This window comes from Candidatus Pantoea formicae (assembly GCF_011752625.1).
Taxonomy (GTDB): Bacteria; Pseudomonadota; Gammaproteobacteria; order Enterobacterales; family Enterobacteriaceae; genus Pantoea; species Pantoea formicae.
Map to the genome: position 1 here is coordinate 113648 of NZ_VWXD01000008.1, position 57671 is coordinate 171318.

Consider the following 57671-nt stretch of genomic DNA (forward strand, 5'->3'; position numbering starts at 1 on the left):
ATCACTGCAAGCGTATGGTCAAAACCGGTTACCACCCAGTGGGGACTTGTCGCATGGGACACGATGAAGATCCCCTGGCGGTTCTCACCAGCGATCTACGCGTGCGCGGGGTACAACAATTACGTGTGGTTGATGCCTCCATGATGCCTAACATCATCAGCGGAAATACCAACGCCATCGTTATGGCCGTGGCGCACAGAGCAACGGAGCTAATTTTGAATAGTTTGGTCGCGGTGAAGAAGGATGCGGTTTATGAGTAAGAAACTCCAACGGCTGCAAAGCGCCCTGCTGGATTGGCAGTTGGATGGCCTGTTGCTGACCCGCCGCGACAACATTGCGTGGCTGACTGAGGGGGCAAGCTATTACGTGGTGGACCGTGCCGAGGTTGGTGTTGCCAGCTTATTCGTCACGGCAGATAACGTGCAGCTGCTGGCTCCGGATAATGAACTACCGCGTATTCTTGCCGAAGAGCCGATGCCATTTGAGTGCGGGCACAAAAGCTATTCCTGGCATCAGTCAATGGATAGCGTATTGCCACAGGGACGCTTCGGCAGTGATCAGAGATTGGTGGGCTATCAAGATATCCAGCCAGCAATGGTAGCGTTGCGCCAGGGACTGAATACCAATGAGCAACACCGTTTTCGAGCGTTAGGACGGGAAGCCGCAAAGATTGTTGAAGGCGTGGCGCGTCAATTACGTCCCGGTGTTAGCGAATACCAGATTGAAGCACAGATTGCAGCGGCCTGCCTCTCTGTGGGTATCCGCCCAGTGTGCACGCTGGTGGCGGCAGATGAACGTATAACCGCTTTCAAACACCCTGTGCCGACCCGAAAAGCGCTAGAACGCATGGTGCTGATCACTCTCGGCGCTGAGCGTGAAGGCTTGCACGTGAGCCTGTCACGTTTGGTGCATTTTGGTGAACTGGAGATCGCACTTCGTCAGCGTATCCTCTTAGCAGCCAATATTCACGCCGACATTCTCAGCGCCACTCAGTCTGGTCGAACTTGGTCGGCGGTGTTTGCCGATATCACCCAGTCATATCAGCAGTGGGGTTTTGACGGCATGTGGAGATGCCATCATCAAGGCGGCCCTGCGGGTTACGGCTGCCGTGACTTTATTGTTACATCAGTCACTAAAGGTAATGTTGAGGTCGACACAGCAATAGCCTGGAATCCCACATTAAATGGCGTTAAGTGCGAGGACACCTTTATGCTGACTCAAAATGGCCTGGAAAACCTGACTCGCAGCGATGATGACTGGCCGAAGATCACTCTGCAACGCGGTGCTCTTACCTTCAGCTGACTGATTGGTTGGTGTTACCACTAGCGAACCAGGAGACCCGATATGAGTGATCGCTTGCACAACAAAACCGCTGTGATTACCGGCGCTGGAAGCGGCATTGGTAGAGCTGTAGCCCAGCTATTCGCACAACAAGGTGCCAGCCTGGCGCTACTAGATATAAAGATCGATAACATTGAAGTCCTTGCCGCACACCTCGAACGCCAGTTTGGTCATCGTTGCATTGCAGCGGTTGCCGACGTCACTCAGCAGGAACAAGTTGAACACGCCGTCGCCCAAGTAACGGCAGCACTCGGGAAAATAGATATATTGATTAATTGCGCTGGCGTGAACGTGTTTCACGACCCTTTGACTCTGAAGCAGAATGAGTGGCAGCGCTGCATGGACGTTAATCTTCACGGCCCTTACAACCTGATACGCAGTGTGTTGCCCGGCATGCTGACGCGGCAATACGGCAACGTTGTGAATATCGCTTCCGTACACGGTCACAAAATAATACCCGGCACTTTCCCCTACCCTGTCGCCAAACATGGACTTATTGGTATGACGCGCTCATTGGGGATTGAATATGCGAGCCAGGGTATCCTGGTTAACAGCATCTCTCCAGGCCTGATCATGACCCCTGCCGCAGAAAAGTGGTTAGCAAGCTGTCCCGATCCTGATGCCGAACGCGCACGTCAGGCTGCATTGCTACCCTGTAACCGAATTGGTAATCCAGATGAAGTGGCATACACCGCCCTCTTCCTGGCTTCTGACGAAGCCAGGTTTATTAATGCGACCGACATTGTTATTGACGGTGGTCGCAGCCAGGTTTACCACAACTAAAATGCTGACGAGCTGAATAGGACCTTAATTCACAGCACCGGAAACCCTCCGGCTGCTGTGAGTCCGGCTCAACGCACATCTTCGAACCCCCTCCCCTCTTCATCGTTCGCAATTCATATTCAGTAGAAGCCTTCGGAAAATGTCATGAAAATGCACCTAATTAAAATCATCACAACACCATGACCTGCTTACGTTTTTTTATAATTTTCAGGCTGAAAATCACCATGATAATAGGGGGTAAATGGCAAAGACTTGTCTTTATCTACGTCTGTCCGACCTAGTGGGCTGGGAATTGCAGAATTCTGGCACGCTGAACTTTATTATTTTTGCTGGTGGCGTTTGCTGGTTGTCCCGGCGTAACAAGATCGCCACAGACCCACACTTGATTTGGGCACAGGGAATTAACGGCGCGACTTTCCATTCTGATTCCAAATAGTGATGCCTTTTTCCTGATTACCTGACATTTAACATCTGCAAAGTGCACCGTTCCGATATTCTGATTGCTTTCATGTTCTCTGGAGGTTGGAACACTACTCTTGCCTGAAAACCCACAACTGCACCCATAGAAAAAACAACTTAATCCATTGATAAATATAGATAAACTTTGGATTTTCAGGCTGAAAATATCCATGAGTTTATCCATTTTCAGTATTCCGAGGTAGATCATTCACTGTTTGCACATTTAAGGGGAGTTTTTGGCTGCCTAAAAGCAATGCTCCAAAGCCTACGGTAAATTATTGTCACTCTCAGAGTTTCTTTCAGAGATGATTCTTAGTTAGTAAGAAAATGTATTCGATTTTGATAGCGCTAGATGATTTAAAAAATGCTCAATGCACATTTCAATAGTTCATGTCGAATTGATGTAGTTATGCAGTTATGCAGTTATGCAGTTATGCAGTTATGCAGTTTCATTTTTAAAAACTATCACATTGTTAATGGCGTTAAGGTGCATCTAAAATGTTGGAGTGTTGGAGTGTTGGAGTGTTGGAGTGTTGGAGTGTTGAAGTGTTGAAGTGTTGAAGTGTTGAAGTGTTGAAGTGTCAAAGTGTCGAAACAGAGCAATAGAGCGACAGAGCAATCGAGCAATCGAGCAATCGAGCAATCGAGCAATCGAGCAATCGAGCAATCGAGCAATGACTTTAAGTCAAAATAATTTTGGAATATCTAAGTAATATGAATTCCAAAAACGAACATCATTCAATCATCATAAAATGATGAGGTTAATCGTAAGTTGTTAGTGCATGGAAATCAGTTCAATTTTTCGTTTGGATCGGTATCTCTCAATATCCTTAAATTCATTACTGAACATTGGTAATGGTCCGCGCTAAAAGAATGCTTAATCAGTGATGAACTGGATATCGCCATCGTGAAATTAAGTTGTAAAAAATCAGATTGCAATTCCTGCATTCAGCCTCAAATTCTATATTCGATAAAACATAACCTTTATCTGAAATACCATCAAATTAACCAAGTACACACAACTGCTTGGCCCGGTAACTTTAGGACGATCCTTCAACCTGGGTGTTGGATGATATCCGGAAAAAAATGTTCTAAAACCTCTCCAAAGATTTATCCTCCTAACTTTATGATTTAATGACAATTAATCCTTTTTTTCAGGATGAAAACGACCATTCAATCATAAAGGTATAATTTCCACATTTGCAATAGAAGGAATAATTGGTAGGGTAGGGGGGTGCTGATAATTCAACCATTTCAATAAAATGCACACCTTAAATCATATACCATTGATTATATTAGTTTTTTTGAAAATTCAACATATCGACTCGTCCATATTTTATGAAAATATTCCAGTTTTATGTCTTTTTACCAAAAAACTGGCTTGTGGAGATATTTTTAGTAAAATAACGAAAATTATTACTATTGAGGTGCTTATGAAGCGAGATTACGGTGACGTGTTTGACATCGCCAACCGCGCGAATGGAATGTTGCACGGGCTGAGCAGTCACATCGAGCAACAACGGCAGGAATTCAATCAGCAAGGCTACTACCACACTTTCACACGCAACGCGGTGGCCAACCTGCCTTTACTCAGTAAGCACGCAGTAGCGGCTGCCATCAGTGAGATGGAGGAGGGTGGCTATGAATTTGGTCGCCGCCAAACCGGCAGCACGTCGCAATACGCCATGAGCATCCAGAACGTCGTTGATATCTATAAGCACCGTAAAGTGCCAAAGTATCGCGACAAGCATAAAGACCCCTTCGTTATCTTCGTTGTCAATCTGAAGGGTGGGGTATCTAAAACGGTTACCACCGTGACGCTGGCCCATGGCTTACGTGCTCACCCAGGCTTACTGCATAATGATCTGCGCATTCTGGTTATCGACTTAGATCCTCAGGCTTCGAGCACCATGTTCCTCAGTCACACCAACAGTGTGGGTTCAGTGCTGGAAACCGCCGCTCAGGCAATGCTGAATGACGTCAGCACTGAGCAACTGCGCGAGCAATTCGTTAAACCCACCGTTATGCCTGGTGTAGATGTGATGCCTGCATCCATCGATGATGGTTTTGTTGCCAGCGATTGGGATGCCTTAGTGGCGGAGAATTTGCCCGGTGTCGCGCCCTCTGAAGTGCTGCGTCGCAACGTTATCGATCGTCTGGCCGATGATTATGATTTCATCTTCATCGACACAGGACCTCATCTGGATGCGTTTATGCTGAACGCTATCGCCGCTAGCGATTTGCTGCTTACGCCAACACCACCCGCGCAAGTCGATTTTCACTCCACGATGAAATACCTGACGCGCCTGCCTGAAATGCTGGAGCGTATTGAGAATGAAGGTATTGAGCCGCGACTGAAAGCGAACATCGGTTTTATGTCGAAGATGACGACCAAGCATGACCACGTCACTTCGCACAGCTTCGCGCGTGAGGTTTTCACCAAGTCGATGCTGGATGCCGTCCTGCCTCGTTTAGATGGATTTGAGCGCTGTGGTGAGTCGTTTGATACCGTCATTAGCGCAAACCCCAGCTCATACCCCGGCAGCGCGGATGCGCTCCGAAAGGCAAAACAGGAAGCAGAGAACTTCTCGCGCGCTGTTTTCGACCGAATTGAATATATCAGGAGTACAAAGTGACCGATCAAAAATCACTCAAACGCATTGGCCGCACCATGGGGCAATCCCAGATGTCGAGCTTCATTAACAGTGGCAATCAGTCACGCGTTTTCACTCTGAAATCCGGCAGTACTGCCACGTTCGTGCGGCAGCTGATCCCTAGTGGGGAAGTGGACGCCAAAACTTTTGTTGATGCAAAAGTGAATGGTCGCGATCAATCTGCACTGACCGAAGAATCGGTCAAAGACATTACACGCACCATCGAACTTCAACAGTTCTTTCCAGCGATAGGCCGTATGGTCGATGGCCGTATTGAGATTATGGATGGTTCTCGCCGCCGAGCCGCATGTCTTTTTGCAGGCACTGGCCTAGAAGTTTTGGTGACCGAAGATGAAATTGATATCAGTGATGCGCGTCAGCTCGCTGCTGATATTCAAACGGCAAAAGAGCACAACCTGCGTGAATTGGGCCAACGCTTCCTGATGATGGAAGCACAGGGCATGAATAAAACAGAGATTGCCAAAGCAGAAGGGATCTCTAATGCCAAAGTGACACGTGCTTTCCAGGCTGCGTGGGTTCCAGCCGAATTCATTGAGCTCATCCCTGTGGTGTCAGACCTTAGTATCCCAGATTACAAGCTGCTGCTGGATGTTGCAGAAGAAGCGAAAGCTGAGGGAGTCGCGGTTAAAGATGTGGTCCATCAGGTCAAAGAGCGGATAAGCGAAGACCAAGCTTTGAATAAACTCGCCTCGGACGATCAGAAAACAAGGATCTTGTCGTTTTTCACCACTGCCAAAAAGCTGCTGGTGAAGCCGGTAAAAAACAAAAGTGTCACAACAGAAAAATTCGGCAGTTTTACCGATCGCGCTGCCTATGCTAAGCGTAAAACCAACGCTGAGAAGCGTCATGTGCAGTATGAGTTCCATCGCTTGCCAGCAGGCACGCTTGAAGAGATCGATCTTGCGATCAAAGCTATCCTCAACAAATCCTGAGTCTGACCCTCTTTAAATTCTGCAGATGAAAAGGGCGTGAAAATCACGCCTTTTTTTACAACATTCTCATTTATCAATTATCAGCATTGTCTTGGGTGTCTCATGTACGCTCAAAACGCACCAGAAGCGCTTTAAGCGATTTTAATCTCATACCTTCCCCAGACACGGTTAAATCAAAACTATCGCTTCAGAGCTCTTACAGGACATGATTTCAGCAATCGATACGACCACTCATTGTGCAAACAGAGAAGGGAATTAAGATCCGCTTGGACTTATACATCGCGATCCTCTTAAAGGATCGGTAAGTGAAAGCAGCAGGATCGAGGGTTTCTGGCCCTAACGATGAGATATAGCCAGTGATTATGGCTTGCCTGTTGATTTTTATCCCCTTTATCCACAGGGTCGATCCAATTATTCGATCATAATGAGATCCAATTGAGATCATAGAAGATCCCGGATCGCTGTAAGCCTTGATAATACTGGGCTGAAAGGCCCTAAGTAACCGCTATAAAGAGTAAACTAACCGCTATGGAGAGAGAAATAACCGATGAAATGAGTAAAACAACCGATGAAGAGAGTGCTCGATAACCGCTGTAGAGAGTGGAAGGTGATGCTGCCTGTGTGTAAGTGTTTCGCCTGTGCATAACATTTATGCAGAGGTTAAAAGTAGCTTTGAAAGTTCGATGACGTTTTCATCAAATCTTATCCCCATGATTCACAGGCCAGATCAATAAACAGATCATTATGAGATCAAATAAGTTCCTATTAGATCCCGGCAGCTTGTGAAGCCTTGTGTGACAAGCCTTGAGAGGGGATTGATAACCGCTATGGAGAGTAAACTAACCGCTATAGAGAGTAAATTAACCTTTATGGAGAGTAGTCTAACCGATGAAGTGAGTGCTAGTATCCGCTATAGAGAGTAAACGCGATACATCATTGTGTATAACCCGGATCCTCGAAAATGTCGGAAAATGAGCTAAAAAACAACAAGGTAGTTGAAGCCTTTTCAGAAACAGATAAGCGAACTGGCGAACTGGTTGTACTTACCCCCAACAGAGATAACACTGTTCAGCCTGTCGCTTTAATGCGATTAGGCCTGTTTGTGCCTACGTTGAAATCAACCAATAATCGCAAGAATGAGACCACGGCGGTGACGGATGTCACTAACGAGCTCAAGCTGCTGTCTCTCGTGAAATCTGAAGGTTATGAGAAGATCAGGATCATTGGTCAGCGGCTGGATATGGATAATGATTTCAAGACATGGGTTGGGATCATTCACGCGTTTGCTAAGTACAACGTCACCAACGATAAAGTCGTTCTACCTTTTGTTGAGTTCGTTAAGCTATGCGGCATCCCTTCATCACGATCCTCAGCTAAGTTGAGAGAACGGCTTGAAGCGTCACTGATCCGCATCGCATCCAATACCATACAATTTGGGACAGCGGATAAAGACGAGCTCTATGTTACGCACTTGGTGCAATCGGCTAAGTACAGCGTCAAAAAGGACACCGTTGAGCTTCAGGCCGATCCAAAACTTTTCGAGCTCTATCAATTTGACCGCAAGGTCCTGCTGCAGCTGCGAGCCATTAACGCTCTGGCGCGTAAAGAGTCTGCTCAGGCGCTCTATACCTTCATCGAGAGCTTGCCTCCAAACCCGGCTCCTATCTCAATGGCGCGACTCAGGCAGCGTTTGAATCTGACATCTCGTCCTATCACGCAAAATGCGACAGTTCGTCGTGCCATGGAGCAGTTAAAGGCTATTGGCTACCTGGATTACACCGAACTGAAGCGGGGCAACTCAGTGGTCTTCCATATCCACTATCGCCGTCCAAAGCTTAAACCTGCCGAGTTGCCGCTCAAGCTGCCCGATATCCTTGAGGATGATCTGGAGCTTGATGACACCATCGAGACCAATGAGGTTGCAGCTGTCAGCGAACCCCAGGGTGAGATGGTGATGCTGTCAAAAGCAGAACTGAAAATCCTCGAAGAAATCCGCAAAGGCAAAGTTAAGTAGCGCTTCGTGACCTAATCTGGCGTCCAATTCGATAACCACTATAGAGAGTAGTGCTCTCTATAGTGGTTGTTTGTTTCTGCGATCCTCTAGCGTTAACACCTGCCATCCTCGCACCTGACCCCATTTGTGACCCAGTAACCACTATAGAGAGTAACTATCTACTCTCTATAGTGGTTACCTGCAAATAGCCTTTCGGTTTGATCTCGTTAATGCTTCAGGCGGACACATTGCGCTGTGCGGCGCCTGAGAGAGCGGAGGATAGAGAATGCGAACCCAAGGATCTGATCTTTTACTGCAAACTTCAGGTAATAACCACTATAGAGAGTAAGCATCTACTCTCTATAGTGGTTATTTGTAGGAAGTGACGTTATCACTTCTATCTGATTGAGTTCTATGAGGAAAAACTGTGAGGGTGTTGTTCAAATTAACACCATCCGCAAGGGGTGAAATGTACAAAATTGCGTGTCGTAAGATTTAATACATATATAAATCATATGTTTATTTGAATTTCTTTTGTGGTGAGTTTTAGTTTGCTTCAGATATCCACTATAACGAGTAACCACTCACTACAGTGGATAGCGAAATTGAGAGTATTCGAGGGTTGAATGGCCATCACTGGAGCCAGCCTGCTTGCTAAGTGGGTGAAAAGGCAAGAATCACATAACCGCTATAGTGAGGAAGATCACTCTCTATAGCGGTTATCTTGTTTGTGTGATTGTCTTTTAATTTATTGATATTTAAGTATTATAATCCTATTTCAGCAATCAATAATAACCGCTATAGAGAGTAAGTCATTTCTAGCGTCTCCAAGGGCAGGTCGCCCATAGGATCCGATTAAGATCCTTTGATCATGGATCCCAAAGGTTTTGGATCAAACATCCACTGTAATGAGTACAAACAACCACTATAGAGAGTAAACGCTCTCTATAGTGGTTGTTATTAATAGACCGCCCTAGTGCTTACTAACCTACCAAGCCTTACCAGCATTGATGTTAGTGCTTACTAACATCAATGATATGTCCTTCCAACCGTTATCAGCAGATGCGAGGAATAAAGCCTGTGTCGGGACATGTCGCGGTTGTTTACTCTCTATAGTGGTTGTTTGTCGATGACGCTATGATCATCGATCCGTTAGAGATCGATGATCCACTGACTGTACTAAGGTGACAGTTCAAGGTTCTGAGCTCAAAGAGTTGAGCTGGTGAGGCGGCGGAAAAAGTAGGGCAGCCGCATAGTTAGTTACGATGACCTTTTGATCGCGCCGCGTAGTGTAAAACCCGCTAAACGGGTCAAGCCTTTCAAGATAGAAGACTTTTCAGTCGCCATGTCCAGTTCGCGCGCCGGCTCTAAATCCGTGTGCTTTAGCCCACCACGAAATAGTAAAAGCGATTGCTAACAGCAGGATGAGTACCGGCGGAAAAGCATGGGCTCCCCAGTGATCCAGCAGGATACCGCCTGTGATACCTCCGGCTGCAATCGCGCCATTCCACGCAACCACATTCAGTGAAAGAGCGATATCTGCTCCTTCGCCTGCGGTATCGGCAAGGGCTGTCTGCAGCAACGTTGCCGCTCCACCAAACGTCAGCCCCCAGACAGCGACACCGACATAAACCACGGCAGCAATCTGTGAAAACCACATAAAGGTGAGAACGACGAGAGCGAAAATAGCTAGGCTTATCAATACGCAGAGTCGCAAATGGCGATCGATTATCTTTCCGGTAATGGCAATCGCAACAAGAGCAGCGAGTCCGAATACCAGTAACAGGATATCTACCTGTGAACCTAACCCAGCTAAAGTGAGGAAGGGAGAAATGTAGGTGTAGAGAATGTTATGCGCCAGCATCCAGGCAATGACGACGCTCAGCACTGGCCGCACGCCTGGTGTGGCGAGGACATCTGAAATTGGCATACTTTCATGGCGGGAGTGGCCCGGATAATCTGGCACTTTAGCGAGTACCCATACGATTAATATCACCGTCAGCGCAGAGATGGCCATAAAAGCGCTGCGCCAGCCAATAATTCCGCCGAGCCACGTGCCAAGCGGCAGGCCGAGGGAAAGTGCTATTGGCGTGCCCACCATAGCAATTGCCATGGCTTTACCTTGCTGGTGAACAGTAACCATTCGGCGAGCATAGCCAGCAAGCAAACTCCAAGACAGCCCAGCCGCCACGCCAGCGAAGAAACGTGCTGCAAGAGTTAGCCAGTAGTGTGAGGACCATGCGGTAACTGAGTTAAAAACAAGGAAGCCGACTATTGCGAGTAACAATACAGTTCTACGACGCCAACTCCGGGTTGCCACCGTTAAAGGTATCGCAGCCAGCAACGACCCCAGTGCATATGCTGTGACGGTTTGTCCAGCAAGCGAGTTGGAAATACTAAGACCCTTTGCCATTTGCGGTAACAACCCTGCAGGCAGCGTTTCTGTAATGATGCAGATGAAACCCGTCATTGCCAGCGCGAGTAGCGCTGGAATAGGCAGCCTGTCATCGGCTTCGGCAGAACGCCGACCAACAGCATCATTTTTCGTATCGAGCGCGATGTCTTTCTCCATAAATCCTTCTGTACTTATATATCGAATGGTATGTATTTAGATGTAAGGTCGCATTGGGTCATCACTTAGCACTTCAAAATAAAAGAGATTAACCTGCTCGCTCTAATATTGTATCGATCAGTACATTATTGGGGGGAGTTTCCTTTGTCAACCTAATATGTATCGTTTAGTATATTACTGCTGCACAGGTGAACCGCGGAGAACACGAATGGCTAGCATGGGACGACCAAGAACCTTTGACCGGGATAAAGCAATTGAAGATGCCATGTATCTTTTCTGGCAGCATGGCTATGAATCTACGTCCCTGACCCAACTGAAGGCGGGGATAGGGAATGGCATCTCTGCGCCGAGTTTTTACGCTGCTTTTGGTTCCAAAGAAGATTTGTATCGTGAATGCATACAATGTTATCTGGCTTCGTATGGCCAGGTGACCAGACGACTTTGGGATAGCACTGTTTCGCCGCGTGAAGCCATGGAAACGACTCTGCAAGACTCAGCCCGAATGCAATGCGAGGTGGGTCACCCTTCAGGCTGTATGGTAGCGCTGGGCGCATTATGTGCGACTTCAGTGGAAAATACAGCCATTACTGAGCCGCTCACGCGATCTCGCGATAGAACCCGAGCGGGTATATTAACCACCATTAAGCGCGGGATTGAGGCTGGCGAGCTCAAAAAGGATGTTGACGTGAAGGCGCTGGCGGCATCTTTCAGTACATTTCTCTTTGGTCTCTCTATTCAGGCGCGTGACGGAGCGAGTATTGAAGAGCTGCTTAGTGCCATCACTCAAATCATGCAGCTGTGGGATTGTTGTAGACAGGATTAATCAGCTGGCTGTGACATGCACCCCAATGGTCCCTTCGGGTACAGGGCGGGCCCCCAGCCCGACTGTGTTGTGATTGATTAATCTGCAATTTTCGTCGCAACATCATTTAATGCGTCAATCACCGCTTTTACTGAAGGTTTTGCCGATGTCCCCTTTGGTAATGCGATTGACACCTTTCTGGTGAGGTCTGGGCTGATGTTTACGGTTGTCAGGCCATTCAGCACGCCGTCCATCTGCAGCATCAACGTGGGGAGGAGCGTGACAAGGTCGGTTTGTTTCACCAGATGCAATGAGGCTGCCGAATTCTTGTAATTCGCTATCACTTTTGGCACAACACCTGCGGCATGAAAGGCCCGAATTAAAAAAGAGTGATAATGCATAGCGGACAGGTTTAACGCCCACTTCTCGTTGGGCATTTCTTTTAAACGGATGACTTTACGCCCTGCCAGCCTGTGCGTCGCTGCCATCACCGCTACAAACTTATCGGTGCACAGTGGGAAGAAGTCGAGCTTCTCGGTGAAGGGGCCGGTATCCACCATATCGTCAATGATGGCGATATCGACCTGATTTGCCGCCGCCGCTTTAATCGCCTCTGCCGGTTCAAGCTCGACCACTGACAACGTCAGCTGTGGATAGCTGTCCGAAAGCTGCTGGAACACGCCAGGCAATATACCGACGCCCGCCGAGCCAAAGGTTGCCAGGCGGATTTCGCCCACCACTTCCGCTTTACCCTTTGCGAGCTCTGACTCCATGTCATTCACCATGCGGAACAGCTCATGGGATTGCTCTACCAGACGCTTACCCGCGGGCGTTAACTCAATTCGTTTGCCCACACGTTCAAACAATGCGGTTTCCGCTTCTTGTTCTAACTGTGCCAGCTGCTGAGAAACGGCGGGGCGGGTCAGGTGAACAGCTTCTGCGACGGCGGTAATAGTGCCCAGAACAGAGAGTTCGGAGAGCAGATGGAGGCGACCCAGATTCAGCATGACAATTCCTGTGTTTTCCTCGAGGTCGCCTCTGCCTGCGTTAAAATCAGCTCAGCAGGGTGCGGACCACGGTATTGATGAGTTGCGTCATCGCCAGATGAGATTCAAAGGGGATGCCGTCAACGTTAGCATCGGTGATACCTTCAACCGAGTTGATAAGTCCAACGTTGACGCCCCGGCGCAGCAGGCGACCTTCCATATCCGGAGTATGCAACAGACGGGCATTTTTCTCACGCGCCGCCATCGCCGCCACAATGGCGTAGCAGCCCCAGTTAGAACAGGCCGCCGCCACCAAAACGTCAGCTGGCGTGACGGCACCAATGCCACCTCCGCATTCACACGAACCTTCATTCCCAAACTTCACCGCCTGCTGCACGGCGTCATTGACCAGGCCCATGCCAATCTCGTTCCCGCCGTCCCCGACGGCAACGGTGGGAATATCCCTGCGCAGCGCTTCATCAAACACGAAGTCGATGCGGGCGCGCTCCATGCCGTAGTTGATACCCCGCATGCTGTAGTAGATACCGTTTTTGTTGCGCCCAACGCGCTCGGTCGAGAACAGCAGTGAAGGTTGACGTGAGTCCAGCAGCTCATTTGCGGCCTTAGGGGCTTCTTCATCCGTTACCGGGAAGGATTCCACGCAGACGGTGGCCAAGCTTTTGTCTTTGTTTGCCTGCACAACCTGCCAGTAAGGTAATACGGTCAGGCCCGCTTCAGTCAGGATGGCTTCCATCGGACCGCGCAGCGTTTCTTCAATTAGCACGGTACAGGTTGCGTTTCTGGCCAGCACCAGCGCGCGCACGATCGCAGCCAGACCGGCAGGGCCGTCATTCTCTCCAATGGTGGGAGAGAGCCAGGCACGTGATACTGAGCCCGTAGTCACAATCACGTTATCGCCGGGTTTTACCGCCAGTAACGCATCAGCTGCGGCGCCCACCAGCGGTTTGCCAATTTGCTCGCGCGCGCTGGCAAACAGCTGTTCAACACCGCGCCCGCCGAGATCCAGTGAAATGAGCTGGTCAAGGTGGTTATCAAATGCAGTCATGGAATTCATACGGGTTCTCCTAGAATTAATTCAGCCATGGCGTGTTTATCGCTGATAAGCAGAGCAACCTTATCCAGCGATGCATTGACGGCTTTCATGATGGCGTTTATTCCGCCCACACGGTCAATGGCGTTCGATGCCGGTTTGAGCCGTAATGAGACGCGGGCTCCGGGCTGACCATGGGTGTTAACGGTTAAAATGCCGAAGTCGCGCAGTAGCACCATACCCAGAGCTGCCGTGGCCTCGCACGGAACAATGTGGTTATCGGTGTGGGCAATGCAGGCGCGCTTGAGGATGATTTCGAGGACCTGATCTTCATGAACCATCGGCCCCAGGTCGCTGGTTTTGACGCAGTCCCCCAACAATGCACTCAGGCCAGACGCCAGTTCCTGGCCCGCTTCGGCTTCCTGGCGCAAATGATCAGGGTTGTAATGTTCCAGTGAGCGCACGACACCTGCAGTGATCGGCGCGCGTGCCTCCATACCGTATTCCGCGCCTTTTGCCGCGGCTGCCGCGATGTATTGCTTTTTACCCGCCAGAATACCGGCACGTGGGCCCGGCAGGCCTGCCTTGTCACAGTTGGTGACGGTGAGATCTGCGCCAAAGGCAAGGCTCTTGATCCCGCCATGCAGCACGGTACGCAGACGCGCGCCGTAGGCTTCATCCAGAAACACAATGATGTCGTTCCTGCGGCAGTGGGTCACAATAGCCTGGGTTATCTCATCATCCATGCGTTCAAGGCTGCTGGTAACCGTGGTGATAACCACCAGGGCAGGGCGATTAAGTTCGATGGCCGCACGCCACTGCGCGTCGCCCTGGATTTCGATGGCTTTCACCCCGGCGAGCTTTGCGCCACGGTTCACCGAAGCATGTGAACGACCTCCAGGCGGAACGACCGAGACCACTGGTTTGTCAGCAGCCAATGCGGCAATAACGGAAACAATGGCCGCGCTGGTGCGGTTAAATGTGGCAACACTGTCGCCATCACCGCCACCCAGATGATCCAGCGCCAGCTCGCTAAGGCGTTCGGCGACCAGCCCAGGGCCCACCCACTCTTCACATGCCGTGTTCAGATCTTCGGGCTTAACCAGAAAGTCACGCTGATTACCGGTGAAGATCCCAATCGAATCCGCTCCCAACTCTCTCACGCGCTTGGCCGCAACGGCCTGGCCATGGCGAAGCCGGCGACCCTCATCGGTGCTGCTGCGAATGATGCTGCCACGCGCAAAGCTGACCACTGGGTCGATTTCAAAGCCAAAGCTGTCTCTGAGAACCACGCGGTTCCCCTCTTTTTCGGTGAGTTTCATGACTATTTTCCTGCTTAATAGTGATTACAGTGAAATGCTGATAATGCTGCCGAGCATACGCGTGAAGGCCATGTGGGTTTCCAGATCGATGCCATCTACGGCTTCTTCCTGAAGTGAGGTTGCGCCATCTCTGGCACCCGCAGCCACACAAGCTGCAATAAGCGCCTTTTCGCACTCGGGTATATGTGTAAGATCCAGGCGTTTAAGTAACCATGCCAGTGCTGCTGTCACCGCGTATGCCCCCCAGTTTGAAACGGAAGCCGCCACCACTACGTCAGTTGAGGTCACGGTAATCACCCCCGACGGGAACTCACCATGAGACTTCGCGCCATAGGGATGCGCTAACGCGACCTGCTCCCTGACGGCGCCAAAACCGACTTCGTTCCCGCCATCGCCGATACCAATCGTCAGTACCTGTTTCTGGTGGGCCATATCGGCCAGCAGATACAGGTGTCCGACCTGATCCGGGGTGCGAAAATCGCCTCTGACACCATGAAAGATCCCCTCAGCGTTGGGGCCATCCCGTTCAACAAAAATGATGGACACGGGATTAAGGTCAGAAAAAATGCTTTCACACATTTTCATCCCTTCCGCTTTGCCTTTGGCGAAGGAAACACCGCTGATCGAACCCCTGCCGGTGAGCTGGCTCTGGATGACGTTGCGACAGGCTTCAACCGGCGGCAGATGGTCGTGTTCTGTGGCAATCAATACATGGCAGTCAAATCCTTCAGCAAGGGCTCTGGCGAGCGCCAGTGCGCCCGGCGGTCCATCGGTCTCACCATACGGCAGGTTGGGGGCAATCCCTGCACCGGTGGCAATGACCACCACTTTGCCCGGAGACAACACGCCGGCTAATTTCTTCGCTGCCAGCATCGCCAGCGGCTCACCGTGATGCTCACGGCATATCCGGTAAAGCTGACTGACATAGCCGGAGGGTAAGCCTTTTCCCCTGAGGGGACGCATCTCCAGCGACATCAGCTGATCGATGCGCTCTCCCACGAGCAGTTCGTGATTGGTTGGCGTCATCATTTGTTGATATCGATCTTGTAAGTTTCTTTGGTCAGGAAGATGCAGACTAGGGTGATCGCGGCGGCGGCGATAACGAACCATGACACGGCTGAGGAACTCCCAGTCGAGGTAATCAGCCAGGCCGCGATAATGGGTGTTGGTGCACTGGAAACGATGCCTGATAACTGATAGGCCGTTGACGCGCCGCTAAACCGGTACTTGGTGGGGTACTGTTCTGCGTATATCACACCGTGCAGGGAACCGGTGGATGCATGGCCTAGTCCCAGCCCCAGACTCAGTGCAATCGTGATATAGACCGGGTCGGCCGTGTTCAGCAGCTCAAAGAAAGGGAAGGCGTAAACGGCGAAGAACAATGCGCCGAAGCCATACACCACCTTGCGGCCCACTTTATCAGACAGCCAGCCAAAGACGGGCTGCATAAAGAGATCGACCGCTGCTGCAATCAGCAGGGCATTAGAGGCAACGCTGCGTGGGATATGCAGATGTTCCGTGATGTAGCTAAGGGAATAGACGGTGATCAGGAAATAGCCCACGTTTGCCACGGTCTGGAAGAAAGCCATAACGATGGTTTTCTTCTTCTCGTATTTCACGACGTTCATCAATGGCGCTTTTTCAACTTCGCCTTTGCGCGCGATCGCTTCAAACGCTTCCGGTTCACTGACCTGCAGGCGGATATACAAACCCACGGCCAGCAGGGCGAGGCTAAAGATAAACGGAATACGCCAAGCCCAGCCATAGAACTGCTCATCCGGTAGAGAAGAGACCAGCGCAAATGCACCCGCGGAAACCAGCAGACCGGCGGGTACGCCCATCTGCATGGTGCTGCCCCAAAGCCCACGGCGGCCTTTCGGCGCATGCTCAACGGACATCAGCGCTGCGCCACCCCATTCGCCGCCCAGTGCGAAGCCCTGAATGATGCGTAAGACAATAAGTAGAATCGGCCCGAGATATCCGCCTTGATCGTATGACGGCAAAAAGCCAATCGCGGCGGTACACAGGCCCATCACCATCAGGGTAAAGACCAGTAATTTCTTACGACCCATACGATCGCCAAAATGACCGATGACCATCCCGCCAATCGGGCGTACGACGAACGCGACCGAGAAGGAGATCATCGACATCAGCGTCGCCATCGCAGGTGACAGATTGGTAAAGAATACGTGCGGAAAGACCAGCGCGGCTGCCGTGCCATAGATGAAGTAGTCGTACCATTCAATGGTCGTCCCGATGAAGGATCCCCAGGCTGCTTTTACTGAAGTCCGGGAAATGGCGTCGGAACCTGTGTTGGTGTGCAATGCGTCGGCTTGAATATTCTGGCTCATGTCTTACCCCCGATGGGACGGGCACATGCAGGATGTGCCCTTTATTAGTTTTAGTTAGACGTTAATGGTTACGCTCTTCCGTGCGGTGTAACTTTCCAGGGCGCTCTCAATGGAGTACTCCGCGCCAATGCCGCTGCGTTTTGCGCCGCCGTAGGACATGCCTGGGATCTGGCCGCCTGCACGGTTAACCTGCAGCCAGCCCGCGTCGATCTGTTCTGTGACGCGGAACGCTGCGGTGACGTCTTGGGTGAACACGTAGGCGGCCAGACCGTAGACGGTGTCGTTCGCCATGCGAATCACTTCTTCTTCGGTTTCAAAAGGAATGGCCACCAGCACCGGGCCAAAGATTTCCTCTTTGCAGACGCGCCAGCTGTTATCAATGCCGGCCAGCACAACCGGAGACGGCATAAAACCTGCGGCCTGTTCCACCGGCGGCGGAACTTCACCCAGTAACACTTCCGCACCCTGATCAAACGCTTCTTTAATAAACGCGCGCACCTCGTTGTAACGCTCCGCATTGATGATGGCGCCAATGTCGGTCTGCTCATCCAGCGCATCGCCGATTTTCATTTCGCGCAGTTTTGCGACCACGCGTGGCATCACCTCATTCCAGACGCTTTTGTGCACGTACAAGCGTGAACCGGCGGTGCAGGACTGGCCCTGGCGGGCAAAGCGCATCGCTGCAATCACGCCGTTCACCGTGTTATCAAGGTGCGCCGGTGCTGCCGCGTCAGCGAAGACGATGCAAGGACTCTTGCCACCCAGTTCCAGCGTAGCCCGGCCAATGCGGTCTGCTACTGCATGTGCAACAAGCTGGCCAACTTCTAACGAACCGGTGAAAGAAACTTTTGCCACGTCATCGTGTGTGGACAGCGGTGCACCTGCATCCAGTCCGGTGCCGGTAACAATGTTAAATACGCCAGCCGGGAATATATCTGCTGCGAGTTCTGCGACTTTCAGCACCGCCAGCGGGGCATCCTCTGCGGGTTTGAGCACCAGCGTGTTGCCCGTACCCAGTGCCATACCGATTTTGACCGCAGCAAGCACCAGCGGTGAGTTCCACGGAATGATGGCACCGACCACGCCCAGCGGTTCGCGGGTGGTGTAACTGAACAGACCCGGTCCCAGCGGCAGGGTTTCCCCTTTCTGCTCGGCAATTACACCACCGTAGTAGCGCAGCACTTCCGCCGCGCTCTGCGTTTCCGGACGGCTCTGCGTACGCAATGCGTTGCCGGTTTCTGCTGCCAGCACCCGGGCGATCTCTTCACAGTTCGCCGTAATGCGGTTGCCCAGTTCGATTAGCATGGCACCACGTGCACGCGCTGCCAGACGACGCCAGGAAGGGAAGGCGGCTTTTGCGGAAGTGATTGCGCGGTCAACGTCTACGGACTGACTGGCACCGATCTTGACGATCTCGCTGCGGAAGCACGGGTTGATGACAGAAAGTGTCTGGCCTTCAACCGGTGTCTGCCATTTACCGTCAAAGAACAGGCCGGTCTGGCCGGCTGCTGGAAGGTTAAGTTTATGGTTTACGTTGCTCATTTTCTTCCCCTCAGTTTTGTGCCAGGCGCAGGTTGACCAGTTCTTCGTACAACTCATTAACGCTGGTGGAGTCCTTGCCACCCAGACCTTTCTGGCGTGCGGCGTTATAGGTCTGCATGACCAGCTGGCCCAGCGGCATGGAGTAATTTGAGAACTCTTTCAGGCACAGGGAGATGTCTTTGTGCATCAGGTCGATGGCGAAGTTGGCTGGGCGTTCTGCGGTGAACAGTGTTTTTGGCAGATAATCGAGCATCTTGCTGCCCGCCAGACCAGCGGAGAAGACTTCGCACAGCACGTTCAGATCCGCACCCGCTTTTACGCTGACGGACAACACTTCGCCCAGCGCCACGGTGTTGATAGCCGTTAACAGGTTGTGGCTCAGCTTGGTCAGCTGGCCCGCACCGGTGTCACCGCAGTGAACAATGCGTGAGGACAGCACGGACAGAACCGGACGAGCGCGCTCAATCACCTCTTCGCTGCCCCCTATCATCAGCACCAGGTTACCCGATGCGGCACCTGCCACTCCGCCGCTGACCGGCGAGTCGAGGAAGTAGACGTTTTTACGGGCGCACTGCGCGGCGATATCTTTGGTGGTCGCCGGGTCGACGGTACTGAAATCAATCACGATGGCGCCCGGAGAGACTTTGGTCAGCACACCGGTTTCGCCAACCACGGCGTCGGTGAAGGTTGCAGGTGACGGTAGACTCAGCATGATAATTTCTGCGCCTTCAGCTGCCTCAGCTGGGCTACCGGCAGCGGCCGCACCCTGCTGCTTCAGTCCATCCATCGCTGGGGCATAAGGGTCATAGACATTCAGTTCATGGCCCGCTTCCAGCAGGCGGGACGCCATGCGGGAACCCATACGACCTACACCAATAAATGCAATTTTCATCGTTACCTCACGGAGTACAGATTGCGGTGCTTTTATTCCAAAGTGCCGCGTTTTAACCAGTCAAAACTGGGGATGTTTTGACTATTGCGTGGGGTAACTGGAAAAAAAAGTGGTATATTTTTACCACTAACGAAAGAAAAACTTACTGTTCAGTGGTGGACATGAGGTTGCATTGATTTAGTGCGCTTGTAATCACGGTGTAACGGGAAGGAAACAAGTTGCGTTGCTTTTCTGCACCATTTTAGTGCGAATAGACGGTGTTTCAATTTTTTGATCGTCAGCTCATTCGGACCCCGGCTGATTCGAAGTCCAGCATAATTTATTGGCCTGCAAGTCACCTTGCACGGATCAGTTGTCGGATAAGGGGCAGGGAAGACTTTTGGTCTCATGTATAGCGAACATGGAGTTCGCGATAATTGCAGTGAAGGCAATGTGGAGTTCAGCTGATTTATGATTTGGCAACGAAGGATATTCAATTCGAGAATTGCACATCCTGCAGTTGAAGGGGGCTGATATCCGTCACTTTCGACTCGATGAATTGGGCCTTATTATCTCCTCTTTAAACCCGCAAGGGTTACATGATAGTTAACCGCTTGCGGATCCAAATCCCTTAGACGCTTATGCGCCAAATCCGCCATCAATCGTATGCATCGCGCCAGTGACAAAAGAAGCTTCCGGCCCCGCGAGCCATGTAACCATTCCGGCCACCTCTTCGGGTCTTCCGTGTCGTTTAATAGCCATAAAGCTATGCATGAGCTCTTTCATGGGGCCTTCCGCCGGATTCATATCGGTATCTACGGGGCCAGGTTGGACGATATTCACCGTGATCCCTTGCGGTCCGAAGTCTCGGGCAAGACCACGGGCTAATCCCTGCAGGGCTGATTTGCTGACGGCATAAGCGGCACCCCCAGCCATCGGCATTCGGTCACCGTTGACGGAGCCAATGACTATGATGCGGCCCCCCTCCGGCATCAGGCGGGCTGCCTCAACGGCGGCATGATAGGGTGCGTTGATATTGATGCTGAACAAACGATCGATATCATCGCTCTCCAGCTCACGCGCATCACCGAATAATGCGACGCCTGCATTGACTACCAGCACATCCAGTGGGCCGGCATTACGCACCAAATCAATCACGGCTTCGCGATCGGCGCTGTCGGCCATAACTGACTTGGTGCCAGTTTCATTCGCCAACTGCTCGGCAGACTCACGCGAACCTGCATAACTGAAAACGACTGAGGCGTCCTCGGCGGCAAAACGCCTCACTATTGCTGCCCCGATACCCCGACTACCGCCCAAAACCAGAACCGATTTGTTTGAAAATACCGCCATCAGGAAGTCCTCAATTGTATTGTAGTGACTATTACAATATTATCAGGCCAGAGATGTTGTCAAAGGATAGTGTAGTAATGACTACAAAAATAAGTCGTACTCCGGGGCGGCCACGTCAGTTTGACCCCGACAAGGCGGTTGAGATCGCGCAGGATTTGTTTCACTCAAAAGGTTTCGATGCGGTGAGCGTTGGAGATCTGACAAAGGCATTCGGTATTAATCCGCCCAGCTTTTATGCAGCCTTTGGCAGTAAGTTTGGGTTGTATAAGCTTGTACTGGAACGTTATGCATCTAATGGTGCCATTGCGGTTCAGGCATTGTTGCATAATGATCGCCCAGTCGATGAATGTCTTTCCAACGTTCTTGCAGAGGTTGCCAGACGCTATGCTGCCGACCCTGATGCGACCGGTTGTCTGGTGCTGGAAGGTGTCCATTGTGATGATGATAATGCGCGCGCGTTAGCCTGTAGTCTCCACGCTGTGGCTGAAAAGATGATCCATTCCTACATTGCTGAGCACTATCCGGAGGAAGCGGATCGGCTGACCGACTTTATGGGAACCATGATGTCTGGTCTTTCGGCCCGTTCACGACAGGGAGTCACCCCGGAGCGGCTGCAGGAATCGGCGCGCTTGGCTGGTCAGTTGTTGGCACAGCAAATCGACGCAGTGGACATAACTTAAAGGATCAACGTGGAACAAGCCACGACGCTAAAGCCCGACCTGATTGTTTTTGATATCAGAAGTCTGGGGAAGCTGGAAAGTGAGGGCACACTGGCGCTGCTGGAATAAGGGGCATTCCGGTGGTATTTATCGATTTTCGCCAGCAGCCGTTAGTTCATACCCCCGTCAGCGTGGAGGCACTTCGCAGGCTGTGCCGCTAGGGTATGAAGCGACCCGGGCCAGTACTCTACCGAAACTACAAAACTCATGCAGTGTGAAAGTGTGAGTGTGCTGCCTGTGGCGAAATCCGACCGGGTCATGGCGATTTATCATCAGTTTTACGACAGTCCTTTCAACGTGGTGGCGCTGGAAGCGATGGCCAAACTTTTTCATCCTGAGGCGTTCAGTGATGTCGATCCCCAGGCGGATTTAGCGTCGCTTTACCGAGATTTTGCGGATGTGCCCTACCGTGGGCTCTTTTACGTAACAATGCCCGTTCAAGCTGAACGGGCTTTAATTACTCATCAGAACTTCAGACTGACTCCAGCGGTGACGGAACGTCCCGGTGCCGGCTGGCGTCCCCATGGGCTGGTATCGACACCGCGGAACCAGTAATCCCGGTTAAAGATGTTGTTCATCCCCACATAGCCGTTCAGCACGGTGCGGCCTAATTTATACAAATCGCGGCTCACCTGCGCATTCCATACCCAGTACGATGGCATCTGGCCCACAGAGCCGGTGCTGTTCTCCTGAACGGTATTGGCGGCATCCGCATAGGATTTACTGAAGTAGTAGCTCGACAGTGAGAAGGTGGTATCGCGCCACTCGTAGCTGCCATCCAGCGTCAACTGCGTGCGTGATGCATACGGAACATCTTTACCGCGGTTTACACCATTACGCTGCTCCGCCTGCAGGTAAGCATAGCCAGCATGCAGTTTGAGACCTTCCACCGCCTCCGGGCTCCAGAAACCTTCCAGTTCAACGCCCTGATGGCGGGTGCGACCAATATTCAGGTAGCTATCTGACACGCTGTCATAGGAAATCTGGTCCTTGTAGTCGATACGATACAGGCCGGCATGCAGGCTGACGTTGTCCGTTGGTGTATAACGCACGCCGCTCTCATAGTTCCAGGCTAACTCTGAACTGACGTCGCCGCCTTTAACGATCTGCGTCACCTGCGCCGGACGCAGGCTTTTCTGCATATCCGCATACAGGAACCACTGTGATGTCAGCTGATAGCCCACCGTCAGGCCTGGCAGCCATTGCGTGTCGGGTGCAGAGGTGCGCTGTCCGGTGGTTTTGTCAGTATATTTTTCACTGACGTTCTCATAACGCATGCCGGGCGTAATGGTCAGGGTGTCATTGAAGAGTTTAACGGCGTTGCTGATATACCCGGCCCAGGCTTTATCGTCAAAGTCCCAGTCGCGCGTGACCGCGGTTGCGCCTGTTGCCAGGGTACGCTGGCGTACCTGGTAATCAACTTTCTCGCTGACGAAGCGACCCCCGACAATCCACTGCTGATTGACATTGTCGCCGTTGATATCCAGGCTGATGCGCGGTTCAGTCCCCCAGACTTTAAAGCTGCGAGGAGAATTCTGCACGATATCGGCGGGTAACGCTGGGTTGAAGTTCTGGCCGGGCACTTTGCTCATGCCGACGTGGAAATCACGATCCGATTCGTGGCCGAAGAACATCCAGTTAAATTCGGCGTTATCAATAAAGCCCAGCGAGCCTAACTGCTGGTTATAAACCGCACTGTAGCGTTTGGTGTGACCGTCGTAGTCATCCCATGGACGGGTGCTCTGATGGCGATCACGGTTGTAATCGGCGGTTGAGAGGGCGCCCGCGAGATCTGCGTGCGCATCATAGTACTGGTAGGAGAGGTTTAAGGTAGTGTCGTCATTGATGTTCCAGAGGCCACGCACGCGGAAGTTCTGGACTTTGCTGTCGCTGTGCTCGCGGAATGAGCTGCCTTTTACCTGGTTTGCTTCGACCTGCAAGCCAAAATCATCATTTAACATTCCACCGGTACGCATGTAGGTATCCCACAGATTGCGTCCTTTGCCGTAAAACGTGGCGCGCTCGGCAATTTCATTCTCCCATTTCAATGGGATAGGTTTGCTGATGAGATTGATGACGCCGCCCACGTTGTTGGGGCCGTATTGCACTGCTGCACCGCCGCGAACCACGTCAATGCGATCGATGGTTGAGAAGGTCACCGGGAACAGTGACATGCCTTCCTGTCCGTAAGGGGCTAACACCAGAGGAATGCCGTCCTCAAGGATCTGTGCGCGACCGCTTCGGCTGTTATACAAACCACGCACTGCAATCTGTGGCAAAACACCGGTACCGGTTTCATCCTGAATTTTGACACCCGGTACGCGCTGTAACGCATCATCCAGGGTTCGGTTAGCGCCTTTTTCTAATTGATCGTTACTGATTACCGTACGGCTGCCTGCCCAGGTTTTGACCTCTTCAGCGCGTGAATCGCCCAGAATATTTCCTGAAACTGTCATCGTCTGTTCTGCTGCATAACTGAAATTACCGGCCAGAACCATGGCCATTGCTGCGGCTATCTTTGTGCGTCTCATCTTCTGCCTTGAATATGCGTGTAAGAATTTCGTAATGATTCTGATAAACATTATCATTATCAAATAAAGCTTAACATTCCCTTGTTGAACGTAAATCTTTGTCAAGACAATAAATTTGTCGCTTCTATTCGGCTAATGGTACTTTGCGCAGTCTCATTGATATTGTTGAAAGCCAGGAATAATGCGGGATGCAGGGGAGGAGAGAACGGATGCTTTCGCTAAAACCGTAACTGTTCAAAATATATGAATATGATATTTGATTTTTTTGAAGTTGAGAGTTGCCACGGATTTTTTAGAAAATTTTGATGCCAATGAATGACCGCTGAACTTGAGGAGCTAAGGGATTAGTCGCCTCATTATATGCAGCTAGACTGAATGGCCAACAGACTGCACGCATCAAGGTTTCATCATCTCTGTATCTGAGATTAAAAAGCGTTTTTTACTATCGTAAGCGAGTTATTAATATAGTGTGTGAATGGTCATTTTCGTTTTTCTAAGTCGTTCAATGCATATCTTCCGCGCTCTGCCACTGATGGTGACAGATCAGAAGCCAATATATTTGCCAGTTCAGATGCTTCATCACCAATGTTATCCAATTCTTTGATGAGCATTTCGCCAGCTATACGGCGAACCATTGGCGAGCGATCGGTTGTTGCCATCCACAAAATATCAATAAAGGGGCGAGTTGTAGATATTATTCTTTCTTTTAACACAGGGACGTGCCGCTTTATGCCGTATACTTTATCAACCCATTGCCATGTTAGCCCCTCAGCCCAAACAAATTTACTTTCAAACTGACAGCGATAGGCTTTTGCTCGCAAAGAGGGTTGAACTGATTTTTCTGAAATCTCAGTTAAAAAATTATCCAAGGCAGTTGTGCGTCCTGCCTGCGAAAATACAGCAGAGACAGGCCCTGAAGAGGATGTTAATAACCGTTGTTTTAAAGCATCAGCTACTTTCTCCATTAGGACAATTTTCATGAGCACTTCTTTCTCGATATCTTCCATTCTTCCCCATGAATCCCAGTAAGGAAGAGTTATAAATAAGACATCAACAATAATTTCTGGGTCAGATGCTTCAGCAATTCGTGGCAAAACATCACGCGCTGCCGCTCTTACCTGCGGAACCCAGTCATTTAGCCTTCTAACGACTAAAGCTAAAAGAAAACTATTTGGTGCACCGCCTGACAGGGTTTTTAGTGCTCTTTCACGTTTGAAACCATCAGCATTACAAATGTCCATCCACCTGAGTGACCCGACTTGGTGGCCCCCAAGGTTTTCTTGTTTCGAACTATCATTACGAAGAGACAAGAAAATCTCTCCCCGAATTAAACGTTCCCAGTCATCGAGTCGTTTTAAGGAAAGTTTTCCGGTGACAGCAGTAAACTTGGATATATCAGGTCTTATTCTTTGGTAAAGTACATCAAAGGTTAGTGATTTCTTTATGGATTCAATAAGTTCTTGTTGAGTACCATCCAGTGGTAACATGGGCCACTTCCTGTGTCTAAATTTATAAGCTTTTCATCATCTATAAAGCGACAGAGGGACAAAGTCAACAGGCCATTGTATGCTGAATTTCTTTGTATGGGAGTTTCCTGCTAAAAGGGGCTTGATACCAACGGATGATAGACACGTAAGCAGAGTCAGTCAGGAATTTGCAATTCATACTATTAATCCGCTTCAGATACACAGCTGCCTTGAGCACAGCATAAAAGGCAGCTACTTAACGTAGTTGAAAATCACAACTTATTAAAGTTAGGCGTTTTCCGGCCGATATACCTTAGATATTCATTCATGGAGGAAGACTCATGAGAATTTTGATTTTATCAGCATTACTTTTATCAACTATAATTACATTTTCGTATGGCCAAGGAAATCTTCAACATGAAAGAGGGACAATTTTTCCTTACATTATTTTTAATCATTGACATGTTGCCTCCAGACTCATAAATATAAGCATAGGATCAGGTATGAGTGTATCAATATATTATTCGGCCATGAGATCTTTCCCTATTAGTGCTGTTGAGAAATTAAATTTGCTTTCAATTGTAGATAATTTTAATGAGGGTTTTCCATACGAAAATGAAGGTGAAACACTATCATTTTACAGCGATCCATCCGACGAATACCTTTTAGAAGGGTCAGTAAAACTCCCTTATCGTGACGAAAATATTATTGTAGATTCTGTGATTTATTGGCTGAATGCTCTCACTCACTTAACATCTGCGGTACCTGAAGCAGAATGGGATGTTCGCATAGATGATTGCCCTGCCTCGTGGGTGGATGATCATTGGGAAATGTAAGCGTTGTAATTGTTTTATAATGAACTGCATTTAATCATTTAGATTAAATGTGAATATTTTCTTTGCGTTAATTTATTTTTCTAGAGCATTAATTTCCCGTTGGTATAACATTGGTCTTTTCGCAAGGGTGCGAATATAACTCATTTATTTTGAAGCTGATGGGAAGGAGAATGAAATAAACAGGACTAATGAGCAAGTTTGAATGTTATCGCCCAATAAGAAACTGGATTACAGCTGGGTAATTGCGCAATTTTGGCTAAAATTAGTTTATGTTCAAAGTCCTTTCAATAATGAAAGCGTTTCATATATGGAAAACCTTTTCGATCGACTGCATTAAGCCAACATCGGAAATCAGAGCATAAAAGCTCATCGCCTCTTAAAGAATGCTCCGCTTTAAGGGTGATCAGCAGCAAAAGGCATGTCGGGTGCTCAGAGAAGATAAGGTATTAACAGCATACATAATCCGGGATCAGGGCAGGAGCATACACACTGCATTATCCACCACACCCAGACGCTGAAGTAGAAAATCACGTTAAGTGGGCCAATTTCTCAACCAGGAAGTCGATAAATACTCGCACCCTCTGCGGCATATAGCGCTGATTGCGAAAGATGGCATGAATGTCTTCTATGTCGCCCGGATTAAATTCTTCTAGTAACTCGACAAGGCTGCCTTCAGCCAGGTCTTTGCCGACGTGAAACAATGCCAGCCGGCTGATGCCTAGCCCTTGCAGCGTCAACAGACGCATGGTTTCGCCGTTGTTAAGCAGCATGCCGCCTCCGACTTGGCGATAAACGGTCTGCCCATCCAGTCGGAACGGCCACTCGTCACGCATGCGGCGAAAATTGAAGTTAAAGCAGCGGTGCCCGGCCAGTGCGTCGGGATGATGCGGTGTACCAAAGGCCTTTAGATACGCCGGTGAGGCGACCACTGCCAACCGGCTCTTGCCGAGAGGCCGGGCTTGAAAGCTCGCGTCCGCCAGCGTTCCCATGCGGATGGCGACATCGACACGCTCGCGTTGCAGGTCCACCAGCGCATCGTTCAGCGAAAGATCCAGCAGGATCTCCGGATATCGCCCGCAGAACTCAGAAATGATAGGCAGTATCTGGTGCGTGCCGAAGGGCAACGAGACATTCACTCGCAGCGTACCATGCGCCGCCGCCTTGCCGGTGGAGATGTCTTGTTCGGCTTCCTCAATATCGTCCAGGATGCGTACGCAGCTATCGTAGAACTGCCTGCCCTCTGTGGTCAGTACCAACTGCCGCGTCGAGCGCTGCAACAGCAGTGTACCCAGACGTCCCTCGATTCTGCTCACCAGCTTGCTGACCGCCGATGGCGTCAGTTCCAGCAGCTTGGCCGCCGCTGAAAAGCTTCCGGTCTCCACCACCTTGGCGAATACCTGCATTTCACCGCTCCGATTATCCATGTGCGTCCATATGTGAATTCAATTCTCCAATGTTATTCCATTGCATTAGATTATCAAAATAATCCATGACCGCCATACTGCGCCCACACCCACTCATTAAGGAACGACATGAACATGAATCTGCAAGGTAAAACCGCACTGGTCAGTGCATCCACCGCCGGCATCGGCCACGCTATCGCGGTCCAGTTGTTGGAAGAGGGGGCTAACGTCATCATTAACGGTCGAAGTGAAAGCGGTGTGGCGCAGGCGGTGGCCACACTTCAGGAGCGTTTCGGCGCCGGTCGCGTCTTCCCGCTGGTGGCGGACATGAGCGTTGCTGGCAGCGAAGCTATCGCTGCCGCGCAGTATCCTGCGGTCGATATCCTCGTCAACAACATGGGCACATATGCACTGAGCGATTTCTTCGTCACCTCGGACGAGGAGTGGCAGCGCATGTTTGAGGTCAACGTGTGGAGCGGCGTGCGCCTGGCGCGCACTTATATGAAGGGCATGCTTGAGCGCGGCCACGGCCGAGTGATCTTCATTTCCAGCGAAGTCGCGCTGACACCGATGGCTGCCATGGCGCATTACAGTGCCAGTAAGGCGACGCAGTTGTCGATTTCGCGCAGTCTGGCGGAACTCACGAAGGGGAGCCGCGTTACCGTTAACTCAGTACTTCCAGGGCCGACCGAAACTGAAAGCCTGAAAGGCTTTATCTCGTCGGTGAATCCAGACCTGTCATATGCCGAGGCTGAAAAGAAATTCATGGCTGAGAATCGTCCGTCGTCGCTGATCTACCGCTTAGCCAAACCTCAAGAGGTGGCGAATGTCGTGACCTTCCTGGCCAGCGAGCTTGCGGCGGTCATCAATGGAGCGGCGATACGCGCTGAGGGTGGGACCGTGCCGACCATCGCATAACAATCAAAGCCTCATCTCTTGGATCTAAATGAATCGCGCTCCTGACAAAAACTGTCAGCGCGGCGTGACACACTGATTTTACTTATTAACAAAAGAAGGAATCTTTTAAGAAAAATCAGTGTGTTGAATTGGCGATTTATACAACGGACAGCCCGGAAAGTGCGCAAAATCATCGTGACAAAGCGATTGGTGAGATATCAGGCTACCCGGGCTTCTGCGGATGGCTTCCGCTGCAGGACCAGAAGAATTCCCATACTTTGGCTGATATTGTTTTATGGGACTGCGTCCAGTCGGCCGAATCCGCTGGAAAGGCAGTGGGGAATTCTGATGCATTTTCGGGGTTCAGTCAGGCAGTTAAAGAGGTGACAGGGGCCGGGTATTTCAACGGCCCTGTCGGTGGGATAGCATTGATGCTACCGGGCAACGGCGTCGAGATAGGGCGGTTCCATCTTCGTGAAGGGGTCTCAGAAGAAGCTTTATTTAGCGCTTGGACCCGTATGACTTCGGAGTATCTTTCCGGAGAGCAAGGTTGGCGTGGTCAGAGACTGCTGAAACTACAGGATGGATCATTTATCGACCTTGCTTTCGCGGTGAATCCAGCTTATTCGCAGAGCCTGTGTGACAGTTGGGCAGGCAACCCCGCATGCGCTGCTTTTCTGGATTTAATCGAACCGGTAAGTATTGAGTTCGGCACGATTTTCTGACGCCAGTTCAGGGGCGGATATTCAGATCCGCCATCTTAGAGTTCATTGCGACGTGGCATTGACTCATTGGGTGATCCTGCCTATTTTTGAAGGCGCGCAAAAGCCGATAAACCGTTAGAATCATGGGTGTTGCAGATGGACTGCATGTGCGTAGCGGACTTTTAAAATCAAAGAAGGGATCTCGTTGTTTTGAAAAAGCTGGTTACCGGTCAGTTGAGCCTGGCGATGACGTTCTGGGGATGGGGTTTCTGCGGAGGACTTTTACTCGGCATCCTTAACAAGGTGGGGATATATACTGGGCATGCTGCACTCGTCCCTCTGTCTTTCATATTAAAAATTATCCTCTTCAGCGCCGTGTTATCCGGACTGACGTTCATACTACGAAGGAAAATCACCGTCCTGAGTTCAATAGCTTTTCTTGTTGCGCTGGTGGAGGTGATTTTGTGCGGTGTTATGGCTTATGGGTTGTTCCCTATGTTTTACCATTGAGGAAAAAACGGGATCTCTTTGGCAATGTGAGCAGATCAGGACTTGCTCATTTCTGAGCAGTGGCATCATTTTCAGCCAGGTGTTCCAGCCCGTTTTTGGTGATTTTTACGCTGTAGTAACGGTTTGGGTTGAGGGGCTCAGATTCGAACTCAATCAACCCCGCGCGCTCTAATGGGATTAAGCTCAGGGCGGTTCTGTCTTCTCTTTGTTTCGTTGCAGGGTTATATCTGATCTGGCAACCATGGCTTCTGTCACCCCTTAACAGAAATTTCCTTCCATCGTTCATAGCACGAAGTATTGCCTGAGATGTGGCTGAGTAAGGCATCAGTAACCCTCTGTAGCTGAAGAGATTTAATTATAGATCTTATTCAGCTTCACGAATCCCTACTTCTACTTTACTTCCAGCAGGGGCCAGCAAACATTCAAGAAACTGGTACCTAAGCATTAGCGCTACGTCGCGTTAAATGCCAGCCTGGAGTGAACGCCGGGACAATTTGGTCTCATCAAACACCCTCCATTGGGATGACCTATCAGCGTGATAGTTCGCACGATCACAATACCAGCATTTATTGTTAATCAACTAATAGTAACTATGGTTATTATTAATCCATCGAAAGCAAACACGCTTTCAACTACATAAATCAAGTATTAAGACCATGAAAACTATCAAAGCTATGTCAATCGCCGCTGTTGCAGCTCTTTCACTGATGTCAGCTGCAAGCTTTGCGCAGACTGTAACAGCCTCCTCTCTGACACTGGACGGCGCTGAAGCAAAAATCGCTGCTCAGGCTCAGCAACAGGGCGAACAGTATAAAATCATCGAAGCCAGTAATGGAAACGTAGTGCACATGACCGCAGAACTGTATAAATAATGGATGGTCGCAAAAGGAAGTGCCGGAAAAAGTCGCCTACGGGCGGCTTTTTTCGCATCTGAGCCCGCGGAAATGAGGGGGACAGTGCGGATATTGAGGCGGGCCAGCAGATGGCCCAGTGTCTATATTCTGTTATGCATAACGTCAGAATGGAATGAAGAAGTCAGTTACTTTTGCGTTTCGCGGATCAATTGAAATCATACACATGGCAAAGTTGTTGCTTAAACGATCCTTACAAATAAGAATTATGCTAATTGCGCTGAGTGTTTGTTAAGACCAAAAAATTAATTAAATTCTGTTGCGTGATTCTCTTAATTCAATTTTACCCGGTTGTACAGTTAAAGGGTTTTAGGTGCAATTGATCTGGGAGTTTGGATATTTAACTCTATTCTCTCTGGTCCTGCCAGGGCATGCAGCGGACCTGATTTTTCCCCTAAGGTTAATTGATAGCCTGAAAAGGTTGATGCCTAGATAAGGGGGGTCTTAAATTGGCTATCTGTCAGCCATCACCAGAGACTTTATCTTTTTGGCCTTCTCGAAGTGATCGAGTTTCATATCCATTATCCACCAGTGCGCGACTTCCAGAAGTAATTCCGGATCGTTATTCTTATTGGCAAAGAAAGCATAAAAAGAAAGTCCCACGTTTTCTCCTTTAGAGGCGATTTTTAAATCACACACAGTAATTATTTTGTCCCTCATCGACTGCCGCATGGCTACCTCTCCCATATGAACGATGACTGCCAGCAGCTATCATGCAATATCTAAAATAATGCAGTAAACCCTGATTTCACTCTATCAGCCGATTGATTCAGCGGTTCAATACCTAGAGGATTTCCATATCACCGATATAAATTTAATCATCACAATTTAAATGTTTTAGCTGGCTCATCTTCAGCTTGTTACTACGACACTATGGGTGTGCCAAGGCAGCAGGGTTTTCTTAATATCAGCACTCATTGCTGAAATTCATCAAGACATGGTGTACGCTCTTGCACTCATGTACTAGCTTGTGGGTTCAGTGTTATGCATTTCTCCAGCATTGAAGATGTCAGGAGCCGTATCGATCAGATTGATAGCGAGTTGGTCAAAATCATTGCTCAACGTGCCGAGTGTGTTAAAGCCGCTGCTGCGTTTAAAACCAGTCACGCAGCCGTTCGTGCTCCGGATCGTGTTCAACAAGTCGTAAACAAGGCGCGTGCCAGGGCTGCAGATTTAGGGCTTCCTGAAGAGGTTATTGAGACAGTTTACAGGGCAATGATTGATGCATTTATCGATTATGAGCTTAAACAACATGACCAGCTACGACAGGGAAAAACTGACTAAATGCGGCAGCATACCGTGAAATATTTCTCGATTGCCTTGGCGGGTATCGAAGCCGTCAGCGCCGACAGTGATATTGCTTTTGGGCGCCATACTCATGATCAGTTCGGCATCGGTTATATGGATACAGGCGGACAAAAGTCATTAAGTGGACGCGGGATTGTTGAGTCGTTTCCTGGAGATATCATCACTGTCAATCCGGGCGAGGTCCATGACGGCAGACCGCTTGACGGCCCACGTTCATGGCGAATGCTGTATTTTGATACTGAGCTTATCAGCCGCTGTTTCGCGGACATCAGTGAAGGGAAGTTTTGTTGTGGGGAATTTAGCTTTCCAGTATTAACAGACGACAGGTTAGCTGCACATTTTAACCGATTCTATTCTTCCGTTATTAGAGGTGACAGGGGCGGAGCTGGTCTTGCCGCCGATGAGTCGATGCTGACTATGATCTCTGCCCTCGCCCAAATTCCAGCGCTTCCGGTGAAGGCACCTTTAGCTGGCATACTGTCAGCCAGGGAGAGAATTGACGATGAACCGGCGGGTTCAGTCACACTCTCTGAGCTGGCGACAATCGCCGGGATTAGCCAGTACCAGTTCCTGCGGGCTTTTGCGCAACACAGTGGCATGACACCTCATGCGTACCTTCTGCAACGGAGGCTATCGCTGGTTCGTCAGCTTATTGCGGGTGGAATGGCGTTGGCTGACGCAGCCCTCAATGCCGGATTTGCGGATCAAAGTCACATGACTCGCCTGTTTGTCCGCAGCTATGGCTATACACCGGGCCACTATGCACGCCAGGTTTCCAAAACATTCACCTGAATACGCTGCAATTTTATTCAAGACAGTTAAAAGCCCTGCAAAAGATACTGGAACGGCAATTTCCAGTTTCTGATGAGGGTAACATTTTGATTCCTGACAGTGATTTTCTGGTCACATCTTTACTGATTATTATATCGCCCGGCGCAGGGACGATAATTACACTTTCCGCCGGCCTAAGACAGGGCGCCCGTAGCGCGATAGTGAGCGCCGCAGGTTGTACGATTGGAATATTGCCGCATATGCTGGCTGCCATAACGGGCCTTGCCACATTACTGCACACCTATCCCTTAATCTTCTCTCTGATTAAATATTTGGGTGTGGCATATCTGCTGTATATGGCGTGGCGAACCATACATGATAAAGAACTTCTGTTGGCCTGCAGCCACGGTTCCACAATGTCTAATAGCGGTCTGGTTAGGCAGGCAGTGGTGGCAAATCTACTTAATCCGAAGCTTTCACTGTTTTTTCTTGCCTTCCTTCCACAATTTGTTTCGACACAGGATGCGCATGCGACCCGAATTATGTTGATGCTTTCTGCAGCATTTGCCGCCATGACATTTTTTGTCTTTTCGTTGTATGGCATGTTTGCATCAAGCGTCAGCAAGAAGTTGCTGGGAAGTCGAAGGGTAATGACGGGGGTTCGCTGGGCAATGGCTCTGGCTTTTATTGCCGTAGGGGTAAAACTCGCGATTGCTGTCCAATAAAAATGTTTACTTGCCTGAATATGCAAAACCGGAAAGGGGTTTACAGGCGCTATCTATGCTGCATCGGTATCCAGTGATTAACCCTGAATCAGAAAGAGGCTGATACTTTCAGCCTCCTTAACGTTCATATAGTGCAGGCGCTTATTATCAGGCTGCGCTGTTTAATTCAGTCGTCGGCAGTAGGGTTTTACTCCCTTTCAGGGTAAATAGGGAAACGATAGTAAAACTCAGCGTAATACTTCCCAGAATGAGATAGGCTTGGTGGAAGCCAACAGTGTCATACATTCGGCCGACCCATGCAGATAGCACCACACCGGAAAGCTGTTTTGATAAGTTAAACCCAATCAGGAAAAGCGTTGCCGAGAGTTTAGGGTTAAAGGCTGATGAAATATATTTGAAGGTACCCACCAGCAAGAACGGGAGCTCAAACATATGCAGCATTTTCAAGATAACCACTTCGAACGATGTAGAGGCAAATGAAGAACCCAGAATACGCACTGACATAATAATACCGGCAGTTAACAGGGCGTTTTTCGCGCCAATGCGGTTAACGATGGCGGGGGCAAAGAACATAATCAGCGCGTTGAGTAATTCCCCACCAGTGGTGACAAAGCCAAACACCTCGGTTCCGCGCTGCGGACTGGAGAAAAAGCCTTTAAAGAAGTTGGCAAACTGCTGATCGAACACGTCATATACGCTGGCCACACCCACCACGTAAACAATAAATCCCCAGAAACGTGGCATTCGTAATAGTTCTGCAGCGGTGCGCATTGAGAAAGCCTGACGGTTTGCTCCCAGTGCATCGATGACCAGCTCGCTGTTACTCCCTTCCGGGCGTGACATCAAAAGCAACACTCCCAGCACCAGTGCAAACCCTGAGGCGATCCAGAAGGTAATATTAGGGTCTATGCCAAACAATATACCGGTGATGGATGCGCACAACGCCCAGCCAATACAGCCGGAAACGCGTACTTTTCCGTATTCAAAACGATTCGCGCGGCTAACGCGTTCAATATAGGCTTCTACCGCTCCGGAACCGCTCGAGAAGACGACGCCAAGATAAATACCGCCCGCCAGCGCACCGGCTAAGATGTTCAACTGCAATAACGGTGACAGCACAAAAATAAAGAAGGGCGCAAACAAGATCAGCAACACCGTGATGGTCCACAGCAGGTGCTTGCGTAACCCAAGTTTGTCTGAAATCAGTCCAAACACCGGCTGAAATATAATCGCGAACAGCGAGATGGAAGAGAAGACGATTCCCGTTTCTGTTTTGGTCAAATGGTTAACTTCTGCCAACCAGACAGGGAAAAAGGGAAAGTAGGCCGACATAATGAAGTAGTAGAAGAAAAAGAACAGCATAAAGTAAATGAAGTTATGCCGTTCTCTTGGTTCGAGTTCAGAGAGTTTCATTTTATATATTCCATCCTGTGACACGCATCATCACCAAAGGCACGTTGCTGATGGCTCCGCTCTTTCAACCCAGCTACAGAATAATCTCTGTTCCCGGGTTATCCATTCGCCTGCCATCCTGATGCGACTCGAATGATATTGTGCATCGGTTTTATTTTTTGGGGACTTATCGTCCCCGATTATTATTGGAAGTGGAGCGTTAACTGATATTGCCATTGTGTTTCAAGCAGGAGCCATTGTGGAAGTACGCTGGGTGTCCAGGAGTCATCACCACCGACGCCCATATGCAGGCTATCAAGAGTTATCCAGACACCCTTCTCCGGCTGCATACAGTGCCAGTGGTCGGTCTCCATTAATTGTTGGGTGCTGTAAGGCTGGACGGAGAAGTGGAAATCACCTGCCACATGCCAGCGCCCCCAGTCCAGCGCTTGGCTGTCACAACGCAGGCCGTTCTCCGTGGGGAAAATGTACGGCGTTGTCATATCTTCCAAGGGCAGTTCCCACCGGGAGAAACAGGCGCTGGTGCGACGATCCGGGTAGTTTTCATGCGGACCGAATCCCAGCCATGAAACCGGTGTGTTCTGATCACAAACCTGGAAGTTCAACCCGACGCGCGGCAGCGGCGGTAGCGTTCCTGCACGTTCACCGTCTACTGCCAGATGCAGTTTGCCTTCAGCATCAAAAGTCATCCGCCAGTGGCTGACGATCACCACTTCATCGTTGCTCAGGTAGTGCCAGCGACTGTCAATCACCACCTCATGAGCCAAGCGCTGTGCGTTACACTGCACGCAGCTGGCGGTGAGGGAGTAGAGCCCTGCGCTCTTCCAGCGTTCAACCCAGGCGTTAGGGTCAATACGCTCCACCTCACTGACGCCAATGTCGTTGTCCAGCGGCGCACGCACGAACTGGTCGCGTAGCGGGGTCAACAGTTGTTCAGTTCCCTCAACCTTCCAGTGCGACAACAGGCCACTCTGGCGGTCGATAACCCACTGCTGAGCGCCGTGGCGTATTGTCCAGGCGCTGTCACTCTGCTCAAGTTCAGGCGCAACGCCTGCGGGTAAAGGAGTGCGAAGAAGGAGCGGGGCGGCGAGGGCAAATTGTTGCCAGGCAACGCGATGGCTGGCATCTGACCAAGCGGTGGGTTGCGGCTGGCTAATCTCCAGCTGCAGCCAGACATTTTCTGCTCCGGTAGGCAGTTTCAGCGCTTCGCTCAGCGTCAACTCGCACTGACCTTCAGGAGCGATATTCAGCATCACACTGCCACGAACAACGGTCTCCCCTGCCGACTGCACCTGCCAGTGCAGTTCCTCGTTATCAGTTGTGCGGAACAAATATTCGCTTGTGATGCTAACGCGTAATGGGTTTTGCGACAGCAGGGCAAACTGGAAGAATTGTTGCGCGTGTTTGGCCTCAATTAAGGACGGGTGTGGGCGGCGATCAGGAAACACCAGGCCGTTCATACAAAACTGGCGATCGTTGGGTTTATCACCAAAATCACCGCCGTAGGCCCAACCCGTGCTGCCATCGTCGAAGGTTTTCGTAATAGCCTGATCGGCCCAGTCCCAGATAAATCCGCCCTGAAGGCGGGGATAATCACGGAATGCCTGCCAGTAATCAGCAAAATTACCCAGACTGTTGCCCATGGCGTGGGCGTATTCGCAGAGGATTAATGGGCGCTGCTCGCCGGGCATGCTAATCCACTTTTTGATACCCCATTTCGGTACAGCCGGAATGGGCAGATCGCTGTCAACGCGGGCGTACATTGGGCAGAGAATATCGGTGGTTGTGCTGTTCGCGCCGCCACCTTCATATTGCACCGGGCGAGACGGATCGTTACGTTTAAGCCAGTGATACATGGCCTCGTGGTTACCGCCACCGCCGGATTCATTACCCAATGACCAAATGATAATCGAGGGGTGATTACGGTTGTTTTGCACCATGCGTGTGACGCGCGCGCTCCAGGCCGGTAACCAGGACGGATCGTCCGAGAGGCGGTTCATCGGCACCATGCCATGGGTCTCGATGTTAGCTTCATCGATCACGTACAGGCCATAGCGGTTACAGAGCTCATACCATCGTGGTGCATTAGGGTAATGAGAGCAGCGAACGGCATTAAAGTTATTCTGCTTCATCAGCAGAATGTCCTGCACCATGTCCTCTTCGGTAACAACCTGGCCGTGCTGGTGGTGATGCTCGTGACGGTTCACGCCACGGATAAGCAGTGGCTTGCCATTGAGCTTTAACAGTCCGTTGTCGATTTCAACCCGGCGAAAGCCAATATCCCAGGCTTCAGCTTCCAGCAACTCATCGCCGCGCCAGAGTGAGACGACCGCCCGATAGCAACTCGGTGTTTCCGCACTCCACAAGGCCGGACGTTCAACCGGCAAACGCATCACAGTGCGTTCAGCATAGCTGCCACGTTCATCAATTACTGACGATCCGGGCTGTTGTTGATGGCTGGCAACCTGTTGGGCGCCAGACCATAGTTCAACGCTGACCTTCAGCTTTTCAAGCAGCAGTGGCGGGGCTGAAACAGTGACGCTGACCTCCAGCGTGGCGTCGCGGTATAGCGCATCCAGCTGCGGAGTGAGCTGAACATCGCTCAGGTGCAGCACCGGTTTATTCAGCAACCAGACGGAACGGAAGATCCCACTCATCCGCCACATGTCTTGATCTTCCAGCCAGGTACCTGCACTCCAGCGCATCACCATCACACAGAGGCGGTTATCGCCCGGACGTAAAAATGGGCTGAGATCGAAGGCTGCCGGTAGGCGGCTGTCCTGTGAGTACCCCACCCATTCGCCGTTGCACCACAGATGAAACGCTGAGTTCACCCCATCAAAGATAATCTGCGTCTGGCCGCTGTCCAGCCAGTTTTCATCCACGCTGAATGTCAGCGAGTAGCAGCCGGTAGGGTTATCTTCGGGTACGCGCGGCGGTGTGGTTTCTATAGGGTAACGCACGTTGGTATAGATGGGCGCATCATACCCTTCCATTTGCCAGTTCGAAGGGACGGGGGTGCTTCGGCTGTCCGCCAAGTCGCTTTCCAGCCAGCCGGCATCCACCTCAAATGGGCTGCGGGCATATGAAAACTGCCACTGACCGTCAAGCTGACGGCGCTGAGAAGAGGGCTGATTTTCTTTTGCCGCGTCAAGATCACGCCAGCTGGCAAATGTTGGGTGAGCCGTTAAACGGTTAAGGTGCGTAATGCTCTGGTTTTGCCAGTCCTCTCGTGCAAGCACATCATGAAACAAGAGGCCCCGGGAGGTGTGGGAATCGCGACAATGCATAGATATACCCGTTGAATGAATGAAATGTCGTTCGCTAGCCATCGATGGGTGATTTATCAGATATTTTCCTTAGGGCGGCAATGTTGGCGAAACTGAAACTCATTAGCGATCACGAAACACCACGAAAACGATGAGATTTTGTCGTTTTTTAAACATAAAATGTTAGCGAATGACATCGTGTTTTGAGTCCCGAGGAGACGTTAATGCAGAGCCGAATGGCAACGTTAGAAGATGTGGCACGCGAGGCCGGAGTGTCACAGCAGACGGTTTCGCGTGTATTGAATAAACCCGATGTGGTATCTGAGCGCACCCGCGATAAAGTTATTCTCGCGATGCAGGCTTTGCACTATGTTCCTAACCGTTCGGCACAGTTGCTGGCAGGTAAGTCTGCGCCATTGATTGGCTTGATTACCGCGTCGTTGACCTTGCATGCACCCTCGCAAATCGCCGCGGCGATAAAAAATCACGCGGGGGCACACCAACTCGAGGTCGCGATTGCGATGCCAGAGGTTGCTGATTACGTTTCACTTCAGGCGCGATTAAATGAGTTTCGAGCACAGAATATTCGTGGTGCAATTATCAATCTTCCTCTGGAAGCCAATATTGCGGAAAAGCTGGCGAGTGAGAATACGGATATTTGCTGTTTGTTTTTAGATATTTCACCGGAGACGGATGTCAGCTGTGTGCGCTTTGATCATCTTGATGGTTGTGGTGCCTGTATTCGTCATCTCTGGGAAATGGGGCACCGGGAGTTCGGTTTGCTGGCCGGGCCTGAGAGTTCTGTTTCAGCACGCATGCGCCTGAACAGCTGGCGCGAGACCTTACACAGACATGGTGTGAGTAACGCGGTGACGGTTTTTGGTGACTGGAGTGCGGCCAGCGGCTGGCACAATGCCTTTAAGCTGTTGCATCAGTATCCGAAGATCAGTGCAATCGTTGTGGCGAACGACCAGATGGCGCTCGGAGTGTTAAGCGCGCTGGCGCAGCTTAATCGCAGCGGGAGTAGGGCGGTCTCTGTCACCGGTTATGATGACACGGCAGACAGTCTCTATTTTCAGCCGCCACTTACGACCGTGGCGCAGGACTTTAACAAACTCGGTAAACGGGCTGTAGAGTTGCTTATGAAACAGATGACGGATCCACAAATAAGAATCCGTGAGCTGCTGCCGACACGATTGGTTATCCGCCAGTCGACCTGGCCCATAACCGGTCAAACCGGGAATGAGCAGGCGCAGTTAATCACCGAATTAAAAACTCTGGTGGAAAAGCTGTAGGAGCTGTACTCTGCATCATAAATCCTTATTAATTAACAATAATGTTCCTATGAGCACTTTTCTTGTGACTGCATGAAAGCAATATCAAAAATATCCTTTCGGCTTGAGTTGCTCCCCGTTGCACCACACAGACTGTGTTAGCGACTTTCGCGGCTGTCTCTATTTTAAGCCGTCTGACTCAATTAGGGAGAATTGATGATTAACAATAATATCCGAGCGATGATCGGAGGGGCTCTTTTGATGTTGTCAGCCTTGGCAACGGCGTTCGCAGCCCAGCCTGAGTCCATGCCTGTGGAACATCCAAACTTGAAGCGCATCTCTGTTCAGACAGAAGGCTCGGGAACGGATGTCATATTGATCCCGGGGCTGGCATCGTCTCGCGAAGTCTGGTCTGAACTCGCATCACGTTTACAGTCGAGCCATCACGTTCATCTTATAGAGCTTGCGGGCTTTGCGAGCACACCGGCTATTTCCAATCCAGACGGCAAAATCATCGCACCGACAGCTGACGCCATCGCTGAATACATCCACACCCAGCACATGAAAACTCCGGTGATCATTGGTCATTCTCTTGGTGGTGAGGTGGCATTGATGCTGGGGGCCCGACATCCTGACGAGGTTGGGCGCTTGATGATTGTCGATGCTTTGCCATTCTATACTTTGATGATTGACCCTGCTGCCACCAGCAAAACGGCTTCCCAGCAGGCCGGTGCTTCACGGGACTGGATACTGGCGCAGTCGCCGGAGCAATTTGCAGCGTTCCAGAAAACCTCCATCACCCGTTTAGCAAAAACCGAGGCTGTCAGGCCAGCCCTGGTGGCTGCGGGGATCAGTTCTGACCGCAAAACCATTGCGGATGCAGTATATGAACTGATGATTACCGACCTGCGACCCGAACTTGGCCTAATTAAAGCGCCGATTGAAGTCGTGTACGCATATGACACTTTATTTGGGGTGCCTGCATCCGGGGTAGAGGCCATGTACCGTCAAGCCTATGCCTTGGCGCGAGATATCCATTTCACTCGTATTGATGACAGTTTTCACTTTGTCATGCTGGATCAGCCAGAACGGTTTAACAGCGCGGTTGAGTCATTCTTAAATGACTGAAGTCTGTTAATGACGCATATCAAACCGTGGCAGACTTCCGAAGGATTAGAGCCAATTAAAGCGCGAAAAACTATCAGGTCTTATTTAACTGAATTCCCTCTGAAGTCTGAGCCTGTATAGACTGAGAGTGCTATTTATCCGGTGCTTTGAGAAACTCGATTAATCCTGCCATGGCCGGGCTCAGTGATTCCATGGACTTATAGCAGATGCAGATGCTCCGGCGGGCCCATTTGTCGTGTAGCGGCAATATCAGGTAGGGCATTTTTTTACTGAAGCGCTCAGCTACAGATACCGGAATAATACCCAATCCAATGCCGCTACTGACCATTTCGCAAATTCCTTCAAAACTGCTCATTCTTATCCGATAAGTCAGTGGATGGCCGAGATCTCTGGCATGTCCACTGATGTGATCTTGCAGTGCATTGCCGGGATAAAGACCAATAAAAGGTTCATTGACGGCATCCGACAGAAAAACTTTTTCCCTGTGCCCAAGCGGATGAGTGCGGGGAACAATAAGGGCAAGCCTGTCATCTGCTATAGGCTCAGTCGTCAGTTCGCCGGGGTCAACCGCATCTGATACGAGCCCAGCTTCAGTGATATCATTTCTTATGCTGTAAATGATATCCGCACTGGTTCGCTCTTCCAGCTCAATGACTACATTCGGGTGTTCGGTTAGCCACTTTGCAAGCCTGCCGGGAAGAAACTCCGCCATCGCCGAGGTATTGGCGTATAGCCGGATTTTTCCTCTCACACCTTTGACGTAAGCGCCGAGCTCAGCTTCCAGTCCCTCCTGCCTGGCAAGTATTTCCCGGGCGTGTCGCACGAGGATTTCTCCCGCTTCAGTAAGGCTGACACCCCTCGGATGACGAAAGAACAACTTTACCCCGGTATCTTCCTCCATTCTTTTCAGCCTCTCACTGGCAGAGCCGACAGCCAGGTTCGCGTGCCGGGCACCATGGGTAATGCTTCCAGCATCAGCAATGCAGACGACAAGCTTAAAATCAGAAAGGTCCAGCCTCATAAAGATATTTCTCTTAGCCTTCGGATTATCCGAAGCATGACGCGCACAAACCAGATTGTCCATGCACCTCTGAGATGTTTGAATCGCTGAAAATCCTTTGTCAGGACAAATTTGTGAGCGATCAACTGTATCTCTACCTTTTACTTATATTTATCCTTGCCGGCTTTGTGAAGGGTGTCACCGGAATGGGGCTTCCAACAGTGTCAATGGGGCTACTTGGCATGTTTATGCCTCTTCCATTCGCAGCGGCTCTGCTGGTGGTTCCCTCCTTCGTGACGAACATATGGCAGCTTTTTACCGGTCCTTCTGTGAAGCTGATCATCAGCCGCCTCTGGCTGATGATGCTGCTAATTGTTGCTGGTACGTTGGCCGCTTCTTCACTTCTCATCAGTATAAATCCAGCCTGGTCAGCGTTCGGCTTGGGTGTGGCTTTAATCGTTTATGCTGCTTTTGCGTTGGCTTCGCCATCGCCATCGCTTGTGGTATCCCAGGACAGAGAAAAATGGCTGTCACCCGTTATTGGCGGCATTACCGGCGTAATAACCGGTGCGACAGGCGTATTTGTTATGCCAGCAGTTCCCTTTCTTCAGTCGCTTCGCTTCACTAAGGATGAGCTTGTCCAGGCCCTTGGGCTGTCATTCACCGTTTCTACCGTTGCTCTCGCCGCAGGGCTTTATCTTCATGGCGCACTGCGGATAGAGCAGTTTTCACTTTCCGTTATGTCGATTTTGCCTGCTCTCGCCGGGATGTGGCTGGGGCAAAAGGTGCGCGCGCGCATCAGTGCCAGACGCTTCAGGCAGTGTTTTCTCCTTTTCCTTATTGTGCTGGGAATAGAACTGATTTCCCGGCCTTTTATATTCGCTTAAGCAGCGCATGCGGTTCCCGTGCTTATTAAGGCTGCAATAAGTCAATGGCAGTGGCAGTTTAGGATTGATGCTAAAGCTGCGTTCAAAATCTAAACGTTATAGTTTTAAGTGAAGTTGAGGCAGGTGGGTGACTGGCGTATTCTTATCGTCGAAAATTTTTATGCTCAAAAATCACACAGGAGGTGGAATGTACCGGATAGAAGAAATAGTATCCACGATGAGTCGCTTGGAGGATTCATCGATAAAAGTAGAAAGGAAAGGTGAGGCCTTAGAAAAGAAAATACATCACTGGTTCCTCATTCTGGCCGTAGTTCCTTTTCTGATCAGTTTGGTTCTGGTTGTGGTGCATCACTTCAATCCGTTGTCATCAATATTCAAGTCGATTGGATTATATATGGCACTGGTGTCTCAATTTTTTGGGGTTCTGATCCTTTTTTCTGAATCCATCATTGGCATCATATCTATAATTCGGTGGAAGACGTATTTGAGCAAATACTTCACGCTCGAAATTGAGCGGGATGAGGAATATGCTAAGTCACTTTTTAAGTATGAAAAGCATGAGTTGCTCTATGCTAAATACTGGATAGAGACGAAAGTTTCCAGAAATGAGTCCAGACTGAAACTATTTTTTGGTGATAAAACAGCAGCCATAGCATTGTTAGGTTTATCCTAGCCAGTTATCAAGGCGTTTGGCGGTCTGGAGTGGCTCTCGAAATCAATAAGCCACTTTATGATGCCGGGAAATCTACCTGACACTTTATTGTTATTTTTTTTAGCTTTGTTGTTAGGTATGTCTTTAGGCGGCTTGGTAATCAAAAATATAAATGAACGATATAAATATCAAATATCCTTGATTGAACTTACCGTTAAGTTAAAGGAATTGGCTAAGAAATAAAATTTAATTACCCGATTAAGCATATCGTTCTCTGCAATAACTGACCGGAACGATCGGCGCGAAAAGCCCCCGCTAAGACAACTTTCGTGGGCTTCATGCGGAAAAACATACTGACTTAAAGTCCCAGGTCTGACAGGCTCGGATGGTCGTCAGGACGACGGCCAAGCGGCCAGAAATATTTGCGCTCGCTTTCTTTAATTGGCATGTCGTTAATACAGGCAAAACGGCGCTCCATTAGGCCATCAGCCCCAAATTCCCAGTTTTCGTTTCCGTAAGAGCGGAACCAGTTGCCGGAGTCATCGTGCCATTCGTATGCGTAGCGGACGGCAATGCGGTTACCGCCAAATGCCCACAGTTCTTTAATCAGGCGGTACTCATGCTCTTTTTTCCACTTGCGGTCCAGAAAGGCTTGCGCTTCTTCGCGGTTGTTAGCGAACTCGGCACGGTTACGCCATTTGGTATCCAGCGAGTAAGCCAACGCAACTTTCGCAGCATCGCGAGTGTTCCAGCCGTCTTCCGCCAGTCGGACTTTCTCAATCGCCGTTTCCAGAGTGAATGGAGGATCCGGTAAGCGTACTTGTGAATTCGTCATGGTAAAACTCCTGTAAATTTTGGTTTGGTTTAAAAAAGGTTCTCGTTGAACAAGACTCAGTGAAAGACCTGTCCCAGTAAAACCTTCGCAATTTCTCTCGCCACTTTTGAGCCCTGACCCTTAGGCCACTATCGGTGGCATGAATGCCGTTCTAATGAGTCAGGCGTTGAGCAGATTCCATAATTCTTTCTCGGCATCACTCGGATCCTTGTCTGTGGTTTAAAGGTAGAATGATCGTTCTACCTCGTCAACGATTTTTTTCTAAAATGAATTCTGCGAGCAGGAAGTGCCCAAGCTGTAATTTTGTTAACTTATTGTTTGTAAAGAATTTTCGTTAATCTTTTTCTGGCATGAAGAGGTGAGCGCGAGGGCACAGAATGTAGGGTGTGAATAAGGGTAAGTTGAACAAACTTGGGTAGGGGCGCAGTGTAACGTGCCCCCTTGAGCACCCTGCACACTGATCTCAGGGAAACCAACAAGGGGGCTGATTCAACGTGCAACCTTCAGGTAAAACTCATGAAGTTCCTGCCAGTCAGGATCTGCTTGCGATGCTCACTTCCCTGGTGAGACCTGCTCCAGCATCAGCCTGGCGATTTCACGTGCGTTGCCGGCGGCCTTGAGATCGCCCATCACGTATGACATTGTGATAGCGCCTTCCAAAAGGATCAGCAGCTGTTTGGCCAGCGCCTCCGGATTTTCCACATTCAGCTGTCCGGCAAGCTCAAGGACGTAATCCAGTAACTTTTGCTTGTGCATCTTTGCTATCTGACGCACAGGATCCTCTGGGTCGCCAACTTCCCCGGCAGTATTGATAAACGCGCAGCCCCGGAAGCCGTCGGACTCGAACCAGCTCGTGAGAGCGGTGAACATGTTCAGAATCCGCTCCTGAGGCGTCTCGCCTTTGTCAGACTCCGATCTGAACCATTGCATCCATCGCTCATCGCGCTCGGTCAACGCGGCAGACGCAACGTCCTCTTTGTTCGCGAAATGGCGATAAATACTCTTCCTTGCGACACCAGAGGTCTTCACCAGAACATCCATCCCCATGGCATGTATCCCGTTCTGGTAAATGAGCTGTTCGGCGGTTTTCAGGATTTTATCCCGTGTATCAGTTGTTTTTATGTTCATACATTAAAGGTAGAATTATCGTTCTACTCAGTCAACGAAATTTTAAATGGACGTTCAGAATACCCCTGATCATGTGCAACCTGAAATTCTAGAAGAGAAGAAGTGAAAAATTGCCGCGCTTGAAAGTCTCTCACCGACCGCCTGAGAAACAGAGTTAGAAAGGGGGGCACGCCATCGGCGCTCCTTATCTGTATTGCTTATGGATTCCATTCCGCTGGTGAACTTTTCCGTCCGACAAGATGCGCCGAGCCGTTCGCCATGACTGAGAAGCCCGTCCGGAGTTCTTCCGGTCGGGCTAACTGCTTTCAGGTCAAAACTTTGGGCAGCAATTATTCACGAATAAAGGCAAGCAGGTCGGCATTGATCACATCCGCATGGGTAGTATGCATGCCGTGCGGATAGCCTGGATAAATAATCAGTTTGCTGTCAGCCAGCAATTCATCCTGCAGCACGGCAGCCGCTTTGTATGGCACGACCTGATCGTCATCGCCCTGCATCACCAGAGTCGGAACAGTAATCGCTTTTAAATCTTCGGTCTGATCGGTTTCGGAGAAAGCTTTAATTCCTTCATAGTGCGCCTGCGCGCTGCCGGTCATACCCTGACGCCACCAGTTCTGAATGGTGCCTTGAGAAACCTGCGCACCTTCACGGTTAAAGCCGTAAAACGGACCCGATGCCACGTCAAGATAGAACTGAGCACGGTTGGCGGCCAGGCCTGAACGGAAGCCATCGAAAACTTCGATTGGGGTGCCTTCAGGGTTACCCGCGGTTTTCAGCATCAGTGGCGGTACCGCGCTTATCAGCACGGCCTTTGCCACGCGTTTCTGTGGCTGGCCGTATTTCGCCACGTAACGGGCCACCTGACCACCGCCGGTAGAGTGGCCAATGTGAACCGCGTTGTGCAAGTCCAGATGTTCGACGACTGCAGATACATCGGCCGCATAGTGATCCATATCATGGCCTTCGCTGACCTGATCCGAACGTCCGTGTCCGCGACGATCAATAGCGATTACACGAAAACCTTCGGCAAGGAAGAACAGCATCTGGTTGTCCCAATCGTCCGAACTCAGCGGCCAGCCGTGATGAAAAACTACGGGCTGCGCATCTTTTGAGCCCCAGTCTTTAAAATAAATATTCACACCGTCGTTAGTCGTTGCAAAAGCCATGAAACGTACTCCTATGTGATAAAAAAACATTTTTCTTCTGTGGAAGTTATTTCCCGGAAGAGGTCAGATAGAACAACTTAAGAATTAAAAATTTTACAACAATGCTCCGCGAGTGAGGCGGCTACCCTATTCGTCGAACACTGTTTTAGGTAACTGGCTACATACCCGGTCAGGAAATGCTGCCTTTTCCCATCATTTACTGAATGGGGCTGGCGACGTCACTGGTTCAAAAATAGATTCACGTTTTGCTTAGACATAGTAAGTGGAAAATTTTGATACTTACGACAATCTGTGCCTTTTGAGGCGCATTAATGTGGTTATCCCTGATGCCGACTTTTTGACGCTAATATCGGTTTTATCACCCGCATAACAGCATTATTATTTGCCACTTGAATGGTTTCACATCGGGTACAGGCTCATCGTGAGGCCAGATAACTGCCCTCTCTACTCCTCTCTTCAAAGATTTGTTAAATCCCGCTCGGCTCCCCGGCTAAGCCCGATCTCTAACCCTACAGCGTCAACCGACAAGCAAGTGAGCTCTGACAAAACACGTATGAATGCTCCTTGCCATGCGGCTATTAGTTGTTCACCAATGGATCGAAAGTCGTCCCGGTTTTGAATTCATAAAAAAAGACCATCAAGCGCGCCTTTCAAACCGGGCGGGGTAGAATAAAGGGTGTTCTACAAAATTCATAAAAAATAATCGTAATGGAAATCAATCTCATTTGTATTTACAATGTTTGAGTCCCATGGCCTATTCCTATGCGTTTATACGCGCTCTTTTGAGGCGTATTGATGACGGGCCAGAAAAAGCATAAACAATAATACAATGAGGTATTTGCATGTCTTTCAAAAGGGTAGCGGGCCCTCAGGCCCGCGACAAATCAGGTGCGTCCGGGGTTTCCAAAACGTTTTGTTATTCATTACTGACGCTCTGTATTACTCATGCCGTCAGTATTAAAACCGTCAGCGCGGCAGACAGCGTTGCCGCTCCGGCGAATGCCAGCAAAGAGCCGTCGCTGGTGGTCACCGCCGATACCACCGGTGGTACGGCTTCCGATCCTGCGCAGTCCTATACCGTTCCTGCTACGCGCGCGGGTACCAAACTGAACCTGACGCAGCGCGATATTCCGCAGTCGGTCAGCGTACTGACCCAGCAGCGGATTAAAGACCAGAATCTCCAGAACGTGGGGGACGCGCTGGCAAACGTCACGGGCATCTCGGCATCTCAGAATGACTCCGAACGCGTGGACTTCTACTCGCGTGGTTTCTACATCAACAATTACACCTACGACGATATTCCCTCTACCCAGACAGGTGCCTGGAACTTCGGTGAAACCGATGGCGACTCTGCTATTTATGAGCGCATCGATGTGGTTCGCGGCTCGACGGGATTAATGACCGGGACGGGTAACCCTGGCGCGGCGATTAACATGATCCGCAAAAAGGCCGACAGCAAAACCTTCGCAGGTAATCTCTCCGCCAGCTACGGAAGCTGGGACAATAAGCGCTATGTTGCAGACCTGTCCGGGCCGCTGAATGATGCAGGTACACTGCGCGGGCGCGTGGTGACGGGCTATCAGGATCAGGACAGCTGGGTCGACCGCTACCACAAACGTAAGAAATTCCTGTATGCCACTGTTGCGGCAGATATCAGCGACAACACTACGCTGGATCTGGGCTATGACTACCAGAGCCGTAATACAGATGGCCCGACCTGGGGCGGACTGCCGACGTGGTACAGCAACGGCAGTAAAATTCAGTACGATCGCGGCGCCAATCCGTCGGCAGACTGGACGCATTACAATATTCTGTCCCGCAAGGTGTTTGCGAACCTGACGACCAACTTCGATAACGGCTGGCAGGTACGCGTAAACGGTACGCATACCCAGTCTGATTTCGACAGCAAACTACTTTATGTCACCGGCTATCCTGATCAGACAACCGGGATTCTGAACAGTAGCGGATACGGCTTTGCAGGCTGGTATAAGGGGCTGCGAACGCAGACCGCAGTGGATGCCTATGCCTCCGGCCCGTTTGAACTATTTGGCCGTCAGCATCAGTTAGTCGCAGGTGTTGATTATAGCCGTCAGCGTAACCGTTACCTTTACTCCTCTTCCATCCTTTCACCGGCTCAAATCGGAGACTGGAACAGCTGGAATGGCGACGTGGCCGAGCCAGACTGGCCTGCCTGGGCGCTCTCTTCAGAAGACACTATCCGTCAGAAGTCGGGATATGCAGCGGCGCGCTTCTCGCTGGCCGATCCGCTCTCACTGATCGTCGGCGCACGTTATACCCAGTACAGTGCGCTTGGTACGTCAGCGGACATGGAGAAGAACAACCTGACGCCATACGGCGGTCTGGTTTATGACATCAACGAGAATTACTCTGCCTTCGCGAGTTATACCTCGATATTCCAGCCGCAGACTTACCGCGATCAGCAGGGTAACTACCTGAAGCCCGTGACCGGTAAAGACTACGAAGCGGGGATAAAGGGGGACTGGGACAACAGTCGCATCACGGCCAGCCTGTCGGTGTTCCGCATAGAGCAGGACAATCTGGGTCAGATCCAGAGTGACACTTACGTGAATAACAGCAGCGAAAATGCCTACAGAGCGTCAAAAGGCGTGGTCAGCCGCGGAGTTGATTTCGAAATCAACGGCGCGGTGACTGATAACCTGAAGGTGATGTTTGGTGCCACACGTTATGTGGCGAAGGACGCCGACGGCGACCGCACCAACCCTTACATGCCGCAGACCAGTCTGAAGCTGTTCACCAGCTATAACCTGCCGTTCATGCCAGACCTGACAGTGGGTGGTGGTATTAACTGGCAGAACCGCACTTACAAGGAAGCAACGAATCCCTCAGGTGCGACCGAGCGCGTTTATCAGGGAAGCTACCCGCTGGCGAATCTCTTTGCCCGTTATCAGGTGACGAAAGAGCTGTCCGTGCAGGGCAACATCAAAAACCTGTTCGATCGCGAATACAACACCAATCCGTCAGGCGGTGTGGCATTTAACGAGCCAAGAAACTACTCGGTGAGCGTGAATTACAGCTTCTGATGCTAACTGGCCTCAGTGATGAGGCCAGTGTATTTACCAAGGCTACTGAAGTAGCCTTTTCCTTCCAGGCCACCCATTCAGCCTGAATGTCTCATTGAACGAAGCCAGATGAAATACACTGCAGCGAGTGGCACTACCAGTAGCGTTATCAGCAGGTGGTAAAAGAGGAAGAGTGTGTTCTGGTGGCGGATTTCCAGTGTGTGGTATTTCTGCCAGAATCGGGCAGGGGCAATGAGGAGTCCGATGCGCTGGATGGCGACTGCTGCAAAAGGAAAAAGAGCGATCGGCACCAGCAGGGTGGCATACCACCAGCCAGGAAACTGCTCCCGATAAAAGATTGTCGCCATCAATCCAGGGTAAAGGCACCCGATTAACGTATTTTTTATGAATGTCAGGCTGCGGAGGTAGGCAAGGAAAGGGCCGTAGCTTTTGGCATTCTGCACCTGCTTTTTTCGGGCAGGATTTCCGCCGGGATAGCGTTTTTTATAGCGGGACATCGCGTTGAAGAAACTCCATTCCATGGAACTGTATTTTACGGGTAGCTGGGGGCTTATGCCGACTCGGCCACTTTTTGCTCCTATCTCCCGGCTGATAAACGTCTTTGCAAAGCTTCATGTGTACCGGCCAGAACAAGTGCAGGCTGCCATCTCACCAGGAGAAGTTTTTCAGGCTTAGTAAATGATATTTGATAATGATAATTATTTCTATTGGTGGTTGGGTAGAGTAGGCAGTTAAGGATGTTACGCGCAAGGACAGGCGTCACGAACAATTCGTGTCTGTGATTTTACTTCCCATCTCATATTTTCCTTGTTGCTCTGACTCGCACCTGATCTATCCCATAATGACTGTGGCCCCTCTATGGTTCCCCGGCGTTGCTGGGTGCGCTAGCCGGCAGACCTGTAAGCTTCGCCGAACCGCGAAGAAAAACGTTTCGGGCATGCGGCTGGGGTCTGGGGGAGAACGCTCCACGGCTTGAACATTAAATAGGGTCCGTGATGAGCGTCTGCAGACATTGTTAACAGCATTCTGTATTAATCAAAGGCGAGCAGGTCATGACCTCAATAAATAGGGTGACAAAAAGTCTTCAACTTCTTGTTTACCAAGACCTAATGTGAAACTGATACCTGCATTCTTTAAAATACTAAGCCCTTCCCCCCTATTTCTAGGGTGCGGATCTTCTAAAGCTACATAGACATGTCTTGGCTTCAACTCTGCAAGTGTTAAAGCACAGGATGGGGTTCTTCCCTGGAAGGAACAGGGTTCAAGAGTGACAAAGATTTCACATTCCCGAATTGGAAACTTTAGTCTAGAAATGGCGTCTATCTCAGCGTGACTATGGCCTGGGGATTGCGTAAACCCCTTCGAGACCACATCTCCTTTATGAACAATCACGCACCCTACCGGTGGATTAGGCCTGCATTTCGGTAATGCCTGGCGGGAGTGTTCAAGCGCCAACAACATGAATTTCAGTTCTTCACTCATCCACTTTCCGTCTTTTGTGTAAGTCATTTACCGCCTGTTTTTAAGGATTCTGAAATTAATGTCCATAAAAAACTACTAGCGTATTAGCATCCGTACCTGCTTATCATGGTAGTTAACATACCCTTGAAACTCGAAACCAAAACGCTCAGCGAGATAATTTGAGCGTCTATTTTCTTCGTCAATGATACAACACACTGAAGAGGAAAATGTCTTATCGGCCCAAAGTAAAATTGCTGCCAGTGCTTCAGACGCATAACCCTTTCCCCTAACTTCGGGAATCAACGTCCATCCAGCTTCAGGGTATTTTAACGCAGGGGTGATATCGCGATGGGCATCTTGAAAACCAAATGCTCCAATATAACGATTTGTTGTTTTTTCAATAACCGCCCAGTAGCCATAACTCAATGCATGCCAGTGCCCGATATAGCGTAGTAAGCGTGACCAAACGATTTCTGCCGTTGGATTCTCACCGCCATTAATTTTAGCCATCTCAGGAGTAGCCCAGCTCGCCATAAGCTCTGGAAAATCGGCGAGCGCAAATTGCCTTAAAATCAGTCGGGCAGTTTCAAGTTGAGGCGCTTGCTGAGCAGTCATCACTTCACCCAATCGTAGCTATTTAATGCAGCTGCTTTACCATCATGCATGATTCATCTCTCTCGAGTAATTAAAACAACGTCTGCTTTTGGCACGGAGCTGACCTACGTGCTGGACAAGATCCGCTGAGAGTGAACAGCATACATCAACATAGACCCCTTTGAGATTTCTCAGGGTTTCAATATGCTGGGTCTTAAGCCTGACAGCGCTTAATGACATAAACAGGCGAGCTCTGTCAATCTGACAGAGGTTTCATTGTGGGCGTCACGGCTGAAGGCAGAATTTGAGTGACCGCATCCTGCATGGGTGGGTCACGTTACTTCATGTAGGAACGTATTACTGCCACTATTTCATCAAGATCTTCCTTCCTTTCCTGCTCAGACGCTTTTTCATTCTTCAAATGTTCTCTGATATGACCCTCAAGTAGCTCACTCAACAGTCCATGGACCGCACCGCGTACCGCTTCAGATATTCATGGCCCGCCTCCAGCACAGTTTCAATAGACACTGCTTGACCTTTGATACGTCACACGCGGGAAAGCAGGCTCTTCTGGTTATTCAACGTATGCCCCATTAACGATCTCTTGTTGATCAGGTTGTATACTGGGGTATAGTATATTCGTTCAATTTTACGGCCCCTTTTGGCCGTCTGAAACTTATCACGACCGGATCACGACATGAACGATTTTTCCGCTTTGCTGAGTCAGGGCACTTCCAGTGCTTTGTTGTTTATCCCCAGCGCAATACTGCTGGGCGCACTCCATGGCCTTGAACCCGGCCATTCAAAAACGATGATGGCGGCCTTCATTGTTGCCATCAGGGGGACTGTGAAACAGGCTGTTATGCTGGGTCTGGCGGCAACGCTTTCACATACTGCTGTGGTCTGGCTTATCGCCATGGGAGGCATGTATATCAGCCGGCAGTTTACTGCCGAGGCAGCTGAACCATGGCTCCAGCTCATCTCTGGCATCATTATTCTGCTTACTGCCGCTTGGATGTTCTGGCGAACCTGGTCTGAAGCGCGTGAGTGGCGGAAAGGGCAGCATGCAGAAAATCATCACGAGCACGATGAGAGTCACATCATTGATACCGGTCACGGCAAGGTCAAACTCGCTATTGACGAAGCTGAAGGTCCCGCCCGATGGGTTGTTACCAACCTGACGGGCCATAAATGGAGTGAAAATGACGTAGTAGTGACGACCCGGCGTGAGGATGGATCCAGCCAGGTGTTCTGCTTTAACCAGCTAAAAGGTTTGCTGATTTCTGAAGATATCATTCCTGAGCCGCATGCGTTCAGTGCCCGCCTGGAGCTGGGGCATCGAAATCATGTTCACGGTTATGATGTTGCATTTCATGAGCACGATCACGCCGAACTTGAAGGGCTGGAAGTGGGGTCTGCTGAATATCAGGATGCACACGAACGTGCTCACGCCGACGACATTCGCCGCCGGTTCGACGGGCGTGAGGTGAGCAACATGCAGATTCTTCTTTTTGGGCTGACTGGCGGGCTGATCCCTTGTCCGGCGGCAATCACTGTTCTGCTGCTGTGCATTCAGGTTAAACAATTTACCCTCGGCGCAGCGCTGGTTGTCTGCTTCAGTATTGGACTGGCACTGACACTTGTCACCGTCGGTGCTGGCGCTGCGCTGAGCGTTCGCCACGCCAGCAAACGCTGGAAGGGATTTGGTGATATTGCGCGTCGGGCACCTTATTTTTCCAGCGCACTAATTGCAGTGGTCGGCATTTACATGGCCTTCCATGGATTTATCGGTTTGAACGAATAGAGAGGTAAGAAATGGCAGTAAAATCACCCTGCACCGACCAGTGCGGCTTCACCGGCAAGAATGGATGGTGCGAAGGCTGCGGACGTACGAAAAAAGAAGCACAGGACTGGCGTAAAATGTCACCGTTTCATCAAAAGGCAATTGAGCGCGCTCTGGCGGGCCGTATGAACATTCTGCGTTTGAAGGCGTAGTACATTCCAACATTCCTGGTGGCGTTTACACGCTTAAGAGATGATGGAATCTCTGATAGTGATTAACCCTGTTGAAGTGTAAGTTCTGTATTTAACTTCAATTAGGGTTTATTGGTCAGTGGGGAGCAGATTCAGAAGGGGCAAGGCTTTGATCCGAAGGGTTACTGAGGTCTGAAAACATTTCCACAAAGGGCAGGATCACGGATGCATCACGGCTGTCATGATGATATAGCAGCCATGTCCGGCTTTTTAGCGCTTCACCCGCCACGCTGATGGGTTGGCGGTGTAGATGTTCAGAGAGCGGCTGATAGCTTGAGACAATGGCATAACCCAGCCCGTGCTCCACCATGGCGAGACACACTTCGAGCTTATCGACCTGCATCGCCACGCGTGGAGGAAGGGAGTAGTTGGCATTCCACCATCGTTCAATCAGATGGGTGACATGCCCGCCGTGGTTGATACGTATCTGCGGTAGCTGAGGCAGCAAGCGCAGGTCCAGTGGTTGCTTGCTCACTAACCAATAATCATCCACATCCACCAGCCGCTTTCCATTTCGCCAGTGATAGTCATCCTTGACCAGCGCCACGTGAACCTCTTCACGCTGCAGTTGCTGGTACATCTCTTCACTCAGGCCACTGACCAAGTGAACGCGAATGCCGCTGTGGATCTCAGCGAAGTGCGCCAGGATATCGGGAAGGCGGTACGCAGCATAGTTACTGGTCACCCCAATACGCAGCTCCCCCTGACGAGGCTGTGACAGGCTTTCCAGTGTCTGCCTGAGTTGCTGTGCGTCTTTTAAGACCTTCGCCGCATGCTGTGCCAGATAGCGCCCTTGGGCGCTGAACGTTATCTTCCGCCCGCTCTCCTCAAACAGTGCGATGCCTAGCTTGCGTTCAATCTGCTTGAGGCGATAGCTGAGCGCAGGCTGGGAGGTGTAAAGCTGTTCTGCCGCACGCGTGATGTTTTGGTGCTGCCAGACCGTGTGAATAATCAGCCAATCTTTGTCGTTCATCATTCGCCTCCTTATCTGCTTCCATAAAATATTTTTTTCTTTTCCGACGCAAGTAATAAAAAAGCTCAATTAGGCATCAACTGAAAAGCCCTGTATATCTTATTAATACATTGAACACAAAAGGCATTTGTCTGCACTAAAAAAGTGAGGCGCCCTTCGGAGTTGCACCATGATTGAACAAAAAAATAAAATTATTTTTGCCATTGAGCAAATCAGCCAGCAAATGACCACGTTAGCGCGGGCTATTCATGCACAGCCTGAACTCAGTTTTGAGGAGCATCATGCCAGCGCTGCGCTGCAGGCTCCCCTCAAGGCCGCGGGTTTTACTGTAACCCACGGTGTTGCCGGGCTTGAGACGGCATTCCGCGCACGTTTAGACAGCGGAAAGCCGGGGCCACATGTGGCGCTGCTGGCGGAATACGATGCCCTACCTGAGCTGGGCCATGCCTGTGGTCATAACCTGATTGGTACCGCCTCGGTGGCTGCCGCGGTGGCACTGGCGAACAGCGGCACGCTGCACAGCGGCGTGCTCGAAGTCATCGGCACACCTGCTGAAGAAGAGGGGGGCGGAAAAATTATCATGGCGGAGAACGGGGTGTTTGACGGTGTCGATGCTGTCATGATGTTCCACCCACGCGAGAAAAACATGATGACGCGAGGCGCGTTAGCCTGTGTCGATGCAACCTTCAAATTTTATGGCAAAGCGGCCCATGCGGCCTCGGCGCCACATCTGGGCATCAGCGCGTTAGATGCTGTGATTCACGCCTTTGTCGGCATAAATGCGCTTCGGCAGTTCTTCACCGATGACGTGAGGGTTCACGGCATCATTACGCACGGCGGCAGCGCCACCAACATTGTGCCTGCTTATGCAGAAGCGAAATTCCTGATGCGTGCGGCCACCGTTGCGGGCCTGCAAAACGTGCGCAGCAAGGTGTTTGCTGCCGCTCAGGGCGCAGCGGAAATGAGCGGTGTACGCCTGGAAATTGAAGAGGGCCTGACCTATGCCGAGCGCAATAACAATCATGCCCTGGCAGGATTATTCCAGACGAATATTGAGCAACTGGGTCTGGTGGCGGAGGCTGCACCGGAACGTGGCGGCGTGGGCTCTTCAGATATTGGTAATGTCAGCCAGCTCACCGCCGCGATTCATCCCTATTTGCGTATTGGTGATGTTGTCCCCCATACCCCGGAGTTCGCAACCGCTGCGGCTTCTGACAGCGGGATAGCCGCGATGCTGAATGCGGCCCGCGCCCTTGCGATGACCACTTTTGACCTTCAACAGGCTGAAAACCTGAAAACCGTGCGTGATGAGTTCAGCGCCTGGCAATCTACTGTTCTGCAGGAGAAGTAAAATGAAAATGACACTGACCACCATGGCAGCATTAACCCTCGCATTCAGCAGTTCAGTATTGGCAGCGGATAACGTGTTACGCGTTGCCGCTGACCTGAGTTATCCGCCGTTCCAGTATCGCGATACGTCAGGCACGCCAACGGGTTTTGAAATAGATATTACCAACGCTGTCTGTAAGGCAGTGAATGTCACCTGCGAATACGTTGTCAGCAGTTTTGATGCGGAAATTCCCTCATTAATGGCTAAAAAGGTGGATTTCATTTCGCCACTGGGCGCAACGGAAAAGCGTCGTAAATCCATCGACTTCAGCGACTTTATTTATCATATACCCACCAAGCTGGTGGCGCGTAAAGGCAGCAACTTACAACCTGATGTTGCTTCACTGCAGGGTAAACACATTGCTGTTCAGCAGGGCTCTATTCAGGAAATGTACGTGAATAAGTTCTGGGCTCCTAAGGGTGTTGATATTGTGATGTATGCGGATCAGGACGCGATCTATCTGGATTTAGCGGCGGGTCGTCTTGATGGCGCGTTAAGTCCGGGTGTTGCCGTGACCTACGGTTTCCTGAACAAACCTGAAGGGAAAGATTTCACGCTAACCGGTCCTGAAGTACGTGACGATCAGCTGTTCAGCATCGGCTCCGCCTACGGTGTGCGTAAAGGTGATGAGAGGACGCAAAAGTTGCTGAATGAAGGGCTGGCGAAAATCATGGCTGACGGTACGTGGGAAAAAGTGAAGCAGCACTACTTTGGCGACCTGGAGATGAAAGTGACGCGCACGGAGCCGGCTCATGCCAGCCAGTGAGTTAAAGGCGCTGATGCGTGACACTCTGTCACATTTTCAGCATCTGCATCGCTTATCGGGCAGCGCAGACGCAGAAAAAAGTGTCGACTGGCTGTGTGAACAGCTGCAGGCGCGCGACATTCCTTTTCGCCGCGACTACTGCAGTCTCAGGCTGAGCGATCCGCTTGATGCCTCCCTGACGGTGGCGGGGCAGCTGATTAACGCGAAAACTCGCTCATTCTCAGCGCATTGCCCGGATGGAGTGGAGGCGGAACTGTTTTACGATACGCAGTCTCTGGACTTCATTCCTGAAAACCAGCGTGCAGCGTGGTCAGCGCGTGTGCGCGGCAAGTTGGTGCTTGCTGACCAGGGTTTTGAAGACTATGTGCAACGGTTGATGCACGCGGGCGCTTCGGGCTTAGTTCATATCTGGGGTTCCGCCGAATCTGCGCTGCATGAAGAAACGGTGGGGCCGGTGTGGGGTACCCCTGTGCCGGATGATTTACCGCGCTATCCCACCATCCCGGTGATCAGTATTAACCAGCAGGACGGTGCCCACCTGCGGTCTCAGCTATCCGCCGAGACGTTCTGCGCGCGTCTGACCACAGTCTTGCATGAGCACGTCGCGCCCTGTTCCTTGCCCGTGGTGGAACTGCCCGGCACTAGCGAAGAGTTTGTGCTGCTCTCTTCGCATTACGATTCATGGCATGAGGGTGTGACGGATAACGCGACGGGCAATGCCCTGTGTCTTGCGCTGGCAACACTGTTTAGCGGACAGCGTCTGACACGAGGCCTGCGCGTTGCCTTCTGGCCGGGTCATTCTAATGCGCGTTACGGCGGCTCAAC

The 57671-nt window shown here is 50.5% G+C and carries 49 protein-coding genes and 2 pseudogenes (2 of these 51 running past the window's edge); 26 read left to right on the plus strand and 25 right to left on the minus strand.

The features are described from left to right. The 3 genes in view from F3J38_RS27995 to F3J38_RS20825 are tightly spaced (at most 42 nt apart) and all read left to right on the plus strand, a layout consistent with a single transcriptional unit that may run on beyond the window. Positions 1-260 carry the 3' portion of a GMC family oxidoreductase gene (locus tag F3J38_RS27995; protein ID WP_205298358.1) on the plus strand. The gene continues 421 nt to the left of window position 1, outside the view, so the window shows 260 of its 681 coding nt (coding positions 422-681); its start codon lies beyond the left edge, outside the window; it ends in the stop codon at positions 258-260. Then, on the plus strand, positions 253-1302 hold the full coding sequence (locus F3J38_RS20820) for a M24 family metallopeptidase (RefSeq protein ID WP_167141534.1): 1050 nt from the start codon (positions 253-255) through the stop codon (positions 1300-1302). Before F3J38_RS27995 ends, F3J38_RS20820 begins: the two co-directional genes overlap by 8 nt. A 42-nt stretch (positions 1303-1344) precedes the next feature. After that, complete coding sequence (locus F3J38_RS20825) at positions 1345-2124, plus strand: SDR family oxidoreductase (protein WP_167141536.1); 780 nt, start codon at positions 1345-1347, stop codon at positions 2122-2124. Between the two features lie 277 nt (positions 2125-2401). Here the strand turns inward: F3J38_RS20825 and F3J38_RS20830 are convergent, their stop codons facing one another. Next, a complete protein-coding gene (locus F3J38_RS20830; RefSeq protein ID WP_167141538.1) occupies positions 2402-2767 on the minus strand; it encodes a hypothetical protein in 366 nt (121 codons plus the stop codon). 1249 nt (positions 2768-4016) lie between these two features. On the opposite strand from F3J38_RS20830, the gene F3J38_RS20835 reads away from it, so the two are divergent. The 3 genes from F3J38_RS20835 (at position 4017) to F3J38_RS20845 (ending at position 8204) form a co-directional block, all read left to right on the plus strand. Next, entirely contained in the window at positions 4017-5219 is a 1203-nt protein-coding gene (locus F3J38_RS20835) for an AAA family ATPase (protein WP_167141540.1), read from the plus strand. A gap of 35 nt (positions 5220-5254) precedes the next feature. Next, positions 5255-6190: a ParB family protein gene (locus tag F3J38_RS20840; RefSeq protein WP_167141682.1), complete on the plus strand. Its 936-nt coding sequence runs from the start codon at positions 5255-5257 to the stop codon at positions 6188-6190. A gap of 961 nt (positions 6191-7151) precedes the next feature. Next, on the plus strand, positions 7152-8204 hold the full coding sequence (locus F3J38_RS20845) for a RepB family plasmid replication initiator protein (RefSeq protein WP_167141542.1): 1053 nt from the start codon (positions 7152-7154) through the stop codon (positions 8202-8204). Positions 8205-9519: 1315 nt separating this feature from the next. On the opposite strand, the gene F3J38_RS20850 is transcribed toward F3J38_RS20845, so the two are convergent. Next, positions 9520-10755 carry an MFS transporter gene (locus tag F3J38_RS20850; RefSeq protein WP_167141544.1) on the minus strand — a complete coding sequence of 412 codons (1236 nt, stop codon included), beginning with the start codon at positions 10753-10755 and terminating at the stop codon, positions 9520-9522. Between the two features lie 208 nt (positions 10756-10963). On the opposite strand from F3J38_RS20850, the gene F3J38_RS20855 reads away from it, so the two are divergent. After that, positions 10964-11578, plus strand: a complete 615-nt coding sequence (locus F3J38_RS20855; protein WP_167141546.1) for a TetR/AcrR family transcriptional regulator — start codon at positions 10964-10966, stop codon at positions 11576-11578. A gap of 77 nt (positions 11579-11655) precedes the next feature. Here the strand turns inward: F3J38_RS20855 and F3J38_RS20860 are convergent, their stop codons facing one another. The 8 genes from F3J38_RS20860 to bdcA form a co-directional block, all read right to left on the minus strand. Further along, positions 11656-12564: a LysR family transcriptional regulator gene (locus F3J38_RS20860; protein WP_084932142.1), complete on the minus strand. Its 909-nt coding sequence runs from the start codon at positions 12562-12564 to the stop codon at positions 11656-11658. Positions 12565-12610: 46 nt separating this feature from the next. Next, a complete protein-coding gene (locus tag F3J38_RS20865) occupies positions 12611-13618 on the minus strand; it encodes a glutamate cyclase domain-containing protein (RefSeq protein ID WP_167141548.1) in 1008 nt (335 codons plus the stop codon). Continuing rightward, positions 13615-14916 carry an aminotransferase class I/II-fold pyridoxal phosphate-dependent enzyme gene (locus tag F3J38_RS20870; protein WP_167141550.1) on the minus strand — a complete coding sequence of 434 codons (1302 nt, stop codon included), beginning with the start codon at positions 14914-14916 and terminating at the stop codon, positions 13615-13617. Before F3J38_RS20870 ends, F3J38_RS20865 begins: the two co-directional genes overlap by 4 nt. Before the next feature lie 24 nt (positions 14917-14940). Continuing rightward, positions 14941-15945, minus strand: a complete 1005-nt coding sequence (locus F3J38_RS20875; RefSeq protein WP_167141552.1) for a glutamate cyclase domain-containing protein — start codon at positions 15943-15945, stop codon at positions 14941-14943. Further along, on the minus strand, positions 15942-17267 hold the full coding sequence (locus F3J38_RS20880; RefSeq protein WP_167141553.1) for an MFS transporter: 1326 nt from the start codon (positions 17265-17267) through the stop codon (positions 15942-15944). The genes F3J38_RS20875 and F3J38_RS20880 overlap by 4 nt, the downstream gene beginning before the upstream one ends. A gap of 54 nt (positions 17268-17321) precedes the next feature. After that, positions 17322-18809: an aldehyde dehydrogenase family protein gene (locus F3J38_RS20885; RefSeq protein WP_167141555.1), complete on the minus strand. Its 1488-nt coding sequence runs from the start codon at positions 18807-18809 to the stop codon at positions 17322-17324. A gap of 10 nt (positions 18810-18819) precedes the next feature. Further along, entirely contained in the window at positions 18820-19701 is an 882-nt protein-coding gene (locus F3J38_RS20890) for an NAD(P)-dependent oxidoreductase (protein ID WP_167141557.1), read from the minus strand. A 618-nt stretch (positions 19702-20319) separates the two neighbouring features. Continuing rightward, positions 20320-21033, minus strand: a complete 714-nt coding sequence (gene bdcA, locus F3J38_RS20895) for an SDR family oxidoreductase (protein ID WP_167141559.1) — start codon at positions 21031-21033, stop codon at positions 20320-20322. Between the two features lie 77 nt (positions 21034-21110). On the opposite strand from bdcA, the gene F3J38_RS20900 reads away from it, so the two are divergent. Then, the gene (locus tag F3J38_RS20900) at positions 21111-21713 is read left to right on the plus strand and encodes a TetR/AcrR family transcriptional regulator (RefSeq protein ID WP_167141561.1); all 603 of its coding nucleotides are present in this window, start codon (positions 21111-21113) and stop codon (positions 21711-21713) included. A gap of 503 nt (positions 21714-22216) precedes the next feature. Here F3J38_RS20900 and F3J38_RS20910 read toward each other — a convergent pair. Then, positions 22217-24283 (minus strand): TonB-dependent receptor family protein, encoded by a 2067-nt coding sequence (locus tag F3J38_RS20910; RefSeq protein WP_167141563.1) that lies wholly within the window; start codon positions 24281-24283, stop codon positions 22217-22219. 479 nt (positions 24284-24762) lie between these two features. Next, positions 24763-25770 (minus strand): hypothetical protein, encoded by a 1008-nt coding sequence (locus F3J38_RS20915; protein WP_167141565.1) that lies wholly within the window; start codon positions 25768-25770, stop codon positions 24763-24765. Positions 25771-26252: 482 nt separating this feature from the next. On the opposite strand from F3J38_RS20915, the gene F3J38_RS20920 reads away from it, so the two are divergent. Next, entirely contained in the window at positions 26253-26585 is a 333-nt protein-coding gene (locus F3J38_RS20920) for a hypothetical protein (RefSeq protein WP_167141567.1), read from the plus strand. 527 nt (positions 26586-27112) lie between these two features. Here the strand turns inward: F3J38_RS20920 and F3J38_RS20925 are convergent. Beyond that, positions 27113-28009: a LysR family transcriptional regulator gene (locus F3J38_RS20925; RefSeq protein ID WP_167141569.1), complete on the minus strand. Its 897-nt coding sequence runs from the start codon at positions 28007-28009 to the stop codon at positions 27113-27115. Between the two features lie 108 nt (positions 28010-28117). Between F3J38_RS20925 and F3J38_RS20930 the strand changes: the two genes are divergently transcribed. The 4 genes from F3J38_RS20930 (at position 28118) to F3J38_RS20945 (ending at position 30971) form a co-directional block, all read left to right on the plus strand. Next, a complete protein-coding gene (locus tag F3J38_RS20930) occupies positions 28118-28906 on the plus strand; it encodes an SDR family NAD(P)-dependent oxidoreductase (protein WP_167141571.1) in 789 nt (262 codons plus the stop codon). Positions 28907-29034: 128 nt separating this feature from the next. Then, positions 29035-29610, plus strand: a complete 576-nt coding sequence (locus tag F3J38_RS20935) for a hypothetical protein (RefSeq protein ID WP_167141573.1) — start codon at positions 29035-29037, stop codon at positions 29608-29610. Between the two features lie 189 nt (positions 29611-29799). Continuing rightward, positions 29800-30099 carry a hypothetical protein gene (locus tag F3J38_RS20940; protein WP_240156047.1) on the plus strand — a complete coding sequence of 100 codons (300 nt, stop codon included), beginning with the start codon at positions 29800-29802 and terminating at the stop codon, positions 30097-30099. Positions 30100-30755: 656 nt separating this feature from the next. After that, positions 30756-30971 carry a YdgH/BhsA/McbA-like domain containing protein gene (locus tag F3J38_RS20945; protein ID WP_167141575.1) on the plus strand — a complete coding sequence of 72 codons (216 nt, stop codon included), beginning with the start codon at positions 30756-30758 and terminating at the stop codon, positions 30969-30971. Positions 30972-31463: 492 nt separating this feature from the next. Here F3J38_RS20945 and F3J38_RS20950 read toward each other — a convergent pair whose 3' ends face one another. After that, on the minus strand, positions 31464-31682 hold the full coding sequence (locus tag F3J38_RS20950; protein WP_167141577.1) for a DUF6500 family protein: 219 nt from the start codon (positions 31680-31682) through the stop codon (positions 31464-31466). A 312-nt stretch (positions 31683-31994) separates the two neighbouring features. On the opposite strand from F3J38_RS20950, the gene F3J38_RS20955 reads away from it, so the two are divergent. The 3 genes from F3J38_RS20955 (at position 31995) to F3J38_RS20965 (ending at position 33814) form a co-directional block, all read left to right on the plus strand. Then, the gene (locus F3J38_RS20955; RefSeq protein ID WP_167141579.1) at positions 31995-32294 is read left to right on the plus strand and encodes a chorismate mutase; all 300 of its coding nucleotides are present in this window, start codon (positions 31995-31997) and stop codon (positions 32292-32294) included. Continuing rightward, positions 32295-33110: a helix-turn-helix transcriptional regulator gene (locus F3J38_RS20960; RefSeq protein ID WP_167141580.1), complete on the plus strand. Its 816-nt coding sequence runs from the start codon at positions 32295-32297 to the stop codon at positions 33108-33110. Positions 33111-33199: 89 nt separating this feature from the next. Beyond that, a complete protein-coding gene (locus tag F3J38_RS20965) occupies positions 33200-33814 on the plus strand; it encodes a LysE family translocator (protein ID WP_167141686.1) in 615 nt (204 codons plus the stop codon). Between the two features lie 147 nt (positions 33815-33961). Here F3J38_RS20965 and F3J38_RS20970 read toward each other — a convergent pair whose 3' ends face one another. Further along, complete coding sequence (locus F3J38_RS20970; protein WP_167141582.1) at positions 33962-35227, minus strand: MFS transporter; 1266 nt, start codon at positions 35225-35227, stop codon at positions 33962-33964. A gap of 182 nt (positions 35228-35409) precedes the next feature. Then, on the minus strand, positions 35410-38517 hold the full coding sequence (locus F3J38_RS20975; RefSeq protein ID WP_167141584.1) for a beta-galactosidase: 3108 nt from the start codon (positions 38515-38517) through the stop codon (positions 35410-35412). 203 nt (positions 38518-38720) lie between these two features. Between F3J38_RS20975 and F3J38_RS20980 the strand changes: the two genes are divergently transcribed. Together F3J38_RS20980 and F3J38_RS20985 are read left to right on the plus strand one after the other, a co-directional pair. Then, entirely contained in the window at positions 38721-39791 is a 1071-nt protein-coding gene (locus F3J38_RS20980) for a LacI family DNA-binding transcriptional regulator (RefSeq protein ID WP_167141587.1), read from the plus strand. A 195-nt stretch (positions 39792-39986) separates the two neighbouring features. After that, positions 39987-40898 (plus strand): alpha/beta fold hydrolase, encoded by a 912-nt coding sequence (locus F3J38_RS20985; RefSeq protein WP_167141588.1) that lies wholly within the window; start codon positions 39987-39989, stop codon positions 40896-40898. 130 nt (positions 40899-41028) lie between these two features. Here the strand turns inward: F3J38_RS20985 and F3J38_RS20990 are convergent, their stop codons facing one another. Further along, a complete protein-coding gene (locus F3J38_RS20990; protein ID WP_240156048.1) occupies positions 41029-41982 on the minus strand; it encodes a LysR family transcriptional regulator in 954 nt (317 codons plus the stop codon). 50 nt (positions 41983-42032) lie between these two features. On the opposite strand from F3J38_RS20990, the gene F3J38_RS20995 reads away from it, so the two are divergent. Both F3J38_RS20995 and F3J38_RS21000 read left to right on the plus strand, forming a co-directional pair. Further along, complete coding sequence (locus F3J38_RS20995) at positions 42033-42785, plus strand: sulfite exporter TauE/SafE family protein (protein WP_370661734.1); 753 nt, start codon at positions 42033-42035, stop codon at positions 42783-42785. Positions 42786-43002: 217 nt separating this feature from the next. After that, a pseudogene (locus F3J38_RS21000) lies at positions 43003-43680 on the plus strand (YuaM family protein). A gap of 115 nt (positions 43681-43795) precedes the next feature. Here the strand turns inward: F3J38_RS21000 and F3J38_RS21005 are convergent. The 3 genes from F3J38_RS21005 to F3J38_RS21015 all read right to left on the minus strand — a co-directional run bounded on the left by F3J38_RS21005 (position 43796) and on the right by F3J38_RS21015 (position 46566). Continuing rightward, entirely contained in the window at positions 43796-44272 is a 477-nt protein-coding gene (locus tag F3J38_RS21005) for a nuclear transport factor 2 family protein (protein ID WP_167141594.1), read from the minus strand. 552 nt (positions 44273-44824) lie between these two features. Continuing rightward, positions 44825-45400: a TetR/AcrR family transcriptional regulator gene (locus F3J38_RS21010; protein WP_167141596.1), complete on the minus strand. Its 576-nt coding sequence runs from the start codon at positions 45398-45400 to the stop codon at positions 44825-44827. 329 nt (positions 45401-45729) lie between these two features. After that, positions 45730-46566, minus strand: coding sequence for an alpha/beta fold hydrolase (locus tag F3J38_RS21015; RefSeq protein WP_167141598.1), 837 nt, complete (start codon positions 46564-46566; stop codon positions 45730-45732). 842 nt (positions 46567-47408) lie between these two features. Here F3J38_RS21015 and fhuE point away from each other — a divergent pair. After that, the gene (fhuE, locus tag F3J38_RS21020) at positions 47409-49628 is read left to right on the plus strand and encodes a ferric-rhodotorulic acid/ferric-coprogen receptor FhuE (protein ID WP_167141600.1); all 2220 of its coding nucleotides are present in this window, start codon (positions 47409-47411) and stop codon (positions 49626-49628) included. Positions 49629-49705: 77 nt separating this feature from the next. On the opposite strand, the gene F3J38_RS21025 is transcribed toward fhuE, so the two are convergent. The 4 genes and pseudogenes from F3J38_RS21025 to F3J38_RS21040 form a co-directional block, all read right to left on the minus strand. Further along, on the minus strand, positions 49706-50125 hold the full coding sequence (locus F3J38_RS21025; protein ID WP_167141602.1) for a hypothetical protein: 420 nt from the start codon (positions 50123-50125) through the stop codon (positions 49706-49708). A 553-nt stretch (positions 50126-50678) separates the two neighbouring features. Then, entirely contained in the window at positions 50679-51110 is a 432-nt protein-coding gene (locus F3J38_RS21030; RefSeq protein ID WP_167141604.1) for a bifunctional diaminohydroxyphosphoribosylaminopyrimidine deaminase/5-amino-6-(5-phosphoribosylamino)uracil reductase RibD, read from the minus strand. 75 nt (positions 51111-51185) lie between these two features. Beyond that, entirely contained in the window at positions 51186-51704 is a 519-nt protein-coding gene (locus F3J38_RS21035; protein WP_167141606.1) for a GNAT family N-acetyltransferase, read from the minus strand. 316 nt (positions 51705-52020) lie between these two features. After that, positions 52021-52226: pseudogene (locus F3J38_RS21040) on the minus strand (metal-sensing transcriptional repressor). Between the two features lie 154 nt (positions 52227-52380). Here F3J38_RS21040 and F3J38_RS21045 point away from each other — a divergent pair. After that, the gene (locus tag F3J38_RS21045; RefSeq protein WP_167141608.1) at positions 52381-53487 is read left to right on the plus strand and encodes a nickel/cobalt efflux protein RcnA; all 1107 of its coding nucleotides are present in this window, start codon (positions 52381-52383) and stop codon (positions 53485-53487) included. Positions 53488-53498: 11 nt separating this feature from the next. Further along, positions 53499-53678, plus strand: a complete 180-nt coding sequence (locus F3J38_RS21050) for a DUF1289 domain-containing protein (RefSeq protein ID WP_167141610.1) — start codon at positions 53499-53501, stop codon at positions 53676-53678. A gap of 115 nt (positions 53679-53793) precedes the next feature. Here the strand turns inward: F3J38_RS21050 and F3J38_RS21055 are convergent, their stop codons facing one another. Beyond that, positions 53794-54693, minus strand: a complete 900-nt coding sequence (locus F3J38_RS21055) for a LysR family transcriptional regulator (RefSeq protein WP_240156049.1) — start codon at positions 54691-54693, stop codon at positions 53794-53796. A gap of 166 nt (positions 54694-54859) precedes the next feature. Between F3J38_RS21055 and F3J38_RS21060 the strand changes: the two genes are divergently transcribed. The 3 genes in view from F3J38_RS21060 to F3J38_RS21070 are tightly spaced (at most 1 nt apart) and all read left to right on the plus strand, a layout consistent with a single transcriptional unit that may run on beyond the window. Continuing rightward, complete coding sequence (locus F3J38_RS21060) at positions 54860-56041, plus strand: M20 family metallopeptidase (RefSeq protein WP_167141612.1); 1182 nt, start codon at positions 54860-54862, stop codon at positions 56039-56041. 1 nt (position 56042) lies between these two features. Further along, on the plus strand, positions 56043-56846 hold the full coding sequence (locus F3J38_RS21065; RefSeq protein WP_167141613.1) for a transporter substrate-binding domain-containing protein: 804 nt from the start codon (positions 56043-56045) through the stop codon (positions 56844-56846). Beyond that, a protein-coding gene (locus F3J38_RS21070; RefSeq protein ID WP_167141615.1) for a M28 family peptidase crosses the window boundary here: on the plus strand, positions 56833-57671 show its 5' portion. It continues 799 nt past the right edge of the window; the window shows 839 of its 1638 coding nt (coding positions 1-839); it begins with the start codon at positions 56833-56835; its stop codon lies beyond the right edge, outside the window. Before F3J38_RS21065 ends, F3J38_RS21070 begins: the two co-directional genes overlap by 14 nt.

What these genes read in the sequence shown, in the direction of transcription:
- F3J38_RS20820 (WP_167141534.1), top strand. Translation starts at nt 253, where the DNA reads ATGAGTAAGAAACTCCAACGGCTGCAAAGCGCCCTGCTGGATTGGCAG.
- F3J38_RS20825 (WP_167141536.1), top strand. Translation starts at nt 1,345, where the DNA reads ATGAGTGATCGCTTGCACAACAAAACCGCTGTGATTACCGGCGCTGGA.
- F3J38_RS20830 (WP_167141538.1), bottom strand. Translation starts at nt 2,767, where the DNA reads ATGGATAAACTCATGGATATTTTCAGCCTGAAAATCCAAAGTTTATCT.
- F3J38_RS20835 (WP_167141540.1), top strand. Translation starts at nt 4,017, where the DNA reads ATGAAGCGAGATTACGGTGACGTGTTTGACATCGCCAACCGCGCGAAT.
- F3J38_RS20840 (WP_167141682.1), top strand. Translation starts at nt 5,255, where the DNA reads ATGGGGCAATCCCAGATGTCGAGCTTCATTAACAGTGGCAATCAGTCA.
- F3J38_RS20845 (WP_167141542.1), top strand. Translation starts at nt 7,152, where the DNA reads ATGTCGGAAAATGAGCTAAAAAACAACAAGGTAGTTGAAGCCTTTTCA.
- F3J38_RS20850 (WP_167141544.1), bottom strand. Translation starts at nt 10,755, where the DNA reads ATGGAGAAAGACATCGCGCTCGATACGAAAAATGATGCTGTTGGTCGG.
- F3J38_RS20855 (WP_167141546.1), top strand. Translation starts at nt 10,964, where the DNA reads ATGGCTAGCATGGGACGACCAAGAACCTTTGACCGGGATAAAGCAATT.
- F3J38_RS20860 (WP_084932142.1), bottom strand. Translation starts at nt 12,564, where the DNA reads ATGCTGAATCTGGGTCGCCTCCATCTGCTCTCCGAACTCTCTGTTCTG.
- F3J38_RS20865 (WP_167141548.1), bottom strand. Translation starts at nt 13,618, where the DNA reads ATGAATTCCATGACTGCATTTGATAACCACCTTGACCAGCTCATTTCA.
- F3J38_RS20870 (WP_167141550.1), bottom strand. Translation starts at nt 14,916, where the DNA reads ATGAAACTCACCGAAAAAGAGGGGAACCGCGTGGTTCTCAGAGACAGC.
- F3J38_RS20875 (WP_167141552.1), bottom strand. Translation starts at nt 15,945, where the DNA reads ATGATGACGCCAACCAATCACGAACTGCTCGTGGGAGAGCGCATCGAT.
- F3J38_RS20880 (WP_167141553.1), bottom strand. Translation starts at nt 17,267, where the DNA reads ATGAGCCAGAATATTCAAGCCGACGCATTGCACACCAACACAGGTTCC.
- F3J38_RS20885 (WP_167141555.1), bottom strand. Translation starts at nt 18,809, where the DNA reads ATGAGCAACGTAAACCATAAACTTAACCTTCCAGCAGCCGGCCAGACC.
- F3J38_RS20890 (WP_167141557.1), bottom strand. Translation starts at nt 19,701, where the DNA reads ATGAAAATTGCATTTATTGGTGTAGGTCGTATGGGTTCCCGCATGGCG.
- bdcA (WP_167141559.1), bottom strand. Translation starts at nt 21,033, where the DNA reads ATGGCGGTATTTTCAAACAAATCGGTTCTGGTTTTGGGCGGTAGTCGG.
- F3J38_RS20900 (WP_167141561.1), top strand. Translation starts at nt 21,111, where the DNA reads ATGACTACAAAAATAAGTCGTACTCCGGGGCGGCCACGTCAGTTTGAC.
- F3J38_RS20910 (WP_167141563.1), bottom strand. Translation starts at nt 24,283, where the DNA reads ATGAGACGCACAAAGATAGCCGCAGCAATGGCCATGGTTCTGGCCGGT.
- F3J38_RS20915 (WP_167141565.1), bottom strand. Translation starts at nt 25,770, where the DNA reads ATGTTACCACTGGATGGTACTCAACAAGAACTTATTGAATCCATAAAG.
- F3J38_RS20920 (WP_167141567.1), top strand. Translation starts at nt 26,253, where the DNA reads ATGAGTGTATCAATATATTATTCGGCCATGAGATCTTTCCCTATTAGT.
- F3J38_RS20925 (WP_167141569.1), bottom strand. Translation starts at nt 28,009, where the DNA reads ATGGATAATCGGAGCGGTGAAATGCAGGTATTCGCCAAGGTGGTGGAG.
- F3J38_RS20930 (WP_167141571.1), top strand. Translation starts at nt 28,118, where the DNA reads ATGAACATGAATCTGCAAGGTAAAACCGCACTGGTCAGTGCATCCACC.
- F3J38_RS20945 (WP_167141575.1), top strand. Translation starts at nt 30,756, where the DNA reads ATGAAAACTATCAAAGCTATGTCAATCGCCGCTGTTGCAGCTCTTTCA.
- F3J38_RS20950 (WP_167141577.1), bottom strand. Translation starts at nt 31,682, where the DNA reads ATGCGGCAGTCGATGAGGGACAAAATAATTACTGTGTGTGATTTAAAA.
- F3J38_RS20955 (WP_167141579.1), top strand. Translation starts at nt 31,995, where the DNA reads ATGCATTTCTCCAGCATTGAAGATGTCAGGAGCCGTATCGATCAGATT.
- F3J38_RS20960 (WP_167141580.1), top strand. Translation starts at nt 32,295, where the DNA reads ATGCGGCAGCATACCGTGAAATATTTCTCGATTGCCTTGGCGGGTATC.
- F3J38_RS20970 (WP_167141582.1), bottom strand. Translation starts at nt 35,227, where the DNA reads ATGAAACTCTCTGAACTCGAACCAAGAGAACGGCATAACTTCATTTAC.
- F3J38_RS20975 (WP_167141584.1), bottom strand. Translation starts at nt 38,517, where the DNA reads ATGCATTGTCGCGATTCCCACACCTCCCGGGGCCTCTTGTTTCATGAT.
- F3J38_RS20980 (WP_167141587.1), top strand. Translation starts at nt 38,721, where the DNA reads ATGCAGAGCCGAATGGCAACGTTAGAAGATGTGGCACGCGAGGCCGGA.
- F3J38_RS20985 (WP_167141588.1), top strand. Translation starts at nt 39,987, where the DNA reads ATGATTAACAATAATATCCGAGCGATGATCGGAGGGGCTCTTTTGATG.
- F3J38_RS20990 (WP_240156048.1), bottom strand. Translation starts at nt 41,982, where the DNA reads ATGGACAATCTGGTTTGTGCGCGTCATGCTTCGGATAATCCGAAGGCT.
- F3J38_RS21005 (WP_167141594.1), bottom strand. Translation starts at nt 44,272, where the DNA reads ATGACGAATTCACAAGTACGCTTACCGGATCCTCCATTCACTCTGGAA.
- F3J38_RS21010 (WP_167141596.1), bottom strand. Translation starts at nt 45,400, where the DNA reads ATGAACATAAAAACAACTGATACACGGGATAAAATCCTGAAAACCGCC.
- F3J38_RS21015 (WP_167141598.1), bottom strand. Translation starts at nt 46,566, where the DNA reads ATGGCTTTTGCAACGACTAACGACGGTGTGAATATTTATTTTAAAGAC.
- fhuE (WP_167141600.1), top strand. Translation starts at nt 47,409, where the DNA reads ATGTCTTTCAAAAGGGTAGCGGGCCCTCAGGCCCGCGACAAATCAGGT.
- F3J38_RS21025 (WP_167141602.1), bottom strand. Translation starts at nt 50,125, where the DNA reads ATGTCCCGCTATAAAAAACGCTATCCCGGCGGAAATCCTGCCCGAAAA.
- F3J38_RS21030 (WP_167141604.1), bottom strand. Translation starts at nt 51,110, where the DNA reads ATGAGTGAAGAACTGAAATTCATGTTGTTGGCGCTTGAACACTCCCGC.
- F3J38_RS21035 (WP_167141606.1), bottom strand. Translation starts at nt 51,704, where the DNA reads ATGACTGCTCAGCAAGCGCCTCAACTTGAAACTGCCCGACTGATTTTA.
- F3J38_RS21045 (WP_167141608.1), top strand. Translation starts at nt 52,381, where the DNA reads ATGAACGATTTTTCCGCTTTGCTGAGTCAGGGCACTTCCAGTGCTTTG.
- F3J38_RS21050 (WP_167141610.1), top strand. Translation starts at nt 53,499, where the DNA reads ATGGCAGTAAAATCACCCTGCACCGACCAGTGCGGCTTCACCGGCAAG.
- F3J38_RS21055 (WP_240156049.1), bottom strand. Translation starts at nt 54,693, where the DNA reads ATGATGAACGACAAAGATTGGCTGATTATTCACACGGTCTGGCAGCAC.
- F3J38_RS21060 (WP_167141612.1), top strand. Translation starts at nt 54,860, where the DNA reads ATGATTGAACAAAAAAATAAAATTATTTTTGCCATTGAGCAAATCAGC.
- F3J38_RS21065 (WP_167141613.1), top strand. Translation starts at nt 56,043, where the DNA reads ATGAAAATGACACTGACCACCATGGCAGCATTAACCCTCGCATTCAGC.